The 53,238-nt window shown below is 59.0% G+C and carries 42 protein-coding genes and 11 pseudogenes; 15 read left to right on the top strand and 38 right to left on the bottom strand.

The window, feature by feature from the left end:
• On the bottom strand, nucleotides 1-381 hold a 381-nt coding region (locus tag IVA78_RS25025), incomplete at its 3' end, for a recombinase family protein (RefSeq protein WP_247468375.1).
• Nucleotides 382-586: 205 nt separating this feature from the next.
• On the bottom strand, nucleotides 587-871 hold the full coding sequence (locus IVA78_RS25020; RefSeq protein WP_247468380.1) for a hypothetical protein: 285 nt from the start codon (nucleotides 869-871) through the stop codon (nucleotides 587-589).
• On the opposite strand from IVA78_RS25020, the pseudogene IVA78_RS25015 reads away from it, so the two are divergent.
• From IVA78_RS25015 to IVA78_RS34445, 8 genes and pseudogenes are all read left to right on the top strand, one after another.
• Nucleotides 845-1,021: pseudogene (locus tag IVA78_RS25015) on the top strand (ATP-binding protein); the annotation flags it as partial. The gene IVA78_RS25020 and the pseudogene IVA78_RS25015 overlap by 27 nt on opposite strands.
• A 1,080-nt stretch (nucleotides 1,022-2,101) precedes the next feature.
• Complete coding sequence (locus IVA78_RS25010) at nucleotides 2,102-3,562, top strand: biotin carboxylase N-terminal domain-containing protein (protein WP_247468374.1); 1,461 nt, start codon at nucleotides 2,102-2,104, stop codon at nucleotides 3,560-3,562.
• 1 nt (nucleotide 3,563) lies between these two features.
• Nucleotides 3,564-4,070 (top strand): biotin/lipoyl-containing protein, encoded by a 507-nt coding sequence (locus IVA78_RS34650; protein ID WP_247277994.1) that lies wholly within the window; start codon nucleotides 3,564-3,566, stop codon nucleotides 4,068-4,070.
• A 1-nt stretch (nucleotide 4,071) separates the two neighbouring features.
• Nucleotides 4,072-5,678: pseudogene (locus IVA78_RS24995) on the top strand (carboxyl transferase domain-containing protein).
• An 868-nt stretch (nucleotides 5,679-6,546) separates the two neighbouring features.
• Nucleotides 6,547-7,559 (top strand): annotated as a pseudogene (gene trpD, locus IVA78_RS24990) (anthranilate phosphoribosyltransferase).
• Between the two features lie 164 nt (nucleotides 7,560-7,723).
• Nucleotides 7,724-7,949: pseudogene (locus tag IVA78_RS24985) on the top strand (M20 family peptidase); the annotation flags it as partial.
• Between the two features lie 1,241 nt (nucleotides 7,950-9,190).
• Nucleotides 9,191-10,723, top strand: a complete 1,533-nt coding sequence (locus IVA78_RS24980) for an AMP-binding protein (RefSeq protein WP_247468377.1) — start codon at nucleotides 9,191-9,193, stop codon at nucleotides 10,721-10,723.
• Between the two features lie 1,000 nt (nucleotides 10,724-11,723).
• Nucleotides 11,724-11,849 (top strand): hypothetical protein, encoded by a 126-nt coding sequence (locus tag IVA78_RS34445; protein WP_256468140.1) that lies wholly within the window; start codon nucleotides 11,724-11,726, stop codon nucleotides 11,847-11,849.
• Nucleotides 11,850-12,082: 233 nt separating this feature from the next.
• Here IVA78_RS34445 and IVA78_RS24975 read toward each other — a convergent pair whose 3' ends face one another.
• From IVA78_RS24975 to IVA78_RS24925, 11 genes and pseudogenes are all read right to left on the bottom strand, one after another.
• Nucleotides 12,083-12,634 (bottom strand): Lrp/AsnC family transcriptional regulator, encoded by a 552-nt coding sequence (locus IVA78_RS24975; RefSeq protein WP_247277998.1) that lies wholly within the window; start codon nucleotides 12,632-12,634, stop codon nucleotides 12,083-12,085.
• A gap of 405 nt (nucleotides 12,635-13,039) precedes the next feature.
• On the bottom strand, nucleotides 13,040-13,540 hold the full coding sequence (locus tag IVA78_RS24970) for a hypothetical protein (protein WP_247468366.1): 501 nt from the start codon (nucleotides 13,538-13,540) through the stop codon (nucleotides 13,040-13,042).
• A 1,719-nt stretch (nucleotides 13,541-15,259) separates the two neighbouring features.
• Nucleotides 15,260-15,478 carry a hypothetical protein gene (locus tag IVA78_RS24965; protein WP_247278000.1) on the bottom strand — a complete coding sequence of 73 codons (219 nt, stop codon included), beginning with the start codon at nucleotides 15,476-15,478 and terminating at the stop codon, nucleotides 15,260-15,262.
• Nucleotides 15,479-16,038: 560 nt separating this feature from the next.
• Entirely contained in the window at nucleotides 16,039-16,308 is a 270-nt protein-coding gene (locus IVA78_RS24960) for a DUF6129 family protein (protein WP_247278001.1), read from the bottom strand.
• Nucleotides 16,309-16,339: 31 nt separating this feature from the next.
• Nucleotides 16,340-16,693: a DUF3024 domain-containing protein gene (locus IVA78_RS24955; RefSeq protein ID WP_247278002.1), complete on the bottom strand. Its 354-nt coding sequence runs from the start codon at nucleotides 16,691-16,693 to the stop codon at nucleotides 16,340-16,342.
• A gap of 15 nt (nucleotides 16,694-16,708) precedes the next feature.
• Nucleotides 16,709-16,948 (bottom strand): nitrogen fixation protein NifZ, encoded by a 240-nt coding sequence (locus IVA78_RS24950; RefSeq protein ID WP_247278003.1) that lies wholly within the window; start codon nucleotides 16,946-16,948, stop codon nucleotides 16,709-16,711.
• Nucleotides 16,945-17,259 (bottom strand): nitrogen fixation protein NifZ, encoded by a 315-nt coding sequence (locus IVA78_RS24945; protein WP_247278004.1) that lies wholly within the window; start codon nucleotides 17,257-17,259, stop codon nucleotides 16,945-16,947. The genes IVA78_RS24950 and IVA78_RS24945 overlap by 4 nt, the downstream gene beginning before the upstream one ends.
• A 198-nt stretch (nucleotides 17,260-17,457) precedes the next feature.
• Nucleotides 17,458-18,269, bottom strand: a pseudogene (locus IVA78_RS24940) (hypothetical protein); the annotation flags it as partial.
• Between the two features lie 379 nt (nucleotides 18,270-18,648).
• Nucleotides 18,649-18,933: an SIR2 family protein gene (locus IVA78_RS24935; RefSeq protein WP_247278005.1), complete on the bottom strand. Its 285-nt coding sequence runs from the start codon at nucleotides 18,931-18,933 to the stop codon at nucleotides 18,649-18,651.
• 508 nt (nucleotides 18,934-19,441) lie between these two features.
• A pseudogene (gene nifT, locus IVA78_RS24930) lies at nucleotides 19,442-19,605 on the bottom strand (putative nitrogen fixation protein NifT); the annotation flags it as partial.
• 24 nt (nucleotides 19,606-19,629) lie between these two features.
• A pseudogene (locus IVA78_RS24925) lies at nucleotides 19,630-20,820 on the bottom strand (aminotransferase class V-fold PLP-dependent enzyme).
• Nucleotides 20,821-20,875: 55 nt separating this feature from the next.
• Between IVA78_RS24925 and groEL the strand changes: the two are divergent.
• Nucleotides 20,876-21,271 (top strand): annotated as a pseudogene (gene groEL / locus IVA78_RS24920) (chaperonin GroEL); the annotation flags it as partial.
• 895 nt (nucleotides 21,272-22,166) lie between these two features.
• On the opposite strand, the pseudogene IVA78_RS24915 reads toward groEL, so the two are convergent.
• The 3 genes and pseudogenes from IVA78_RS24915 to IVA78_RS24905 all read right to left on the bottom strand — a co-directional run.
• Nucleotides 22,167-22,747: pseudogene (locus IVA78_RS24915) on the bottom strand (transposase); the annotation flags it as partial.
• Between the two features lie 747 nt (nucleotides 22,748-23,494).
• Nucleotides 23,495-23,737 (bottom strand): annotated as a pseudogene (locus IVA78_RS24910) (hypothetical protein); the annotation flags it as partial.
• A 26-nt stretch (nucleotides 23,738-23,763) separates the two neighbouring features.
• Nucleotides 23,764-23,964: a hypothetical protein gene (locus IVA78_RS24905; RefSeq protein WP_247278006.1), complete on the bottom strand. Its 201-nt coding sequence runs from the start codon at nucleotides 23,962-23,964 to the stop codon at nucleotides 23,764-23,766.
• Nucleotides 23,965-24,170: 206 nt separating this feature from the next.
• Here IVA78_RS24905 and IVA78_RS24900 point away from each other — a divergent pair, with 206 nt between their 5' ends.
• Nucleotides 24,171-24,347: a hypothetical protein gene (locus tag IVA78_RS24900; RefSeq protein ID WP_247278007.1), complete on the top strand. Its 177-nt coding sequence runs from the start codon at nucleotides 24,171-24,173 to the stop codon at nucleotides 24,345-24,347.
• 1,057 nt (nucleotides 24,348-25,404) lie between these two features.
• A pseudogene (locus IVA78_RS24895) lies at nucleotides 25,405-26,159 on the top strand (aldehyde dehydrogenase family protein); the annotation flags it as partial.
• A gap of 122 nt (nucleotides 26,160-26,281) precedes the next feature.
• Here IVA78_RS24895 and IVA78_RS34645 read toward each other — a convergent pair.
• The gene (locus tag IVA78_RS34645) at nucleotides 26,282-26,656 is read right to left on the bottom strand and encodes a hypothetical protein (RefSeq protein WP_247419272.1); all 375 of its coding nucleotides are present in this window, start codon (nucleotides 26,654-26,656) and stop codon (nucleotides 26,282-26,284) included.
• Between IVA78_RS34645 and IVA78_RS24885 the strand changes: the two genes are divergently transcribed.
• Nucleotides 26,594-26,725 carry an MFS transporter gene (locus IVA78_RS24885; protein WP_247334029.1) on the top strand — a complete coding sequence of 44 codons (132 nt, stop codon included), beginning with the start codon at nucleotides 26,594-26,596 and terminating at the stop codon, nucleotides 26,723-26,725. The genes IVA78_RS34645 and IVA78_RS24885 overlap by 63 nt on opposite strands.
• A 420-nt stretch (nucleotides 26,726-27,145) precedes the next feature.
• Here the strand turns inward: IVA78_RS24885 and ald are convergent, their stop codons facing one another.
• Nucleotides 27,146-28,258, bottom strand: coding sequence for an alanine dehydrogenase (ald, locus tag IVA78_RS24880; RefSeq protein WP_247278008.1), 1,113 nt, complete (start codon nucleotides 28,256-28,258; stop codon nucleotides 27,146-27,148).
• Nucleotides 28,259-28,749: 491 nt separating this feature from the next.
• Here ald and IVA78_RS24875 point away from each other — a divergent pair, with 491 nt between their 5' ends.
• From IVA78_RS24875 to IVA78_RS34635, 3 genes are all read left to right on the top strand, one after another.
• On the top strand, nucleotides 28,750-29,277 hold the full coding sequence (locus IVA78_RS24875; RefSeq protein WP_346015608.1) for a LuxR C-terminal-related transcriptional regulator: 528 nt from the start codon (nucleotides 28,750-28,752) through the stop codon (nucleotides 29,275-29,277).
• 175 nt (nucleotides 29,278-29,452) lie between these two features.
• The gene (locus tag IVA78_RS34640; protein WP_346015449.1) at nucleotides 29,453-29,689 is read left to right on the top strand and encodes an acyl-homoserine-lactone synthase; all 237 of its coding nucleotides are present in this window, start codon (nucleotides 29,453-29,455) and stop codon (nucleotides 29,687-29,689) included.
• The gene (locus IVA78_RS34635) at nucleotides 29,589-29,969 is read left to right on the top strand and encodes an acyl-homoserine-lactone synthase (protein ID WP_346015450.1); all 381 of its coding nucleotides are present in this window, start codon (nucleotides 29,589-29,591) and stop codon (nucleotides 29,967-29,969) included. The genes IVA78_RS34640 and IVA78_RS34635 overlap by 101 nt, the downstream gene beginning before the upstream one ends.
• Before the next feature lie 130 nt (nucleotides 29,970-30,099).
• Here the strand turns inward: IVA78_RS34635 and IVA78_RS24865 are convergent, their stop codons facing one another.
• The 20 genes from IVA78_RS24865 to IVA78_RS24770 form a co-directional block, all read right to left on the bottom strand.
• The gene (locus tag IVA78_RS24865; protein WP_247278009.1) at nucleotides 30,100-30,342 is read right to left on the bottom strand and encodes a DUF2274 domain-containing protein; all 243 of its coding nucleotides are present in this window, start codon (nucleotides 30,340-30,342) and stop codon (nucleotides 30,100-30,102) included.
• Nucleotides 30,343-30,347: 5 nt separating this feature from the next.
• Entirely contained in the window at nucleotides 30,348-31,553 is a 1,206-nt protein-coding gene (locus tag IVA78_RS24860) for a TrbI/VirB10 family protein (protein WP_247450197.1), read from the bottom strand.
• Nucleotides 31,550-32,524: a P-type conjugative transfer protein TrbG gene (gene trbG, locus IVA78_RS24855; protein ID WP_247278011.1), complete on the bottom strand. Its 975-nt coding sequence runs from the start codon at nucleotides 32,522-32,524 to the stop codon at nucleotides 31,550-31,552. The genes IVA78_RS24860 and trbG overlap by 4 nt, the downstream gene beginning before the upstream one ends.
• A gap of 1 nt (nucleotide 32,525) precedes the next feature.
• Nucleotides 32,526-33,206 (bottom strand): conjugal transfer protein TrbF, encoded by a 681-nt coding sequence (gene trbF / locus IVA78_RS24850; RefSeq protein WP_247278012.1) that lies wholly within the window; start codon nucleotides 33,204-33,206, stop codon nucleotides 32,526-32,528.
• Nucleotides 33,207-33,257: 51 nt separating this feature from the next.
• Nucleotides 33,258-34,490 (bottom strand): P-type conjugative transfer protein TrbL, encoded by a 1,233-nt coding sequence (trbL, locus tag IVA78_RS24845; protein ID WP_247278013.1) that lies wholly within the window; start codon nucleotides 34,488-34,490, stop codon nucleotides 33,258-33,260.
• 3 nt (nucleotides 34,491-34,493) lie between these two features.
• Nucleotides 34,494-34,865, bottom strand: coding sequence for a putative entry exclusion protein TrbK-alt (gene trbK-alt, locus IVA78_RS24840; RefSeq protein WP_247278014.1), 372 nt, complete (start codon nucleotides 34,863-34,865; stop codon nucleotides 34,494-34,496).
• Nucleotides 34,866-34,867: 2 nt separating this feature from the next.
• Nucleotides 34,868-35,602, bottom strand: a complete 735-nt coding sequence (gene trbJ / locus IVA78_RS24835; protein WP_247334035.1) for a P-type conjugative transfer protein TrbJ — start codon at nucleotides 35,600-35,602, stop codon at nucleotides 34,868-34,870.
• Nucleotides 35,602-38,034, bottom strand: coding sequence for a conjugal transfer protein TrbE (trbE, locus tag IVA78_RS24830; protein WP_247278016.1), 2,433 nt, complete (start codon nucleotides 38,032-38,034; stop codon nucleotides 35,602-35,604). The genes trbJ and trbE overlap by 1 nt, the downstream gene beginning before the upstream one ends.
• An 8-nt stretch (nucleotides 38,035-38,042) precedes the next feature.
• Nucleotides 38,043-38,306 carry a VirB3 family type IV secretion system protein gene (locus tag IVA78_RS24825; protein WP_247278017.1) on the bottom strand — a complete coding sequence of 88 codons (264 nt, stop codon included), beginning with the start codon at nucleotides 38,304-38,306 and terminating at the stop codon, nucleotides 38,043-38,045.
• On the bottom strand, nucleotides 38,306-38,626 hold the full coding sequence (locus IVA78_RS24820; protein ID WP_247278044.1) for a TrbC/VirB2 family protein: 321 nt from the start codon (nucleotides 38,624-38,626) through the stop codon (nucleotides 38,306-38,308). The genes IVA78_RS24825 and IVA78_RS24820 overlap by 1 nt, the downstream gene beginning before the upstream one ends.
• A gap of 2 nt (nucleotides 38,627-38,628) precedes the next feature.
• Nucleotides 38,629-39,549, bottom strand: a complete 921-nt coding sequence (gene trbB, locus IVA78_RS24815; protein ID WP_247278018.1) for a P-type conjugative transfer ATPase TrbB — start codon at nucleotides 39,547-39,549, stop codon at nucleotides 38,629-38,631.
• Between the two features lie 490 nt (nucleotides 39,550-40,039).
• Entirely contained in the window at nucleotides 40,040-41,335 is a 1,296-nt protein-coding gene (gene dctA, locus IVA78_RS24810; protein WP_247278019.1) for a C4-dicarboxylate transporter DctA, read from the bottom strand.
• 540 nt (nucleotides 41,336-41,875) lie between these two features.
• The gene (locus tag IVA78_RS24805) at nucleotides 41,876-43,090 is read right to left on the bottom strand and encodes a TlpA disulfide reductase family protein (protein ID WP_247278020.1); all 1,215 of its coding nucleotides are present in this window, start codon (nucleotides 43,088-43,090) and stop codon (nucleotides 41,876-41,878) included.
• A 217-nt stretch (nucleotides 43,091-43,307) separates the two neighbouring features.
• Nucleotides 43,308-44,603 (bottom strand): MFS transporter, encoded by a 1,296-nt coding sequence (locus IVA78_RS24800; RefSeq protein WP_346015451.1) that lies wholly within the window; start codon nucleotides 44,601-44,603, stop codon nucleotides 43,308-43,310.
• A 2,035-nt stretch (nucleotides 44,604-46,638) separates the two neighbouring features.
• The gene (locus IVA78_RS24795; RefSeq protein WP_247419243.1) at nucleotides 46,639-46,788 is read right to left on the bottom strand and encodes a hypothetical protein; all 150 of its coding nucleotides are present in this window, start codon (nucleotides 46,786-46,788) and stop codon (nucleotides 46,639-46,641) included.
• A 796-nt stretch (nucleotides 46,789-47,584) separates the two neighbouring features.
• The gene (locus IVA78_RS24790) at nucleotides 47,585-48,586 is read right to left on the bottom strand and encodes a nitrilase-related carbon-nitrogen hydrolase (protein ID WP_247419241.1); all 1,002 of its coding nucleotides are present in this window, start codon (nucleotides 48,584-48,586) and stop codon (nucleotides 47,585-47,587) included.
• 10 nt (nucleotides 48,587-48,596) lie between these two features.
• On the bottom strand, nucleotides 48,597-49,307 hold the full coding sequence (locus IVA78_RS24785; protein ID WP_247450189.1) for an SDR family oxidoreductase: 711 nt from the start codon (nucleotides 49,305-49,307) through the stop codon (nucleotides 48,597-48,599).
• Nucleotides 49,304-49,642: a hypothetical protein gene (locus IVA78_RS24780; protein ID WP_247419236.1), complete on the bottom strand. Its 339-nt coding sequence runs from the start codon at nucleotides 49,640-49,642 to the stop codon at nucleotides 49,304-49,306. The genes IVA78_RS24785 and IVA78_RS24780 overlap by 4 nt, the downstream gene beginning before the upstream one ends.
• Nucleotides 49,643-50,249: 607 nt before the next feature.
• Complete coding sequence (locus IVA78_RS24775) at nucleotides 50,250-50,669, bottom strand: CopG family transcriptional regulator (RefSeq protein ID WP_247278024.1); 420 nt, start codon at nucleotides 50,667-50,669, stop codon at nucleotides 50,250-50,252.
• Nucleotides 50,670-50,681: 12 nt separating this feature from the next.
• Nucleotides 50,682-52,661, bottom strand: a complete 1,980-nt coding sequence (locus IVA78_RS24770) for a conjugal transfer protein TraG (protein ID WP_247450185.1) — start codon at nucleotides 52,659-52,661, stop codon at nucleotides 50,682-50,684.
• Nucleotides 52,662-53,238: the final 577 nt, after the last annotated feature.

Below are 53,238 nucleotides of genomic sequence, written 5' to 3'. Positions count from 1 at the left end.
GCCGGACAAGCCCAACAGCAGGCGGTCGTGGTAGGCGCGCGGATCGTAAAGCCGCTCGCCATCCGCAATGAGCACGCCGAACACCGAGCACAGCTCGAGCAGCTGATGCCAGTCCCGGTTATTGCGGGCCAAGCGAGAAGCGTCGAGGCTCACCACAAGGCCGGCGTTGCCAAGGCCGATCTCGGCAATGAGCTTCTGGGAACCATGACGATCCACAGCGCCAGCACCGGATTTGCCCAGATCCTCGTCAATGACCTGGACGCGATCCGGCGGCCAGCCCAGACCGATGGCGCGATCGACGAGGCGGTACTGCAGCTGCGTGCTCTCCTGGTGCTGGCGCACCTGGTTCACGGATGACTGCCGCACGTAGACATAGGCCAACTTGGCTCGGTGCACGGCTCAGTCCCCTTCCGGGCGTGCCGGCAACCGCTTGCATTCGCCGCAGCAGCGTGGCGAGGATTTGAGCGATCTGGGTTTGCGTCGCGGTCGATAGATTCGGCCACAGGCGCGGAATGTCGGCCGTCGGGCGGATTTGCCAACGTCGCCAGTGGTCGATACGCAACGCGACCTGGAAGCGGTCGGTGGGTCATCGCGAATCACCTTCTCGTCGAAGGCTGAGACTCGCGCTCAAATGTTGCATCAATGGGATCAGCGTACGTGCACTGATGCGCGGCAGATCGGCGGCGTTCGGGCGGGAAGTGATCGGCGTCTCGGCAAGATCCGTCGACGCCATCCGAACCGCCCGCGGCCGTCCGTCCGGCAGCGCGACAACGACGTGGGCGGGACCGCGCCCCGACCGCTCCTTCAGCACCTCAAGCCGGTGCCCAAACAGGAAATGATGCGCGTAGACCGGCTCCTGCACCACAGCCATGTGCTGACGATCCGCGGTGACAGCTACCGGCTCCGCGCCAAGCGCAAAAGCGGCCTCGCCAAGACGCCGACCGCCGGTGACGGCCCTCCGGTCGGCTCCGCCTCCCTCCGGCCCGTCACCGGCGGAAACAACCTTCAACCGAGATCATAATCCGGATGGGGGGGCAGTTCTTCATGACGCAAAGTGGGCGGTTCCGGATGGCGTTTGACACACGGGGCAAGCCCCCACCCGTAGACAGAATGGATAGTGCGTTACGTACGGACCTGGCTACTTCCGGGAAGCCAGGAGCTTGGACAAAACTGTGCGATCATTTCGTTGAAAGGCCTTGAATCGCACGTAACGTCACATTGTACGATCTTGAAATGAGATCGCGACCTCTGACAAACGAACGTAAGCTACTCCTAGGGTGTGGGACGATGGCATAACGACCTTGTCGTATTTCGAATTTGCGGCGAACGCTCGCCGTAAATGAGCCGGCGGCGACTCTCCCTTGCCGACGGTCGGGGCGATGTGTAGCAGCGTCGCTCCTCCCAGACTGACTTCGCCCGGCTTCCAAAATGAGGCCGGGCCTTTTTTGCCGTCGGGAAGACGTTAGTGCCTTGTCGACGTGCAACTGCTCGATCAGCTCGTCCGCAACCAGGCAAACTTGCGAGGTCGAGTGCGGCAAGACAACACGCGTTACGACCACATCGGCATGCTGATTGTAAATCGTCAACAAATCGCAGCCTTCGGTTCTAGCATACAAAGCAACGCTTCCGAGCCACCAACGACTTGAACGGTTCCGGTCTGTTTTCCTATAGACAGGCCATACTGTGCCTTGCGCAGGAACACCAATACCGCAACGTACCGACCTAAAGAGATATCGTGACGCGCACACAACGAACGCATTGGTTTTTGCGTCCCAAAGCCAACTGCTGTGCAGTAGTTCTTATTGTGCAACGGCATCTCTGTGCTCGAGTCGGCGGGTGCGCGAGATCAGCCGCCGAACGGTGATTTCCATTGGCGATACCGCAAGAAAAACGAGACTCGAATTGACGTACTACGAACCATCCTGCACCCTCGATCGTCCCCGCGCGGCGCTCCCCAAACCGAGCCGCAAGGTAATAAATTGCGCGGTGGATGCCGACTCACTGTCAACAGATAAGCGAGCGGAGCCATCGAAAGCGGACCAACCGCTCCCAAGTGACGGAAGTCTCGTTTGAGTTGTTTGTTTGGATATGAATGCACACAATGCCTTTCGATACCGTCCTTATCGCCAACAGAGGCGAGATCGCCGCCCGCATCATCAAGACGTTGCGAAAGCTGGGCCTTCGTTCTGCAGTTGTCTACCACGAGGTCGATGCGCAAAGCCCGGCAGTCTCCATGGCCGACACAGCGATTCTTATCAGCGGTCACACGCCGATCGCGGCCTATCTGGACATCGCACAAATTATCGCCGCCGCTCACAAGGCGGGCGCCGGCGCTGTTCATCCAGGTTATGGATTTCTTTCCGAACAGGCTCAATTCGCCACGGCCGTGATAAAGGCCGGCATTGCGTTCATCGGCCCCGCACCCGAAACTATTGAACTGATGGGCGATAAAATTCGGGCCCGCAACTTCGTCCAGTCGAACGGCTTTCCAGTGGCCCCATCTGCAATTGAGGAGGACGATCCAGCGACGTTCGTCTCCAGGGCGCGTGCAATTGGAACCCCTTTGCTGGTAAAGCCGTCAGGGGGCGCGGGCGGCAAGGGCATGCGGATTGTACGCGACGTCGATGCTCTGGAAGGCGCGATTGAGCAGGCTCGCTCTGAGGGGCAACGGTATTTTGGGGATCACCGGCTTTACGTCGAAAGATACATTGAGAACCCGCGGCATATCGAAGTGCAGGTACTCGGCGACTCTTTTGGGAACATTGTACACCTGTTTGAGCGGGAGTGCTCGGTGCAACGCCGCTTCCAGAAGATCATCGAGGAAGCGCCCTCGCCAGCGCTGTCGCCAGAACTACGGAAACGCGTCTGCGAGACCGCGGTCGGTATCGCACGCGCCGCGAATTATCAGAACGCAGGAACCGTTGAATTCATTTTCGATGCAGGAGAATTCTACTTTCTCGAGATGAATACGCGCCTACAGGTCGAACATCCCGTGACTGAGATGATCACCGGCATCGATCTTGTCGCCGAACAGGTCTATGCCACCGCGGGCCGAGAACTTGGTTTTGCTCAGTCAGATATCGTTTCGAACGGCCACGCTATCGAAGTAAGGCTGTACGCTGAAGCCCCCGAACGAGGCTATGTTCCGACGTCCGGCAAAGTACTTCTTCTCGAGTATCCGAGCGGGGTACGGATTGACAGCGGCATCACGCAGGGTCAGCCAATCACCACTTCGTTTGATCCCATGCTCGCAAAGATCATCGCGCATTCGCCGACGCGCACATTGGCCACCGCCACGGCCAATCACGCGATTCAGGGGGTCATTCTTCTCGGCTGCGAGACAAACGCTAGCTTCCTCGCCCGCATCCTTTCCGACGAGTCGTTTGTCCGCGGACAGTTTCATACGGGATATCTGGAGGAAAACCCGCACATTGCCGCTGGTGACTCTGCTACCGGCCTACCGGCATTCTTGGCATCAGCTGCTCTCCTTACCCGACAAGTCCGCGAATCGGCCGATGCCGTGCCCGCGCTTCACGCTTCGCTCGGCCATTGGAGAAATTGACGTGTATCACTCCGTCGAGGTTGATGGCGTCGACCATCAGTTATGGCTTTCACCCTGCCAATCCGGCTCCTATCATCTTCACTTGCGCGACCAAGTCATTTCCCCGGTCGCGTTTGCCCAATACGGCGAGAATTCAGGTGTCCTGACCATTGCCGGCGAGACCGAACGAGTCCGCTTCGTCATCGAAGGCGACCTGATCCACGTCCACATCCGTGGCATGATGCGCGTTTTGCGCTACAGCGACCCGTTGCGAACGCTCGCTTGCGTGAACCAAGAGGCAACTTCGCTCATGACCCGCGCCCCGATGCCGGGAGTAGTCGTTACGATCGCGGTTTCGCCTGGTCAACCGGTATCCGCAGGCGCGGCGCTGATGATGATTGAGAGCATGAAGCTGGAAACTATTATTCGCTCTTCACAGGATGGCGTAGTCGATCGAATCCATTTCAAAGAAGGGGAGAGCTTCGAGCGGGATGCTGTGCTGATTACGCTATCGAAAGAAGGGCGCTGAAATGCTACGAATCGCTTCTGGGGCGAATGTCAATTCGCAAGACTTTCGTCAAAACGAGCTCCACAACAGGCGGCTTGCTGACGAGTTGAAGGAGCGGCAACGTGCTGTCCGCTTCCAGCGGCCCGACCGGGAGCTCGAGCGCCTTCGACGTCAAAATAAGCTGTTTGTACGAGATCGGATCGACGCCTTGCTCGATCCAAAAACTCCGTTCCTCGAGCTTTCAACGCTGGCCGCTAACAAGGCCTATAACGGCGAAGTGCCCGGCGCGGCACAGGTCGTCGGCATCGGGATCGTCGCGGGTCGCGAGGTGATGGTTCATGCAGACGACGCAAGCGTAAAGGCGGCGCATGGTATCCGTTGTCTGTCAAGAAGATAGTGCGAGCCTTGGACGTCGCAATCGAGAATCGTCTGTCAGTGATTCATTTGTGCGACGGCGCCGGAGGATTCCTACCTTTTCAGGCAGAGTTCTTCGCCGATCGCTACTTCGCGGGTCGGATCCTCCGTAACCAATCCATTCTCTCCAAGATGGGAGTACCGCAGGTCGCGATCGCAATGGGTCATTGCACAGCGGGAGCGGCCTACGTCCCGGCGCTTAGCGAATTCAACATTATGGTCGAGGATACGGGAGCTATATTTCTCGGTGGCCCTCCAGTCGTGAAAGCTGCTACCGGTGAAGACGTATCGGCACAGGAGCTTGGGGGCGCCCACATGCATACGAGCGTGTCGGGCACGAGCGATTATTCCGCAAGCTCCGAGATGCACGCCATTGCGATCGCACGTGATATCGTTGCCCGATTCCATCGTCCCGCGAAGACTCCGATTGATCAAGCCGCCCCGGAGCCCCCTGCTTACGACGCATCGGAACTATACGGCATTATTCCAAAGGACCCTCGAGTGCAGTTCGACATGCGGGAGATCATCGCCCGCATGATCGATGGTAGCCGATTCCACGAATACCAGCCGCGTTTCGGCACGTCCCTGCTGTGCGGTTTCGCGCGGCTTCATGGATATCAAATAGGGATTCTTGCAAATAATGGCGTGCTGCTCAGCGAAAGTGCGCTGAAGGGCGCTCACTTCATCCAACTATGCGACAAGAACCGGACGCCCCTGCTCTTCCTGCAGAATACGACGGGTTTCATGGTCGGCCGCGAATACGAGCGCCGTGGCATAACCAAGGATGGTGCCAAGCTGATCATGGCCGTCTCGGGAGCGTCGGTCCCGAAATTTACGGTCGTTTGCAACAGCTCGCACGGAGCAGGTACCTACGCTATGGCGGGACGTGCTTTCGATCCTCGGTTCGTCTTCACCTGGCCGCAGTCTCAGATCTCTGCGATGGGCGCCGAGCAAGCGGCAGGTGTGCTGACCCACGTTAAGACCAGACAACTGGCCCGTGACGGTGGGCGGCTCGCAGAGCAGGAGCTGGCAGCTATTCGAGGTCCCCTTCTCGACGAGTATCGGGAACGATCCAGCGCCTACTATGCAACCTCCGAAATCTGGGACGACGGAATTCTTGATCCAGTCGATACCCGAAGTGCACTCGCGATCGCCCTGAGCGCTTCGCTGAATGCTCCCATCGAAGCGCCCCATTATGGCGTATTCCGAATGTAGCCGGCAGGAGTCGAACGTCCGTCTCTGTAGATTCTACTCCCTAGCTGGGTCCAAATCGACGCATCGTCCTGTCCCTGGCATGAGCCAGATTGGTGTCGTCCACATTCCGGGCAGAACTCGAATTCGCGACCTTGGTCAAATTAGACCAGCCCGTTTCTAAGTGGTGCGTTGAATTCGGTGACCACGTTGTCGATCAGGATAACGGGTTGCGCCGAAGTAGGCCGAGCTGGGGTCGCATAGCCCTGATTGGCCGCGCATCGAACCTCGCGTGGGGACTACGCAAATTGCGTAACACTCGAGATGATCTGCTCGTTACACTTCTAGCATTGCGTAGTGTATTGCGAGGCTCCTGCGGGTCGAAGCCATCGAGATCTGGAGTTCGCGATTGATGCAAGCGCGGGCCGCCCTGCTGACTCTGATCCACCAACGGACGCGTCAGTCACATTAAGATCTAAGGTGCGCCCTACTGATGAATTGTTGGGTCCATTCATCATCGACGATAACAGTCCTGGGAGGAGACATGCAAGCCATCATGCCGATCTCAGTCAACTATTCCACGACGGGCTGGGTGCAGAAGAAGTTATCCCGCCATGCTCGACTATGGACCATCCACCGTCTTGCCGTCCAATCGTCTGATCTGATCTCGAGCAAAGAACACTTGCTCCTTTGCAAGTGAACGCCATGGATAGCTTGATTCTTACGTAGCGTCAGGTTGTAGGATTGCAGAGCCGACTGACGTTCAAGCTGACACCACGCATGCCTCGACAACGCATACGCGGTCCGAGCCGGACCGGTTGCCGAGCTGCATGACCCCACTAACGCCCGTTTCGAATGAGGCCACTTGGAACGACTAAGCACATGTAGAGCAATGAACGCCCTCAAATCGATCATTAGCAAAGTTGCTACAGGTGCCACGCTGACCCGCGAGGAGACCGCAACAGCCTTTGAAATCATCATGTCGGGCCAGGCGACATCCTCCCAGATTGGAGGATTATTGATGGGGATGCGGGTACGTGGCGAAACCGTAGAAGAAGTCACCGGCGCAGCCTCGGCCATGAGGAGCAAAATGCTCCGGGTCAGTGCGCCCCCCGATCCCGTCGACATCGTTGGTACGGGCGGTGCGCTTCGGGCTCAGTCAACGTGTCGACATGCGCCTCATTCATCGTCGCCGGGGCCGGCGTTCCTGTGGCAAAGCATGGCAACCGCGCCGTGTCCTCACTATCAGGTGCTGCTGACGTCTTGGCCCGCCTCGGCGTGAAGGTCGACCTCCCGCCTGTAGGCGTTGCTCGTTGTGTGCACGAAGCTGGCATCGGCTTCATGCTTGCGCCCATCCGTCATCCGGCTATGCACCACGTCGCCCGAATCCGAGCGGCAATTGGGACCCGCACGATCTTCAATCTAGTCGGCCCGCTCGCAAATCCGGCCGGAGTCAAGCGGCAGATCGTCGGAGTGTTTTCGCGGCAATGGGTGCAGCCTTTGGCGCAGGTGTTAAAGAACCTTGGTGCTGAGTCCGTCTGGGTGGTGCATGGCTCAGATGGACTCGATGAGATCACCCTCACCGGGCCGACGTTTGTTGCCGCGCTAGAGAGAGATGCGATCCGCACCTTCGAAGTCACCCCCGAAGAAGCGGGCCTCGCCCGCTGCCATAACGAGGCGCTGAGGGGCGGCAACGCCGATTCCAATGCAATCGCGCTGCAAAGCGTGCTCGACGGCATGCCAAGTCCGTACCGCGATGTTGCTCTTCTCAACGCCGCCGCGGCAATGATCGTGGCCGGCCGCGCAAGCAGCTTGAAGGACGGCGTCGCCCTTGGGCACGAATCCCTTAATAGCGGTGCGGCAGCCGCGCGATTGAAACACCTGATCGCGATCTCCAATGCTTGACACGGCCGATGTACGACATTTTTAACACCAACATCGAAGCCAACGAGCGCGAAGAGATTGCAAGCGCAAAGCGCGAGTTGCCTCTGCCACACGTCGAGGCGCTTACCGCGGTTGCGTCACAGACGCAGCAGCCCCGCTTTCGAAGCGACGGGAGCAGGAGCGCCCCCTATGAGAAGTGAAGCGCCGGAGCTGCGCTCTTCGATCATGCCAAACCCTTGCCGCCGGGCTCGGCTTCGATTTGGTCGACGTCTTCACCGGCGGCGTTTCCGGCGGCGATTTTACCGCGTCGCGTACCGCAAGACTCGACGGCCTCGCCGTGACGGCAAGGGCGCGCATACCCACTATGAGCAGCTCTACATTTCGTTAGTTGAACCGCGTGGGCGGCTATAGCATCGGCTCTATCAGACGCTGCGATGATTGCTGCGTGACGCGATAGCTGCCAGGCCATTTGCCGCCGTACGGCGGCGCGCTCGCGCATTCACGCAGCTCGTTTTTTCAGGGCAGGCGCCGCAGCTGGGGTGCATCGCATGAATTGCGTTGGCGGGACAAAGGCGCGCTATGGCGTGAGAGTTGAGTGCAGAAGAGGTGGTACTGTGTACTTCTCGGTTGCGGCGAGTAATTTAAGCTTGGCACCGCGAGCTCTTCCACTTTTCCTATCGGCGTTGCCCGGTGAGCCTCGGAAAAGTTTGATCCAGCGACAACACCAAGGGGCTTGAATCGCACGTAAGGTTAAATTGTACGATCTCAAGGTACATCAGTCTCGGGCTGGTCGAGATAAGGATTGCGAATGTTCGAGCATGTCAGAATCGCACCGCACCGTCATAACTCGATCATCGCGACAGTGCGGCTCGCGCGTGGTCCTGATGGGCTCAACAATCTACGGCCAGCACCATATGCCTTCACTGATCCACATCGCTGGAGAGCTGGTCAATTCAGAGGACGTCAACGTCACCCCTACCACGCTGTGCGGCTCCCCCTATTGCAGATTGGAAACCGAGTTCCTCCCCGGGTCGGGACACCCGTGGAGATCAGTTGAAAAGGAGTTTTCGGTTGTGTTCGCTCAGCCCGATTGGAGCTCGCACGGCGCCGTCATCTCGGAAATGCAGGATGGTCGATCCGACCTCCGATGGTTCCAATCGGCTTAGGCGGCTAGACCGGCGCGACAATCGCGAAAGATTGCTTCGCATTTCGGGGCAGCACGATGAAAAAACCCGACGGTACCAAGAACGTTCTGTTGGTCGACCACACTGAAGGTCAATGCCGAGCCATAGTCGGCTTGAAAGATGAAGATTCCAGATCTCCTATATGTGCGGTGAGCCTGTAAGTCGGAAACCTCAAGAAGATAACGTCATGGTGCGCTTATCACTACGCGCAGATGCACCGCAGCGCTGTCGGACAAAACGGAGCCCGTGACGAAGCGCCTCCGTCTTTACGCTTAAAGAGATTTGCATCGATCCCGGGCTGATGCCGTCGTCAAGACCGTATGCTTACGACTGAGATCGCTTGACTGCTCGCGGGAAGGCCATCCGATGCGATCTGATCGCGATCGAGAGCTTCCGAACGACTCAGGAAGTCAGGGGTTTAAGCAGTTTTGCAAGTACGTAGCGAACCTGAGCGAAAGGGGGACAAAGGTGGATCTTTGCACACTGATTGAGCGTAACGCGTCGTTTACTCCCGACAAACCCGCGATCCACTTCGACGGGGGCACCCTAAGCTACTCCGCCTTCACTCAAAGGATCGAGCAAATCGCTCGTGCTCTAAAACATCAGCTCGGCATCGAGAGAGGCGACCGCGTCGCGATCCTTGGCCTCAACCGGCCCGACTACCTGGCCCTGCTCTATGCCTGCGCGCGACTCGGCGCAATGCTCGTTCCATTAAATTGGCGGCTTACGGTCGCGGAACAGTTGTTCATCCTCTCCGACGCCGGTCCCAAAGTGCTAGTTCTAGAACAGGCCTTTGATGCGCTGCTACCAGCTCTGGCGGGGCAATTGCCCGAAACCTTTGTTGCGGGTTTGGACTTTTCGCCTCTCGGCGGGAGTAAGTGGGACTGCCTGGTAGACCAGGGCCGAGGCGACGATCGCAATCAGCACACGGACCTGTCTTGCCCGCTTCTGATTGTCTATACTTCGGGTACCACAGGGCGGCCGAAAGGCGCTGTGCTGCGTCAAGACGCGTTGCTGTGGAATGGAATTATGAGTCAGCACATGCATAACCTCGGCTCGACCGATCATGTCCTGACAGTCTTGCCGCTGTTTCACGTTGGCGGCCTGAATATCCAGACCACGCCGGCGCTGCATCACGGCGCGACCGTCACCATTCACACGCGATTTACGCCCGAGGCGACGCTTGCTGCGATCGAACGCGACAGACCTACGCTGGCTGCGTTGGTGCCTACCACGATGCAATTCCTAACCGACCATCCTCAGTGGCGGACGACGGACCTCTCCTCACTGAAGGCAATTTGCACCGGTTCAACGATGGTCCCGCAGCACCTTATCGAACGCTTTGTCGCACGTGGGGTGCCAGTGCTGCAGGTTTACGGTTCGACCGAGACCTGCCCTATTGCTGTTTATACGAGGCTCGGCGGCGATCTTACGCGTAAGGGCTCGAGCGGCTTGCCCGGCCTATGCTGCGAAGCGGCTATTCTCGATGATACCGGCAACAAGTTGCAGGCAGGCAGCCCGGGCGAGATCGCCGTACGAGGCCCCAATGTCTTCAGCGGGTATTGGGGCGCTCAACAAACAACGCGCGAGCCTTTGCACAATGGCTGGTATCTCACCGGTGACATCGGCTGCCGCAATGCCGATGGATACTTTTGGGTTCTTGATCGCACAAGGAACCTCATAATTTCCGGTGGAGAAAATATCTACCCGGCGGAAGTAGAGCGCGCGCTTATGGAGCATCCCTATGTCGCAGACTGCGCCGTTGTCGGTCGACCCGATCCGCGCTGGGATGAGGTGCCGATCGCTTATGTGATCAGGCGGCCGGGGGTTCGAGTTGACGCGGAAGCACTAATGGCACATGCAGGCTCGCAGCTCGCCCGCTTTAAGGTGCCGCGCGAAATTTTCTTCACGGAAGAATTGCCACGAACGGCGTTGGGCAAGATCCAGCATTTCGCGCTGAAGGGGCTTACACGATCAAGCCAGCACAACGACGGCGACTGAAGATTTCGATCGGGTTTGGCATTTCCTTTGCCCCGTAGGCGTGGCCGCTGAGGGCCGCGAAAACCCCACGCGTCACCGCGTCGATGCGAACACGGCAGCTGCGAGTTGATCATTTCGGCGCCTTTCGGTCGAATAACGTTGCCCCGAGGTCGCTGATGCCGCGGATCCTCATTATGAATGCCGGTACGGCGCAAATGTCGGGCTCTAATCTGCGACAACCCAACTGTCGCTTGCCCTCCAAGTCGGCTTGGTCTCCGTGTGGTTTGCACAGGAGGGAGATAGGGGGCCCAATTCCGGTATTGGTAAGTCAAGGATTCGCCGACTGTGATCTCTGGATGCTCGCGCAGTTTGAAAGGAGAAGCATTAGAACGCGTCATTTGAACCTCAGAAACGGGAGAGAACGCTCCGTGGACGAGAAGGAAAGAGAGCTCAACAGAGCGGCACTCACAAGCGTTTCTCGGCCCATGCGCCTCCTTCTCGGTCTGCAGAGCAGACCGCCGAGCTGCACGACACCAGAGCTGGCATGGTTCGGAATGTCTCTTGAAATGCTGCTGCCGGCATACATTGCCATCCTCTCACCAAATATCGCGATTTACATCTCCTGCGCTTTGAACTTGCGAATCAGATCGCAAATGCCGTTGTAGTCGACGTATGTCGACGGTTCGCACAAGATGTCGTCCATGTCTTCACAGGTGCCGCACTCTTCCAGGAAGTTAATAGAGGTGCTGAGCCGGAGCGACGTCGCCAGTTGGGGTACCCGTCCTCACTCAGCCGATATTCCGATCGTCTCCCACCTCAATTTTTTGGCCTCTCGACGCCGCCGACGCCCGCGTCAGTTAGAGCTTTGCCCGTGTTGCTGCCGGCGTATTCTGGGACGTGATCGAACTGCCCATGCCGTCTTTGGGAGCGCGATTGTATCAATCTTCCTATCAACCGATAAGTAGCGCGCCATTCGAACCAGTCCGGGTTCAAAAGGAGAGATCGCTCTTGCGAGCCTGCGTTGACGCTCGTCCTTGACGAGCGCTTGCAGCAATCCCGTACCAGCGCCTTGCTGAATAAAGCTTCTGATTATGCCAGAACAATCAGCGACCTGTCGATCGCGCAAGGCGTCTTGAACCTGACCTGACTTGTTCGGCAGTCCGAAACCGCACAACAAGCGCGGCCTCATAGTGTTAGCCTCGGACATTGCTGTTGAGGAGCATGCGCCGAGCCAGATGGAAGTGCTGGAAAGCCGCCTCATTTTAATCGGACCGCATCGACCCAGGCCGAGAGTGCGAGATGGTCGTTACCGCTCTCACAGCGCGGAAAGCGATTATGCTTGATCCAAGATGAGGCCGTTAAGGGTCACGGCGAGATTGGTCACCAGCATGCCAACGACTCCATTGGTAAAATGAAACCGGCTTTGACTCGGTCCAGAACAACTACAGTCTCGAGGCGCTTTATATCTGGATTTTCATTTATCAAGCGTCGGGTGAAATGCTCGTACTCTTCCATATTATTTGCAGTCACCAACAGGATGAAATCAGCTTGGCCCGTGACGTAAAATCCGCTCATCACCTCCGTCATAGTGCGGATCCCCCGCTTAAAGCGATCAATGATGTCGGCTCGATCGCGCTCAAAGAAAATGAGGACCAGCATAGTCACGTTTCGGCCGATCGCCCTTGGCGAAATGATTGAGACGTCTGATTCTATCACGCCCTCTTTTCGTAGGCGCTTAAGTCGGCGCTGAACTCCGGATGCAGATAGGGCAACTTTCGCGCCGAGTTCTTCACTGCTCAGGCGATTGTTGCGTTGAACGAGATCAAGAAGACGAGCATCGATTTTGTCGATTTCCGTGGCTGCATTGCGGACTCTCGAGCGCGACCGCCTCCTCCAGGCATGCGAGGTAGTGCCATTGAGCGTCCCGGTCATCTCTAAACCTTCTCCCTAGCACCTCTACGAATGCACGTCTTCAGCCGACAATGCGCGCACTGACGAGTTGAAAGGCTCAAAACCTTATCGGCGACAGCCAACCACCGATTCCGGCCTTGTGCGCGCCCGGTCGGCTTGCGTCGCCTCCCCTAATTCCAATAAGCCGCTACAGCTCTTTTCCTCACGGCGCTGTTGGTGGAGGTGACTTTGTCTGTACGGCATCTCTCTTGATCCCTGGCAGCTGATTGAACGTAGTCCTTTCGGGAGCGGACATGTGGGCGGCTTAGCGTCACCAATGGAGGACATAGGATTGACCTCCAGCTAGTGCGGGGTGAATTTCCTTCAGCTATGTCACGTCGTCGCCCGTGGCGGCGCGCAGGCCACACTGGCGGCTCTCAAAACCGACTAACGACAGCACTCTTCCATAGGCAGAGCGGCTTCCCGCCTGCGCCCCGTCGTGTGATGATCGATCACTGGACGCAATAGATCAAGAAGCAGCGCGCCCGGTATCGTCCCGCTCGCATCAGCATCGAGAACTGGCATCATTGAAATGTCTTCCTCTACGTCGAATGGGCTTAGGATTGCCTCTCCTCCGGCGTCAGTCAACGTCAGCGGCTTCGCCGCGGCAAACGGCACCTCGATATTGAAATAACTAAAGCGCGGCATCTCCCGGGCAAGGCGCACCAGAAAGGACATTGTTAACGTCACGCCACTGAGCAGCGCATTCAGGACCAGGATCGCAATCTTGGCTGTATCTGCGATACGGCCGAACGATCGAGCATCGAGGGCGCGTCTGCGTTGAGGCTCACGCCGTGGTAGGGCGGCATCAGCATCAGAAGGCTTGCGCCACGCGCGGCCGCATAGCGGACGCGCTCGATTGCAAATTGCGTGCTGAAATGTTTGCATGTGATCATGACCGCCTTGCGACTACCCACATGAGCCAGGGACAAATCAACCGATATATCGCACTCCTGCTCCGAAAACAGAAACTGCTCGGGACAATGAGCCAGAATGCAGATCCATCGGCGCGCTCGTCGATCATGCATTCGAGCACGCGGCGCTGCCCCTCAAGGGCAAGAACTCCGGTTGTGAAAGCCGGTGCGACTGGGAAGAGGCGGCCATAGGCGTATTTCCTTGCATTTGGCATGAGCAGGCGTCCAACAAGCGGATTTTCTTGACGGTCAGATGTCTTTGGGCTCGCTCAGGTCATCAAGAACATTCAATGCGCCTCGAACAGATAATAGGATCCGAGAATGGTCCTCGCAGTGTTCGCCGCCTGCAAGAAAGGCCGCACCAATCATCGGGCGTCCAGCCAGCTGCTGCGAAGACTTCGTAGTTGTTGTTCCAGCGGGTCCACCAGAAACTAAAGGCTGCGTTGGTGTAGCTCATGCCATAACCCGCTTCACCTTTCTCTTCCGATGCAGGGCATGAGCAATCCCACGAGGTCATTCCGGCTCTGCGGCAGCCTTTGCCGATGAGATCGGAGCGATAGACCTTTATCCCAGCGTCGTCCGTGGATACGCGGTGTTTTTCGCTCAGCATTTTGGAGATGACTGGAACTGTCCTGCTTCGACCTTATGAGGCGCGGCCCTGCCCCGATCGTGATTATTCCAGATGAGGTCGCGTTGGTCGCGGCGCCCGAACTCAGCATCTGGGTAATTTTGGGAAAGTATCCCTTGTAGGACGCAACCGTCTAATTCAGCTGCCAACTCAGACTTGTCGGTTTCTCGCGTATCGCAACGTAGACGGGATGATTCATCCTAACATATGCTGAGCGGTGTCTTCCGCTTGTACAGCTTTCGAAAAGCAGACGGCGCTAAAGGCTCCGCAGGAAAGAAATGCTAGCGAGCTTTTGTCTCCCTCCCATGGGCTCCTCCCGCGGCCAAGGCATGCTTCTGAGCGAAGCTTGTTCTTGTTCAGCTGAGAAAAGGAAACGACGCCCTATTATAGAGATCGTCAAATTGCCGGCCGTCTCTAGGATTCGAGTGCGCTGGCGTCCGCCAGTATCAGTCCCGTATACATCCTTGTCCACTGGACTCCGGCTGGACACTTTCGGAATGAAGCTGAGGCTTCGGCGATGGTCAGGCGCATCAGCGACAAGACGCTCGAAAGCCGCAGTGCGCGGCTGGACAAGCCGGTGCGCAAAACGCCCGTCTTGGTATCAATCGGACGAGGCCTGTCGATCGGTTATCGGAGGAACGAGACCGCCGGCACGTGGGTGTTTTGCAAAGCCGACGGATCGCGACTATACGGACCCCCGGACACTCGGACCCAACTGTCGACTACAGCGTGGAGTGCAACCGATCTAAGCGCGTGTCCATTACGGGGCCCGATGCAAAACCCACTGTCGACCTCCAAGGTCGCACCGTGCCGTTGTTTCTGAATCATGACCGATCCTGGGAGAACAACGCGCAGTAACCGATCTTAAGCCAGACCCCGTCGTGCCAGCAACGATTGACATAATCGTGTCATTGCCGAAAGTCAGAAGAATTGTAACCGGCAGGCCGTCGCCATGTCTTCGATCTGCGACAGACTCCCTGGCGCCACCCGCTCGATCGCATCGGCTGGACAGCCTGCAAACACCTCGATTTCGTGGCTAGCCACGATATCGATGAATCTCTTCGCTCATGCCAGCGTCACAGCTTGTTGCTTGAAGGTATCAACTGCCGCCCGGGTCAGCCGAAAAACGCCACGACCACGGGGCCGTGAGCGATAGGCAGAGTCGGCTCGGGCCTTGAGAACATCAAACCATTGGTCGGGCGTGAGCCTCGTCGGGCACTCGCTGATCTGGATCACCCTGCCATTCGGGGCGAAGCGGACGTGAATGATGATCTGCGGATTCATATCGTTCCCTTTTTTTGACCAAGGTTTAGAGACCGGTGGGCTGCTCGATTGTGACGTGTTCAGTTTCGTCCCGTTTGGGTGGGTCCCGCGTCGCGACTTGAACTTCGCACCCGCATTAGTGCCAGGTGGGCGGTCCGGGTTGGCGGCGATAATCGCCCGTGTGTTAGGCCTCATACGTTCTTCGGCATTGCCCTGAGCTCGTTTCAGACCAACAGTCGATGTGGGCAAACTCCGCCCGTGCGTCCGCGAGATTGATGGGTATGGACGGCTTGAGAACGAATACGAGGAGGCGATTACCTGTTGCTCCGCTCGATACCGAGCGCCTTCAGGCCAAGCAGGAGCCCAATCGTGCGCTTGGAACCGCAACGCCATACTTGGAGCCAACATAGACCGCGAAAGCTGGTCCGAGCGTCTCAGTCGTCGACCGACTGGAAATTCGCTGCGAACACAATAGCGCTTCGACGGCAGAGAGACGACAACAATGATATCAGGATCCGAGAGCGGAATTGCATTCACCGCCTCCGCGTCATCGAGGCGATTCTCTGCGGGTCCAGTGCCGATCACCGCCCAACATGCCTTCTAGCCAGCACTAATCCAGTCGCTCGCGCCTGGTCGGCCGTGATCTGCATGCAGTGGTCAGATCCATCGATGAGATGCAGGTCAAACTGCGGAAGACGTCGGAATGGCTGCTGCGACAGATCCGACGCATCACATCGAACCAAGGTGAGCTGCGGAAAGCGGCGCCTTAGGTCAGCAACGACGCTAGTGTCTGTGTCAGCTGTCGCAAGCAGGCGTTCGATTTCGATCAATTGTTCTGTGGCGAGCGCCATTGTGATTCCTTATGACTGTTGCCAATGAGCATCACTGCCAGAACAGCCGCTCGGGATCCGTGTTCAATTCGTCGATAGCCGACGCAAGCCGGTGGAAAATGCTGTAAAATTTCCAGCTTCCTCGCGCATGATTCTTGAAGAACAGTTTCCAGATCCCGCTCACGGCATCGTAATGAAATAGCGCGACATCGATCTGACCGCCATCGTTGTCGATATTGCGCGAGCAGCAGGGACTCTCAATGAGATAGCCAGCCTTTACCGGCGTTACACTCGGCAAGACATAGCGATAGTGCTTGCGCGAGATCAAAGCACGTTCGATCCGCTTGCGATCTAGCTCGTTCGGATGCGCGATCAGCCCGACCGGTACCTCTCTCGACACTCTCATTGCGAGAACATCCCCTCAAAGGACTGTGATCTCTTCTTCAAGACAACCAACGACCAGCCGCTCACCAAAATCTACAAGATAAATCGGCACGCTCGCTTCGGTATGCATTGCGACCCGGACGATCTCGCCGATAGCACCGGCGCCGACCAGGATCCCATCAGGCGGCGAGGTAGCAACTGACTCGTCATTGATGAGATTGACTGCGGTTTTCACGCGCTGGCCCGATCGATATTTTGGAACGCGCGGCTCTGTCATGACACAGCCACTTCCGGCAATGGCAGATCATCTACGGCCTCGTCGACCGGATCGAGCTCTTTGCGCCCCATGCCGACGCGGTAGCCACTTTCAAGAAATTCGATACCGTAGATATAGAATTTCTGCAGGAACGTGCCGATGGAAACGACATAACCCACGTCGCCCTTCTTGACCAGAATGTCGCCGATCTCCTTGCCGCGAAGGGTGCTGTCATTGCGGATGGTACTGCTGGCCCGCACCCTTTCGCCGAAGCTGAACGCGGGCGGCCCGCTTAGCTGGACCACATCACTGTCGCGAACGATCATGTTCATGCACCGCCCCCTCGCGAACCTGCAGGGAGCACGGAGACGCGAGCAGAGGTGCTCTTCTGCAGCATATTGTCCTCGTCTGCGATGAGACATGCCGATTCGTCATCCGCGAGGCGAATCGCCACTTCGTAGCGGGCATGCCGTTCAGGTTCGCGGTTCAGAGAGGTTACCGAATGAGGTGAAAGCCGCTGCGCGAGCTCGGCCCGAGCCTTTGGTTGCGACCGCGGCCAGAAGCTTGACCGGCGTCGCCGCGCTTGACGTGCCGGATCCGCTAACTCTCCCTGCCTGGTCGTGATCCTCGCCGCAGGTTCATCCTCAATCTTGGCCTGATAAGCCTTGCGCGTCTCGAAGTCATATTGAACGTCCATGGCCATGACCTTCTCTATGGTGAACTCGCTGCTGCGATCATCTCCGAGCAGGCCGACGGCGTCAGCGCGGCGATGGCGGCAATGCCGCATCATCTTTATCTGACCTTCACAAGCATCCTGCAGGGCCGCCAATTCCTGCGCTGGTCGGGCCTCGCTGGCCTTTGAGCCCGAATGCTGTGCCGTGCTCGGGCGCGGAGATCAGTGGCACGAGAAGTCGTTCTCGGATTGGCCAAGGCATCGCCGGGGCCGGCGATACCGAGCACAGTCAGCTGTGGAATTCTGGTGGCGACCGCGAGCAGCTTTCTCGCCGCCTGCTCAGGAGTGAGCTTCTCACTACCAACACCCGGACGCGATTCATTGGCGCAGTCGTACTTACGATTGCAGTAGTTGCATTGAATATTGCAAGCCCGCGCTACTGCGACATGGATGCGAGCGTAATGATGATGAGCTTCTTCTCTAGCAGGGATGAGTCCTAATTTTGTTCCAGATTTCGGACGGCAGATCGCCTGGGCCAGCCTGTGACCCATAGCTCCGTTTGCCATTCTTCGAAGAGCTCCGGGAACCCTTATAATCGGCGATGACCCGCATCCCGCCGCTATCCTCAGCATCTTTGACATGTTTTCCGCGTCCGGCAACAGCGTTCATGTTCAATTCTCTACCAAGTGTGGCCATGGCGACCAGCCTGTGGCCACAGAACGAGAGTTAGCAACTCGCGTGCCATCTCGGACGGCGATGCCATTCCCGCCCTGTGAATGAGTTAGCTAGCCGTGATCCGCACAGTTGTGCACGCGTCAGCGACAGTTCACACGTCGCAAATGCGACAGGCGTCGCAATTGTGACGGAGATGGCCGCTGGGTTCTCATTGAGCTCGCGTGAATTCTCCCAACCCGCACCCGTCGTTTGCGATGCGACCTCTTCCTACTAGCGGACCGCGGCGAGCAGCCCACTTCGCGCCGCTACTTGGCGCTCAACATCTCTATCGCGTGCGGGAGTCATATCGCGATCGGTGTCAGATGTTGCTCGATCAGAAAGTAGAGTTCGTTGCGCGAGAGTGCTTGCGGATCGACCATGCGTAATGGACGTCAGCCGAGCGTTTGGTGATCTGCCGCGCATAAATAGCAAAAAGCCGATCATTGAAGAGACAGCCGAAGAAGAGGAAGCTCCGTCCGTTCCGCCTTTCCTTGATGAGGTTGGGAACTGGTGTCTGGATGCCGATTGCAGTCAGAACCTCAATATAATCAGCGTCAGTAATCAGAAAGCTCTTGACCGGCAGCACGCTCCGTGCGGCTTGCGCAGCACAGTAGGCCAATGGGTCGCCGAGGCATGATCAACCTTTTGGCTCGCCGGATCGTAAATTGGATACCAGCAATCGACGTGGATGCCGGAGCGCGCGATACTTTGCACCTCACCCCATCCGTCGACCGAGTGCCGTCCGCATCGGGCCGTCGTACCAAGAGTCGACTATCACCGGCAGTAAGGATGCTAGATGATGATGCAGTGGTGTCGACTCCACCGGCGGGCGAACGCCTGGACCATCAAAGCCGTCACGGTGGAGCGATGTATGTCGCTCTCGACATTCTGCGCCGGCGCCCAGACATTGCCTTTGGCCTGGCGCGGTAGCGCAACTTTGCTGGAGAAGGCAGAAGGCCTCCTGTGTCATTGGCATATGTGGTCCGATCAACTCGGCGAGGCCAAGTCCGAGATACGGAACAATGCTAGGCTCTCATCCTCACCGCAAGATCGGTAAGAATCACCTTCGCGTCGGCTGCGTTGACAAACTCAATTCGCGGGAGCGCCTTCATCAGTCCGCCCGTCCTCCCCCGCGTCCTGGCATTTATTGTGATCGGCAGCGGCGTGTCGCTCGCCATCTCGGGCAGATCGTCATCCAGCCATTGGCCATTCTGATCCAACCGCGCGAGAGCGTTTCATACTCGGATTCCACGATCGGCTCTTCGAGAGCTTTCTTGCGAACGGCCCGCATCAAGAGAGCGGGGACTCAAGAGTTTCATGAGGTCAATTTTCTGGACCGCGATGTATACTTGCGTGGTTTAGCATGCTCCCGCGAGTTGGCGCGCAGCTGAGCCACAATGTTTGACAGTACGGAGACGACCTGGTCGACCTCTTCGAGGGTTGTCTCACGCGACAGGGGCAAGCGCACCGCGCCGTGCAGGCTCTTCTCCGGCAAGCCCATGGCGTGCAGGACATGCGACGGCTCGATTGAGCAGGATCCGCAGGCTGATCCGAGCGAAGCGGCAATGCCCGCACGATTGAGATGGTGGAGAATTGCGTCGCTTTCGAGATGGTCAAAAGCGATGTTTGTCCTACTTGGTTGCCGGTTGCTGATATCGCCAAGCGCCATGCAGTCGGAGGTGGCTAAAATCCCCTGCTGGAGGCGGTAGCGCAATGCACCAATGCGAAAGCGCTCCGGCTCGAGCCGAGCCGCCGCAAGCTCTGCGGCTTTTCAAGACCCGACGACCATGCCGGGATATCCTCGGCTCCGCAGCGGCGCCGCCGTTCCTGTGTGCCGCCCGAGATCAGCGGCCTGAATTTTTGTGCCTTGCGCAAATCGAGCGCGCCGATCCCCTTAGGACCGTGCAATTTGAGCCCGGACAGCGACAGCATGTCGATGGCACTGTCCTTCAGGTTGATGGGCAGCTGCCTACGGCTTACACCGCATCCGTATGAAACAGCGCGCCCGCCTCTCGCGTCACCCGGCTAGAAACTCCACCGGAAAAATCGTGCCGGGTCTCGTTGTTGGCCTACATAACAGACGCGATCGCAGTACGCGGTCCGAGCGCGCATCGAAACGCCCGGATGTCGAGCCGGCCGTATGAATGTAGAGGGATCACGTGCGTCTTAACGGTCGTTGTCGCCAAATTGCTCGACCAGCGCAAGGATGGCGGAATGCTCGACGGAGGTGACGACTTCGTCGCGGCGCTCCTGCGTCGCGAGCGCAGAAAGGAATTTGGTGTTATTGGCCTCGCTCTCGCCGGATGTGAAGACTATTTCGTGATCATGCGCGCTCCCTAACAATCCTTGCACGCTGCGACGCGCCTGCTTCACGGCTCCGCATCCTCTCGGCCAAAGGCATGGGCGGAGGAGGCATTGCCGAACTGTTCGGAGAAGAACGGCAACATGGCTTGTAGGATGGACGGATTGTCCGTGTCGTCGCGTTGTTGTCGAGATAGATCAGCACTTAATCCTCCCTCAATTCGAGCGCCTTGGTTGCGCCGCCACCCGGATCAAGCGAAGGCGGCGAGGCGATCTCAGAAGATCTCGGCGTCAAGCTGGAGAACGTCACGCTCAACATGCTCGGTCGCACGAAGAAGTTGATGATCGACAAGGAGAACACCACCATCGTCAACGGCGCCGGCAGAAGGCCGACGTCGAGGCGCGCGTGGCCCAGATCAAGGCTCAGATCGAGGAGACCACCTCGGACTACGACCTTGAGAAGCTTCAGGAGCGTCTCGCCAAGCTCGGCGGCGTCGCGGTGATCCGCGTTGGCGGCGCGACCGAAGTCGAAGGAGCGCAAGGATCGCGTTGATGACGCGATGCATGCGACCCGCGCGGCTATCGAGCAGGGCATCGTCCTGGGCAGCGGCGTCGCCCTGCTCTGTGCCTCCGAGCAGCCCAAGGGCCTGCGCACTGTTCCAAAAGCATCAGGATCACACCGCTCAGCGGCGCCTTCAAGTCATTCCGGCAGAAAAAAAGCAGAAGAGCTCTTCGCGAGGCACATCAAGCTGGCCAAGGTGGCAAGTCGGCAGTCGAAAAAACTTATGGTCATTGGCGTCAGAGGCGATACGAGGCCTTAAATTGCTTAAGCTCTATAAGAAGACGAAGGCGAATAGGCTGGAACATAGGAGTATAAGTCCCGCGGCGGTCACCCCCAGGAGGCGGCCGGAAACAAAATCATGCTCGCGCATGAGCGCCCCTAGTTGCGGCCTGAATTGCAACCGGGCCCCTTTCCTGCGCCCGCGCGGTCAGTTCTTATCCTGATTGCGCACATAATTCCGGCTGTTGCGCCTCGAAAATGCATTTTTTGAGCACCGCACAAGGCTACTCGGCCGTGTTACTGCACGAATGATCGCTATTGCTTTCGGCTCAGCAAACGGCACCTGAAGAGCGGCGCGACATCCTGCCCGCGATGCGTGTCGTTTGGCCCGGATGTGAGGGGTTCAGTAGTTTTTGGTCATGCGTGGGTCTCTGATTTTCATTGTGGTTTTTGCAATCATCTTGGCGGCGCGCGGGCAGCAGCAAGAACGCTTCGTGTTGCGCCCGACCGCGGCCATGCCGCCGGTCAACGTTCCTTGAGAGCAAGCGCGCGGAACGTGTCGGCGACATGATGATCATTTGGGGGACTTATCTGGTCAATCAGATCCGACGGGCCATCGGCCGGCGGAGATCGTGAGAGTCCAGGTTGGTCTTGCGGCGGCCTCGTTAGCCAGCAGTTACTCTGCGCTTGCGCGGAGGCAGCTCAGCCAGTCTTTCGTGCCGAGTTGGCGCAGTGGCACTTAACTCGCGCAGCACAAGCCAAGCTCATGGAGCTGATCGGAGAGAGACCTTTTGCTTCGGCGCGCCTCGGCCGAGCCCTGTCCGGACTGGCAAGACCCTGGGTGATGCTGTTTCGCACAGCAGCTTGCCGTCTGTCAGGAAGGTGACGGCTTTGGGCTGCACCGTGGTATCCACCGTGACCCGCTTGAGATCGCGCCTGCGCAGTGCTCCGGCGTAGTGCGCCACCCTCTGGCTCTCGGCCAGCAGAAGCTCGAGCTTGCACCAAAGCGCATGCGCCAATGGCTGAGATCCGAGCGCTCATGCGGAAACTCATGCTGGAAAAACGCCTCGCCGGTGAAGTGCTGGAATACGGATCATGGACCCAGCGATCGCACGCGACTTCGTCGGAGAGGTCATAAATGTGCTTGAGCAGCAGCAGCCCAACCACGAAGCGGGTCTCGATCCCAGGGCGGCCCCTTGTCGCTGTACAGCGGTGCAATCTGCGCATCGATCCAATCCCAGTCGACCTTGCCGGCGAGCTGCACCAGCTCGTGCTTCATGTTGATGATCTGGTCGAGCCTGGCACGAAATAGATCGCCTTCTTCGGTCGCTTTCGGCTTCTTCGGTCGCATCGGCTCCTCCGATGCGGCCATCGAATCCGGCTTTCGCGATTCGACGGAATCTCAAACTGCAAGTTGCAGGCTTCCGATGCTCAAACCTATCAAAGCCTGCAATCCGAAACGCGCCAACGTCCGGAAAACCGATTCCTGATCAGCACCTTAGGCGTTGTTCACGGACGACGGTCTAAGAGGGATGCTTCAAGAACGAGGCGGGAGCGAATTGACGTGAGTCAATGCGAACCAAGCGTGTCGGCCATCGATCGCTTTATGCCGAGCGGCATCAGCGCTCAGATACTGTTGCCGGAGAGGCGGCGAGGCTCCCAGGCACTCCGTCCCACTTGGCCGCGCCTGCGCCGTGGCTCCAGCCAACGGCTCACGCGCCGAAACTCGAGGTCCATACATGAATGGCGCACTGCCATCCCGGGATCTTGGATCTGATCGAAGCAACAGCACCTTTCCCTGATATGTGCTGAGATATCAGCACTTCTCGTTCCAGCTCTCCAAATAAAAAGCTCGAACTCCACAACGGCATCGAAAATTCTCCTTCGGCAACCTGATCGTCGGGCGCGGCCTTAATCGCCTAGATAGTCGGTCTAAGAATGCGGTGCGCACGTTCGGCTCTTCGAGGACCGGCGCGGCCCCGGTCGTTCAGGCTGGCGCCGACGTAGTTCGACAGAATGGGATCGTGCCGGCACTGGCGATGGCAGCTCAGGAGCTCTCCTGTCCTCTGGCCTGGACTTAGGGCGTGCTAGGGCCCGGCTCCATCAGTTCGAGCACCGCTCGTCCCTTGTCCGTGATGCGCCACCCTCCATTCACACGCTCGACGAGTCGCTGCGAAAAAAGGTCGAGCTCGGGCACGCGGGCGCCCATTCTCTTGGTGCGCGCCGCCCAATCGGGACCGCTCGTGGCCAAAATGGCCATGTCTCGCTTGAGGTCCGGCATCGATGCGAACCCGTCCGGGTAGCTCACAAGGATCTTCAGCACCGTGACTTGGAAGTTCACATTAGCACTATCACTGTTGTCCGCACCTACCGCCACATTGTTGGCGCAGAGCGAAGAGCTTCCATGCCGACCTGCCTAAGGCGGTCCGCCGTGATCTCACCTCTGTTGGCGGCGTCCAAGATCTTGGAAGCGACATGGGCCCGAGTGCCGGTTTCGTTGCGAGGCAGACCCTCGCACACCTCCTCAAGAACAGCACGCAAAAGCGCAGTGGTCGTTGCGTCCAACACTTGGCGACTCAGCAAGGCGCAAAGAATGGTAGCACGAGGAAGTACACTGAAACTTTCGAATGAACTACTAGCTGATTCCAAGACTATGAACTTCACCACAGTTGCCGTTGTTTGTTGATTACCTGAAACGTCGCGGCCGTGTCCTCCTCATGGCGCATAGTTGTGATGCTCCTGCTCCGCCACGCCAGTGCCGAGGAACCACCTCCGTGATGGAATCCAGCCCCGGAGAGGCTCTTTTTGACGATTTTCATCGCGATGGCTTTGTCCTCGCCGCGTTACATGAACTCTTTCTCGTGGCGGCGCATCTTCAGCATCAATATCGCGCGCTGAGGCTAATTGAGCTCGCACACCCGATGCTCAACTGCGCGCACGGCCATTCGTAACTTGCCTTGAACTCCTTAATTCTCGTTGAAGCCAAGGTTTCGTTGGGCCGAGACCACGTTCTGGAAGCGTGTGCATAGAGATTGATGACAGACCGCAGGGAGGTCGCCTCCTTCATGGGGTCATCGTCGCGCAAATCGGTCACGAATCCCTCAATACGACTGGATGCTGCGAGCTGGCGCTAATGATTGTCGGCATGTTTCTTGATCGATTCTTCACTGGGCTTGCGCTCGAATTCGGTTGCAATTTGCCCGGATTCCAAGAAGGTTTATGACAACGATACGACATGACCTTTGAATTCGTTGCTGGCATTCGACTCACGTTGCGCCACGCTCCCGTAGAGCGTGCGACAGTGCAGATTGCGCCTGTGACAATGACTCCTGAAATCCCCGTCAGTGCCAGCTGTTCGAGTAGCCCAACGTGGAATCCGCGACGCGGTGATGATGTCCAACGATTTCTGATCGCGACTTTGCTCATTTTGCCCGTCAAATGACTTGTCCGGACGCGCCCGATGCTGGTTCGCACTGTCGCGCAGCTATCCTGCTAAATCGCCGAGCTCAACGTTTCTCTGCCGCTCGTTGACGAGCGCTGACTAATTTAGATTGATCCTGAAACCGAGCTATCGAGGGTACGGACGCGTACACCGAGCGAGTGTTCGATGGCCTCAATGAACAGCACGCAAGCGAATATTCTCGCGAGAAACGCTTCACGATAGCAGTTGCTGCGAACTTGACGAAATCTGCGCACAAAAACTGCAAGATATGGCTGCGAACGCCTCCAATCCTCCCAGGTAAATGAGTATCCGATCTCCGCTTGCACGATCTGACGACGTTTCGTGCAAGATTGGAGTTCCCAGTGAGTTCATTTACTTGCCGAGCTCCTATTCAGTGCCCTTCGGGGCGTTTCCTCCCTGACTCGGCCGCGCGGTATCTCGCGCGGCCTTTTTTCACGCTCGACGAAGATCTGATTGCTCGGATTTGAAAACCTCCAGGAGCAACGCGACGACCCCGACCGCCGCCGCACAACCCACCGCAAGGCTCGTCCATCCTGCGCTAGCGTCTGAAGGACCCGTCACTTCTGCCGGAGGCCTGCTACATTGATCGCGCCTGAGTCGGCTCACCTTGCCTTTGGTAAAAACAATCTGGCGATCGGCACCTCCGAGCAGGGCAAGCCGCTCTCCAAGGCCCCAGGCGAAGTCGATATCGGTGGCGCCTATGTCGAGTTCTACACCGAAGAGGCGCGCCGCATCTATGGCGAAACGATTCCCTCGCCGCGCCCGGATGCAAGGCTGCTTGCGATCAAGCCACCGATTGGCGTCTGCGGCACCATCACGCCGTGGAACTTGGCCAATTCGATGATCACCCGCAAAGTATGGTTGGCGCCCGCCGCAGGCTGCACGGTGGTGCTGAAGCCAACCAGCATGACGCCGCTCTCGGCGCTTGCGCCCGCGTCCCTCGCTGAGAAGGCCGGCGTGCCCAAAGGTGTCTTCAACGTCATCACCGGAGATCCGCGACCGATCGGCGAAGTTTTGTGCGAGCACGCGGGCGTGCGCTTTGTCGGCTTCGGCGGCTCGAGGGAAGTCGGCAAGATCCTCTACCGTCGGCCTGAAGAAGCTCGGTCTCGAGCTGGGCGGTAAGGCGCCTTACGTGGTGTTCGACGACCCGATATCGATGCCGCCATCGAAGGCGCCATCGTCTCCAAATACCGCAACATGGGCTAGACCTGCGTCTGCGCCAACCGCCTCTAGGCACAGGCAGGCATCTATAAGGATTCGTGCAGAAGCTCTCAAGGTCGCGGCGATAAAGATCCGCGAGGCTGCGGTTCGTGCCTGCACACTGTCCATGAGCGGCGCGATCGCGACGGTTGTGCTCAGTTTCATAATTCGCTCTTGACAGCCGCAGCTCTGGTTTTGGCGGGCGCCGTATGGACGTGGACGCTATTCGACATTGGCGTGCAGCTCTACGCCCCGCGCTGGGTTGCGGGCCAATCCGTTGCGGCTTGGTAGGTTGCGTTCTCTGGGGGCCTCGCAGTTGGCAGTTTGGGCTGAGGGCGCCTCACCGATGCCATCGCTTTCGACATCACGCTGCTCGTCTCTGCCGGACTGATGCTGCTCTTGCCGCTGCTTGGGCGCTGGCTGCGCATGCCGGCCATCACCGAGCGCGGGATGACGCCGACATTCTTGCGATCCTAAGGTGCGGCTCACGCTGACCACCGGAACGGCCCACTGGTAATTGAGCTCGACTATCGCGTGGCCTCGGAAAATGAGCGAGCCTTCCACAACCTCATGCAGGATGTGCAGCTCTACCGGCAACGCAACGGCGCCTATGGTTGGTCAATTGCGCGTGATATCGCCGCCCCCGAGCTGTGGACCGAGTGCTAGACTGGCCGACATGACTCGATATTTGCGCCAACGCAACCGCTGGACCAGTCGGAGCGCGCATTAGGCGAGAATGCCATGGCTTTTCATATCGGGCCTGAGCCCCTGCGTATCCGTCGTATGCTGGAGCGTCCGCTTGGGTCGGTACGTTGGAAAAATAATGTGTTCGACCGCGCCGCGAGTGAGCTCTAGCTGCTGGTTGAGCGCGCGGCGCAGGCACTAGCTGTCGTCCGTTCCATCGCACCCGCATTCAAAGACCTCGGGCACGTTGACGCCCTTGCGCTTGGCTAAGCCTTCGTCGTCAATCAAGTTGGGTAGAGGACTTCCATCTCCGAGCTGTCGCTCATACTCGGCACACAAAAAGGGCCACTCTGATGAGCGGCCCAAGTCTGCGACGAAACGTCCCGTAGGGGACCTCTAGGATCAGGCCGCGGCCTGTTCGATCGGCGAGAAGGGAAGACCAAGGCTCTCGGCGACAGCCTTATAGGTTAGCCGGCCCCGATAGACATTCAGGCCTGCGCGCAGATGCGGATTTTCGAGCACAGCTGCAAATCCTTTACTGGCGAGAGCCAAACCAAAAGGCAGCGTAGCGTTGTTGAGTGCCTGGCTTGAGGTGAGCGGCACAGCTCCCGGCATGTTTGCGACACAATAGTGGATAACGCCATCCACCTCATAGGTTGGATCGGCATGTGTCGTGGCCCGCGATGTCTCGAAACATCCGCCCTGATCGATCGCTACGTCCACGATCACGGAGCCTTTGCGCATCGAACTCAACATACCGCGGCTGACCAGTTTCGGCGCGCTCGCGCCAGGAACGAGGACGGCACCAATGACAACATCCGCCGCAAATACCTCTTCTTCAACGGCGTCAATCGTCGAGAATCTGGTACGTACTCGCCCTTCGAACAGCTCATCCAGTTCGCGAAGCCTGGGAATCGAACGGTCGAGGATCGTGACCTCAGCACCCAAGCCTGCCGCCATCCGTGCAGCGTGAGTGCCGACAACGCCCCCGCCGATCACCACAATGCGAGCGGGTGGCACGCCCGGTACCCCGCCAATCAGCAGTCCCCGTCCGCCCGCGTACCGCTTCAGCGCCGCACCCGCGGCTTCAATCGCAAGTCTTCCCGCAACCTCGCTCATAGGGGCAAGCAGTGGAAGGCCACCGTGCGCGTCGGTCACAGTTTCATAGGCAATTGCGGTGCAGCCAGACTTCATGAGGCCCTTCGCCTGGTCCGGATCCGGAGCCAAATGCAGATAAGTGAAGAGGATCTGGTTTTCTCGAAGCTGCGTCCATTCGGAGGGCTGTGGCTCTTTGACTTTCACGATCATTTCGCTCGACGCGAATACCTCGCGAGCAGAGGTCGCAATCGTCGCGCCAGCCTTGCGGTAGTTATCATCTGTCGCGCCAATCCCGGCGCCGGCGTTGCTCTCGACCAATACGCTGTGGCCAGCTGCAACGTATTCGCGGACGGCCCCAGGCGTCAGGCCGACGCGGTATTCGTGCGTCTTAATTTCCTTGAGAATACCGACCTTCATTTGCAATCTCCTTGGTGAGCAGTTCGTTGTAATCGGAAGAGCGGTACAAACCTGCGAGGCGAGAAGCCAAATAACGCAGTAATCCGGCGATCTGCCCCGCCTGCTTGCAGGATTTCGAACAGACGACCGAAGACCGCCGAGTTGGCAGGGATGCTACCACAGGGTGGCAAGACCTGATGCGGCCCCGGCGCCAAACCGGGCACTCGTGATCAGGATTGATCTACGCCGGACTGGATCGACTTCTTCGTTGTTTGCCTCATTCGCAACGATGCTCGATTCACTAAGACGAGTAGCGCTTGCGAGGGTGACCCGCGGGTTCATCAAAGATGGATCGGGTTTTTCAAAGGTTTGCTGAACGATTGACCGAAAGCACGCATCAAGACGCAGCTCAGCAGAGCATGGCTGAGCTCGCCGCTGCGCTCAAGCTGTCGTGCTTCGCATATCTAGCTCTTCCCGTGAGCCGGGCAGTGCTCCCAACGTGATCTCGACATATCCCCTCCTGGACCGCCATCTATCTGCAGCGTGGCTACGAATCCGTCGATCCGGGGTGCGTCGGGCAATGCGCCAGCCTAAGCCCTTCCGATGGGGGCTTGGATTTGAAGCGCGAAATCGGTCGGAGTCCGAACGCGCTTTGTTCGAAGAAGCCGAAACATTTGGGATTTGCTGCAGGTTTACATTCTATCCACGATGACAAGGGCGCAATCGCCGCGCTGAGCTTTGCAAGTGACGAGCGTCGAACTGGTTTCGAGCGCGCGCTTGTCGAGCACGCCCAGAGCCTGCGATTAATCGCAACGTTTTTACATGAGCATGCAAAACGCTTCTGGACGATTGATCGCATGATCGGCGGCGTGGTGCTGTCTCCTCGCGAGTACCAGTGTCTCGAATGGTCCGCGCGCGGTAAATCGGCTGGGGAGATCGGGATCATTCTCGGCATCGCAGAGCCAACCGCGGGATTTCACCTGGACAACGCCCGTGCAAAGCTGGTGTCAGCTCGCTTCGTCAAGCGATCGTGCGGTTGACCGACACAAAATCTCGAAAATGAAACACCGGCCTTCCATAAACACCTGTGGAACTGCACAGGATGCGCTTGCCTAGGCCTTCTGCTTAGTTGCCGAAACGAAGCAGGGAGGCAAAAATGATGCAGCTCATCACGCCGGAGTACATGGAAGTCGACAAGTTTGACGTCCTTGAGCGGTGGATCTACTGAACCGCTCGGGAGCCGGACGTATTCAAGGTTGCGTCCGGCTTTTGCCTTCGACCGGTCCAACCATGCTGGGGGACATCTTCCCGATCCTGCTGGACGCCAGCCGGCGCCACGAAGCGATCGGATCTGGGGAGCAGCCGATTCGCGCTCGATGTTCCCGCGGATGCGCCGAAGGCGAGCGGCGGACTTGCTGCTGCCAGTTACGAGCTGTTTGCGGGCATGATTGAATTCGGCCTTTCCATTGAATTGATCGAAATAGTCGCTGTGACCGACGCCCGCATGGAGCGCATTCTTCGCCGGGCCGGATGGCCCCTTGGCAGGGTGGGAAAACTCGGGGAATTCGTCCACGATCTCGCCGAGATGCACCGGCTGCGCTACCGCGTTTTCAAGCAACGCCTGGATTGGACCGTCGAGGTCAGCGGCAACACCTATGTCGGACTTGAGCACGAGGCTTATTCCTGTCTTCATGCTGATCAGCCTTTTGATGATGCCGTGACTGACGAGTAACATCAGGAATTCCTGCAGGGCCGGGTCTCATTGCCGGCGTGCCGATAGGCAGAAAACTCGAATCGGCTCGCACCCGCGCCATTGCGCAGCTCTCGGTAGACAAGGTCCGCCAAATTCGCCTCTCCGAGCGCTATTCCTCGCCTTCGATCGGTCGCTGACGCGCGCGGCGCGCTTTCCGGAAGCTCCTGTCGGCCGCCATGAACCGGGCCAGCATGGGCGCGATAAGCTTGGCCGGATCTCCGATCGGCTGAGCGGTCTCCTGTACAAGGATCTGGGCATATGCCACGAGATCCCTGTGCACGCTCGCGGGCAGTTCATGCGTAATCTTGATCGGCTTGTCGTCTTCGATTGCTCCGAGCTTAAGCTTTGCCATCGTCCTCAACCTCTATACGGTTCGAGCATCAGGTCACGGTTGACGATCACCCGCACCGGAAATCCCGGACGGATCGTCAAAGTCGGCTGTATGTTGAGATTGCGGCGGACAACCTGCTGGCCCGTTTGATTGATCGAATCCCCAGCTCCACGGCGGAGGGCGGCAATGAGATCGTTGTTGGTATTGCCGTTATCCGCCCCGGAATTCACCTCCGTGCCGACGGAAAGCAGCGTCGAAAGAGCGGCCGCCCCCAACAGTTCCTTCCAATGATTGTCGACCTCGTCCTCAAGACCAGAGAAGCCTGCCGCATCTGCACCGGGCTGCCGTTCCAGAACAATCGACCTCCCATTCGGCATGATTAGGCGCGTCCAGACCAGGAGCACGCGCGACTGCCCAAATGCGACCTGGCTATCGTAGCTCCCGATCAGCCTTGCTCCCTGGGGGATAAGGCGAGCTCGCCCGGTAGGAGAATCGTACACCGATTCTGTGACTTGCGCCGTGATCTGGCCAGGCAGGTCGGCGCGGATTCCTGTGATGAGAGCGGCCGGAATGACCGTTCCGGCCTGAACGACAAAAGGCGAAGCCGGCCTCACAAGGCGATCGGAGCTTGTCGTCCGACGATCGACCGTTGCACTGACGAACGCAAGCTTTCGGTCTTGGCCATTCTGAGCAAATGCTTCGTCCGATGATGGCACGCCGCTCGAACGGGCTTCGCTCGATGAAGTGGCGGGGGCTTGTGGCCGGACATTGGTGCTGGCAAATACCTTGCTGGTCCGTGCCGCCTCGCTCTCCTGATTGACACGCTGCTGTTCGGCATCAATACCGAGCGAGCTGGATGTCGAAGATCCCTGTGCAGCGACGATCGGCCGACCGAGATCACCGGGCAAAGGCGGCCCCAGGCGCGGCACGTCCTTCGGGATCTCGGTGTAATCCTTCGGTAAGGTCGCGAGCTGATCGGCGACGTTATGGTGGTCAGTCGCGTAAAGCTCCTCGGGTGCTGAAGTACCTGACCGTTTCTCGTGCAGCGCCCAGAGCACCGCGCCAGTGATCAGCGCGAGCACAAGGGCGCTGCCGCCGATAAGGACTTTCCGCGAGAGGCGCGCAACTTTTGGCCGATCCGGCCGGATCCGCAGGATTTCGGCAATCTCTTCCGGCGGCTTGCCCCGAGGCGCTTCCTTTGGTGTATCGATCGCCTGGTCCGTATCGTTCAAAGCGACCTCCCGTCGGTTCGCACGATCCTGACCTTCTGCTGGTGCTCCTCGCCCAGCCTCAGTTCCGCGGCCGCGAACAGCCGGTCAACAATCAGCACATTTCCGTAAGCGCGGTAGTTGACGATCTCGGTTTTGCCGTCGGGCCCGATCACGAAGAGCGGCGGCATCTCGCCCTGACTGACGCCGGGGGAGAATTCAATGTAGGTTTTTCGGCCGTCATCATAAGCGTTGACGGGACGCCAAGGCGGGCTGTCGCCCTCGATGGCGTAGCGGTAGCGGCGCGCCGGCAGGTCCGGAATAAAGGGTGCCGGCGGTAAAGCTCGAGCTCGCCCGCCAGGATCCGGCGGATAGAACCAGGCGACCGAGGGCATATAGGGCTTTTCGTTGGCGCGAAGCTCGATCAGGTAAGTACGGCGATCAGTATTGACGACGAGGTTGGTCTCGATCGAGGGACGGGTGGGCTTGACCATGATGTGAACGCGGCGGGCGACGCCGCTGCCACTCTCGGTGTCGCCCACCACCCAGCGGACGGTATCGCCTGCGGCGAGCGGTCCTGAGCCGATCAGCTGCTCACCGGGCTCGAGTGCAATGTCCGTAATTTGCCCCGGCGCGGCATAGATCTGGTAGAGCGCGCCCGGACTATAGGAAAACACTTGCACCGCATTGTAGTAGCCGGCTTTGCGAGGCTGCACGCGTGCAGCGTCATTTGCGGTTTCGATGCGCTCGACAGGCTCCTCGGCCTCCGCGCTCTTGCCGCCTCGTGCAGCCTTCCAGGTCGGTGGCACATGTAGCGGTCGCGGGCGATCATCGGCAAGCGCCGGCAAGTCCGGTGCCGGCGGGAGCTCGTTGTCGTAGCTGATTTGCGGCGGCCTGAAGGTCGTGCAGCCGCCGAGCGTCGAGACACAGACCAGAAGAGCCAGAGGCAAGCACGGCCGCGCTTTTCGTGACACAAAAACAAGACCTGACGGCATGTTAGCCGAGCTCCTTTGACCAGTTGATAGCGTTGACGTAGATGCCAAGGGGATTTTTGCGTAGGCGATCCAGATCGCGAGGCATTTCCACGACGATGGTAAGGATGGCAGTCCACCGTTCCGTTGCGGCAAGTTGGCCGTTATCGTAGCGGCGCTCGATCCAGGCGAGGCGAAAGCTCTCAGGCGAGGCTCGGATGACGCTCGAGACCTCGATCGCGATTTGAGACTTTCCGAGCTTGGCGAAGGGGTCGTTGTTGCGGGCATAGTCGTTGAGCGCGGCGGCGCCGCGATCGGTCGTGAAGTCGTAGGCACGCAGCCAGTTCTCGCGGAGGACAATCGCGTCCATCGGCAAGCCGCGGACGTGCTCGATGAAGCGCGCCAGGTGAAACGCTATTTGAGGGTCCGTCGGCTGGTAGGCAGCATTTGCAGGGGCAAGTGCTTTCGCTTCACCCAATTGATCGACCTCAACCACCCAGGGCGTGATCGTGCCATGGGCTGATTGCCAGACCAGAGCTCCAGCAAAGCCCGCGGAGAGGAACAGGCAGCCGAATGCCATGAGCCGCCAGTTCTTGGCCTGGACTCGTGCTGCACCAATGCGGTCATCCCAGACTTGAGCTGCGCGTTGATAGGGCGTGACCGGCTCCGGCGTGCGGCCATAGTGAACGGCCGATCGTTTGAACATTTGTCTGACCTCAAAGCATGGTTGGAAATGGATTTTGGAGAGACAGCGAACTCAGCGATTGTCTTGTGAGAGGTCCACCGATGCGCCGCTCCCGCCGTGATCGCCTGACCGAACCGCGTGCGTGGCCGCTGATGCTCCCTGTTGGATGGTCTGCGCACGCTTCATACGCCGAACCCAGGCTGGCGGACTGTCGGGGGCGGCCGAGGAGCCCCCCTCCTCCTGACCGACATGACCAGTCGCTCGCCCAAGGCCGGCTGCGAGCGAACGCAAGGGACTTGCCGCGCCTGGCGCGCTCGCCTCGACGCCGGAGCTTCCCGCCCGCAACATGTTCGTCGCGCCACTTGCAATCGCGCTTCCACCGCGCAGCGAGCCCGCAATCGCGCCGGCGGCAAGACCTGCAGCGCCGGCGGCAGCGCCAGCTCCTGCCGCGATCACCCCACCGGCAGCGAGGCCCGTGCCGACGGCGGTGCCTGCGCCAAGCTGCGGACCTCCGGAGACGATGCCATTGGCGATACCGGGGCCGAAGATGCCAAGGCCCAAGAGGGCGAGCGCGCCCAGGACAAGTGCCATCGCATTCTCGATGGTCGGCTGGTTGCCGCCAAAGCCGCTCGTGAACTGCGAGAACAAGGTCGACCCGATGCCCACGATGACGGCAAGGACCAGAACCTTGACCCCCGATGAGATGACATTGCCCAGCACCCGTTCAGCCGCAAAAGCGGTCTTGCCGAACAGGCCGAAGGGGATCAGGACGAACCCGGCAAGTGTCGTCAGCTTGAATTCGATGAGGGTCACGAACAGCTGGATCGCCAGGATAAAGAACGCGAGCAGCACCACGATCCAAGCAAACAGCAGGACCACGATTTGCACGAAATTCTCAAAGAAGCTGACATAGCCCATCAGCCCAGAGATGGAGTCCAGGATTGGCCGGCCTGCATCAAGGCCTACCTGCGCAATGCGGCCCGGCCTTAGGAAATCTGCTGACGAAAGGCTTGTCCCTGAGGCTTTCAGACCTAACCCCGCAAAACTTTCGAAGACGATCCGGGCGAGGTTATTCCAATTGCCAATCAGGTAAGCAAAGACGCCGACAAACAAGGTTTTCTTGACCAGCCGGGCGATGATGTCCTCGTCCGTTCCGAATGACCAGAACAGGCCAGCCAGGGTGATGTCGATTGCAGCCAGCGTTGTGGCGACATATCCGACTTCGCCCCCGACGAGACCGAATCCGGAATCGATGTAGCGGGTGAAAGCTTCCAGAAACTGGTCGATGACGCCCGTGCCGCCCATGGCTCACTCGCTTTGGCTCGGAATGGAGGAAAAGCCGGACGGGAGGCGACCTTCGTCTTTACGCGGGACTGGAGAGGGGAATGGCGCCGCGCCGGTCCGGCTATGCGAACCATCAATTGACCTGCTTCCGCCTAAGAATTGATTGCGCTGCTCGGCCCAGATCTTCTGGCATTCAAGCAGAGCGTCTTTCTGCTCGTAGGTGACGGTACGGCATTGCTCGAGCTTTGCTGCGGTCAAATCCGGTTTTGAGGCTAGAGAGACGGAAGACTGGGTCGCGCTCTCGTCGGTGCGCAGGCGAATGGCGCAGGCGGCAACCAACAGGACAGCAAGACCAGCTGCTGCCGCGACAGGTAGTCGTTCAAATCGTATTTTCATGATCAGTGGAACATCTGCACGGTTGTCGGTTGATAGTTTTGGCCCGGATTGAGAAAGCGCCGCAGCTGCTCCCTACCCTGCTCCTGCGCTGCAGCCCGTTGGGCGGATTCGAGCGTCTGTGCGCGACCTTGCGCGGCAACAGTCGCCGTAAGGTCCGCAAGCTGCTGGGCTTGCAGCGCAAGGAGCTGGTTGCCGGCCTGACTTGCCTGGAGCGCACCCGCTGCGCCCTGGCTCGCCGTCACGAGGGCGGACATCTGGATGCGGTTGGCGTCGAGATTGCCGACAACGCTCGCTTGGACCCTCATGGCGTCCTGCAGCCCGGCAACTGAGTTCTGCCAGCGTGTTTGGGCATTTGCGACCAGGAGCCCATCGGACATGCTCGCCGATGCCGGCGCATAGGTGGTGGAAAACGCGCGATCGATCTGCTGGACGTCGTAGGCAATCCGCTGCGCCTGCGAGAGTAGCTGCTGGGTGCGTTGAATCGACTTCTCGAGCTGTTGCAAGGATGAATAAGGCAGGCTCGCCAGGTTCTTCGCCTGATTGATCAGCATCTGCGCTTGGTTCTGGAGCGAAGTGATCTGATTGTTGATCTGCTGCAGCTCACGCGCGGCCGTCAGCACATTCTGAACGTAGTTGTTGGGATCGAACACGATCCACTGCGCCTTCGCTTCGCGGGGCGCTTGGATCATGGTCATGGCGATGATACTTGCTGCCAGAAGCGGGCGGATACAGCTCATCAGAGCGCTCCTTGTTTGGCGAACTGCGGAATGAGATTGCAGGCCCAGCCGAGGTCGCGCGCCTTGAGCCAGCCGGTGACGAACTCGTCCCTTCCGTGCTCGGCAAGCACCCGATCAATCAAAGCCTGGTCGGCTTTGGACGAGGCGGCCGCGAAGGCGAGCGCGATTTCGCCAAGTCCGAGCTCGAACAGGCGGTTGCCGCGGCGCGATTGGCAGTAGTAGTCCCGCTTCGGAGTGGCGCGGGCGAGGATCTCGATCTGCCGGTCGTTCAGCCCAAAGCGACGGTAAATCGCCTTGATCTGCGGCTCGATGGCGCGATCGTTTGGCAAAAGGATGCGGGTCGGGCAGCTCTCGATGATGGCAGGCGCGATTTTGGAGCCATCGATATCGGCAAGCGATTGGGTCGCAAACACGACCGAGGCGTTCTTTTTGCGGAGGGTTTTGAGCCACTCGCGGAGCTTGCCGGCAAAATCGGCGTCATCGAGCGCAAGCCAGCCTTCGTCGATGATGAGCAGTGTCGGACGGCCGTCAAAGCGGTCCTCGATCCGGTGAAACAGATAGGCCAGAACTGCGGGCGCGACAGAGGTCCCGATCAATCCGTCGGTCTCGAACACCTGGACGGAGGCTTCACCCAGCCGTTCATATTCGCCGTCGAGCAACAGGGCGTATGGACCACCGAGGCAGTAGGGCTGCAGCGCGCGCTTGAGAGCGTTGGACTGCAGAAGAACGGAGAACCCAGTCAGAGTCCGCTCCTTAACTGGTGCCGAGGCGAGTGAGGTCAACGCCGACCAGACATGATCCTTGGTCTCAGGGGTGACTTCGATCCGCTCGCGCGTCAGGATCGATGCGATCCAGTCGGATGCCCAGCCTCGCTCGCCGACATCGTCGATGCCTGCAAGCGGCTGGAGCGAGACGAATTCTGAGGATTCCAGGGCGCCGCCGAGATCATGCCAGTCGCCCCCCGTGGCGATGGCCGATGCGCGGATCGAGCCTCCGAAGTCGAACGCAAAGATCTGCGCCTCGCGATAGCGGCGGAACTGCAGCGCCATGAGCGCCAGCAGCACCGACTTACCGGCGCCCGTCGGCCCGATGACCATGGTGTGGCCGACATCTCCGACATGCAGAGAAAACCGGAATGGCGTGGAACCCTCAGTCTTACCGAAGAACAATGGGGGCGCGTTGAGGTGGTGATCCCTCACCTCTCCGGCCCATACGGCAGATAGCGGGATCATATGGGCGAGGTTCAGGGTCGAGACCGGCGGCTGGCGGACGTTTGCGTAAGTTTGTCCCGGCAGGCTGCCGAGCCAGGCTTCGACGGCATTGACCGTCTCGGCCATGCAGGTGAAGTCGCGGCCTTGGACGACCTTTTCGGCGAGGCGGAGCTTTTCGTCGGCTGCGCGAGGATCCCCGTCCCAGACCGTGACCGTTGCCGTAACGAAGACCTGTGCGATCTGATCCGAGCCCAATTCCTGGAGCGCACTGTCGGCGTCCATCGCCTTGTTGTGGGCATCGGTATCCAGAAGCGCGGAGGCCTCGTTCGTCATCACCTCCTTCAGGATCGCCGCGATCGACTTGCGCTTGGCAAACCATTGCCGCCTGATCCTGGTGAGGAGCTTTGTGGCATCTGTCTTGTCGAGCATGATCGCCCGCGTGGACCAGCGATACGGGAATGCCAGCCGGTTCAGGTCGTCGAGAATTCCGGGCGTGGTCGCGGTCGGAAAGCCCACGAGCGTCAGAACGCGCAGATGCGCCTCGCCCAGCATGGGCTCGAGACCTCCTGTCAGGGATTGATCGGCAAGCAACGCATCGAGATACATCGGAATTTCTGGCACGCGCACGCGATGCCGTTTGGTCGAGACCGTCGAATGCAGGTAGGTCAGCGTTTGCTCGTCATCGAGCCAGCCACATTCCGGCATGAAACCCTCGACGAGCTGCAGGACGCGGCCGGTCCGGTCGACAAAGCCGGCAAGCACCTCGCGCGCATCCGCTCCCGCAGCGCGATGGCTGCCCTCGTACAGCAGGCGCTCCGCCACGGCCGCACTCTCTGCCGGAGGCAGATAGAGGAAAGTCAGATAGTAGCTCGACTCATAGTGGCTGCCGGCCTCCTCGAATTGCGCTTTCCGCTCCGCATCCACCAGCGCCGAGGCGACGTCCGGGAATGTATCCGGCGGATAGCGTCCTGCCGAATGCCGTTGCGCCTCGACGAAGACGGCCCACCCCGATCCGAGGCGACGGAGCGCATTGTTGAGGCGGCCTGCGACAGCAACAAGCTCGGCCGGCACTGAGCTGTCGAGATCCGGCCCTCTGAACCGGGCCGTTCGCTGAAAGGATCCATCCTTGTTGAGAATGACGCCCTCATCGACCAGGGCCGCCCAAGGCAGGAAGTCGGCAAGGCGCGTGTTTGAACGGCGATATTCGGCAAGATTCATCATAGGCAACTCTAGGACCTGAGGTGGCTTGGAATACGGACGTGCCGGCGCACGACTTCCACGAAATCGGGATCGCGTTTTGCGGCCCAGATGGCGGCCATGTGGCCGACGAACCAGAGGAGAAGGCCGGCAACCCACAGGCGCAGCCCAAGACCGAGTGCCGCCGCTAACGTGCCGTTGGCGATCGCCACGGCGCGCGGCGCACCGCCCATCAGGATAGGCTCGGTGAGCGCACGATGCACGGGCGCGATAAAACCTGCGACAGGCTCCTCCATTAGATCACCACGCCGCCGCCGAAGGAGAAGAAAGACAGAAAGAAGCTTGATGCCGCAAAGGCGATGGACAGACCGAACACGATCTGAACCAGGCGGCGAAAGCCACCAGACGTGTCGCCAAATGCGAGCGAGAGCCCGGTCACAATGATGATGATGACCGCAATAATCTTGGCGACGGGACCCTCGACCGATTGCAAAATCTGGTTGAGCGGTTGCTCCCACGGCATATTTGAGCCAGCGGCGCACGCCGGGATACTGCTCAGCCAAAGGGTCACAATTGCCGTGGCCGGAATGCTGGCGCGGCGGAGAGATGAAGGCATCGTCATGATCGGTCTCCAATTGCAGAAAGGCTGTAATCACCTGATGCTTCTAAGCCGGTGACGCGGGCGAGCTCGCTCAAGCGGCGTTCGGCGCCGCGGCCGCTGAGCACCGCGATTACGTTGATTGTTTCGGCGATAAGCGGCCGGGGGACTGTGACGACAGCTTCCTGGACTAGCTGCTCGAGTCGGCGTAGCGCCCCGAGCGCCGTTCCGGCATGGATCGTGCCGATTCCGCCCGGATGTCCGGTGCTCCAGGCCTTGAGCAAATCGAGCGCCTCGGCTCCGCGCACCTCACCAATGGGAATTCGATCGGGGCGCAGACGAAGCGACGAACGGACCAGGTCGGAGAGCGAGATCAAGCCATCCTTCGTGCGGAGCGCCACGAGGTTTGGCGCCAAGCACTGAAGCTCGCGCGTATCTTCGATGAGAACGACACGGTCAGTCGTTTTAGCCACCTCGGCGAGAAGGGCATTGGTCAGTGTCGTCTTGCCGGTCGAGGTGCCGCCGGCGACCAGAATGTTCTTGCGCGCGCAAACTGCATCCCTCAATGCACCGGCCTGATCCGGCGTCATAATGCCGACTCCGACGTAATCCTCGAGGCTGAACACGGCGACCGCCGGCTTTCGGATCGCAAATGTTGGCGCGGCCACGACCGGCGGCAGCAGCCCCTCGAATCGCTCCCCCGTCTCGGGCAGCTCGGCAGAAATCCGTGGGCTCCCGGGATGAACCTCGGCACCCACGTAGTGAGCTACCACGCGGATGATTCGCTCTCCGTCAGAAGGGGATATATTCTTGCCAGTATCCGTAAGGCCGCTCGACAGTCGGTCGATCCACAGTCGGCCGTCGGGATTGAGCATCACCTCGACGATTGCCGGATCTTCCAAAAACCATGCGATGGCGGGCCCCAACGCGGTACGCAGCATACGCGCTCCGCGCAAGTTCGCTTCTGAATCAAAAGAATGGATCGCCACGATTTGCCCCAAGCTGCTGAGGCCGCTTCGGCGCCCTCATCTGAAGGCAAATAAAAGATAGGTCGTGTCTTACCGCAACAAAGGGAATATGCCGTTCGAAGTCTAGCGTGGAAAAAGGAACATTTGAAAAGAGCGCCGGCTTGACGCGCCGACCCCTCGACGGCGAGGCGAGAAATCGAACCACTGTCGCTGCCGCGCGTAGGCACGAATGAGCTCCCGCTTTTGGAGGATGCTCAAACCCGGGATAATGAACCACATCAGCCGGCGGGCTGCCGCAGGTACCAATGGCGACGCTGGTCTGGTGCACCACCGTGAGCGTAATGACCCTGCACCATTCCCCCTGGAATCAGGCTGGCCCTGTACTGCACGACGATTGCCTCCCAGAATGTAGGCATTCAAAGAGTGATTTCTAGTCCGCAATGGCCGAGCTGAGATCGCAGATCTACTTGAGCTGCGCGTGTAGCGAGACATGGTCGAGTTCACCTTCCCACCACGACACAAACACCGCGGCAATACCGTTTCCGATGATGTTGGTAAGCGCGCGCACCTCGCTCATGAACTTGTCGATCGAGAATACGATCGCAATGCCCGGGACGAGGTCAGGACTGACCACGGTCAATGTTGCGGCCAGTGTGACGAACCCGGCACCGGTAACACCACTTGCGCCCTTCGAGGTGAGCATCGCCACAACCAGTATCGTGAGCTGCTGGCCGAAGTCGAGATCGACCCCGAGCGCCTGCGCGATGAACAAGGTCGCCAACGTCATGTAAATGTTCGTCCCATCCAAATTGAAAGAGTATCCTGTCGGCACCACCAGGCCAACGACCGGCTTGGAACAGCCCAGCCGTTCGAGTTTTTCCATCAACTGCGGCAGCGCGCTTTCGGACGACGACGTTCCGAGGACGATCAGCAGCTCATCCTTGATGTAAACGATGAACTTTAGAATAGAAAAACCGACCAAGTGCGCAACCAGACCAAGCACAATGATCACGAAGAGCCCGGCTGTCACGTAGAACAGCGCAACCAAGCCGATGAGTTTACCGAGCGCGGACGGTCCGAATTCGCCGATAGTGTAGGCCATGGCGCCGAACGCCCCGATTGGCGCTGCCTTCATTACGATCCTAATGACACCAAACACCGCGTGTGCAGCATCGTCGACCAGACTGCGCATCCGCTCACCCCGCTCGCCAAGCGCCATCAGCGAGAACCCGAATAGGATGGCAAACAACAGCACCTGTAGCACGTCGCCTCGGGCCAGAGCGCCAACCACGCTATCCGGAATAATATTAAGGAGGAAATCGACCGCCTTCTGCCCTTCCGCTCTTTTGACGTAGTTGGCTACCGCCGCGGCATCAGCCCTGGGAGCCAGCCCATGGCCGGCCTGAACGAGATTGCCCATCACGAGACCCAGGATCAGCGCGAAGGTTGAAACGATCTCGAAGTAAAGCAGCGCCTTGACGCCGACTCGCCCGACCTTTCGTGCATCCTGAACATGCGCAATTCCGGACACAACAGTGCAGAAGATGATCGGCGCGATCACCATTTTGATCAGCTTGATGAATCCGTCACCAAGCGCTTTGACCCAGCTGTTCGTCCCCACAGCAGGCCACAACCAGCCAACGAGAACGCCAATCAGGATCGCGATGAGTACCTGGACATAAAGAACATTGTACCAGGGGCCAGATGGCTGGAACAGGGCGGCGGCTTTGACAGAGCGGCGCTGGCGGTGATTGTGCATCACGCTCGACCCGGCGCCGTGGTACCAAAGAGGGGTGACAATGAAGGCACGGCTTCGCTCAGTGTTACCTTAGCGCGGCGCGCACAGGGCACTGACCGCTTTAAACGACCCCGTCCGTTGCCAGGGTTTGCCGCCTCTCCCGAATGGGCTTGTGGCCAACGCGAAACGAAGTGCTGAATCCCTTCTGAAACCAGCGATAAAAACTTGAGAAAGCTTCCTTGAGAGTTGGAATGCATCAACGTCACCACCCATTTCAATCTTTTTTGGTTGTTCGAAGATGCCACCAGCATCTTATAAGACGCCACCTTTAGCAGCCCGCGACCACTCTTCACCTGGACAGGCATTCTCGCCGCTATCGCACCGGATCGCGACGTACGTTGAAGAAACATTCACCGTAAAGAAGTTGTGGTGGTGCGGCTCGCCTGCGTTCACCCCTCAATCATCCTATCCTCACCTCAGGTGAATGCCCCGACATCCCCAAAGGCATCGACGTCGATCGCAAAACCACAAGGGCCGAGAAGACATGGCCAGCAGCATTGCTCACGCTGCCTCCCTTGGCGATCCCGGTTGCGGCTTTTCGGGAGCTGTGTTTTGCGGTGTCGAACAACACTCCTCGTAACAGAGCTTCTCACTCCTGTAGCTCGCCAAGGCCTGGAGTGAGCACTGCACGAGATCCCGTTTCGCTACATCCGAGGCAGGCACTGCATCCAGCCATTTCAGCGCCACCTCGACCAATTCGATCGCGCGATCCCTGTTACCGGTCTCGTAATAGTACCGAGCGACCGCCCCGTACGAGAGAAACTTCGCGCCCTCGCTGCCTTGGGGCGGATTCGCCGCCAGGATGTGTTCGGAGAGATCCTTGCCCATGGCAAAGCGCTCGGCATGTGGGAAACCGGAGTAGTCTTTCGCGGGGTCGAAGAGTTGGCGGATGGCCACGCTCATCCAAACCACGGATTTCTTGTCGATCGCATCGCGAACCAATTGGCGCAATACCGCCAGGCCGGCCCGCATGTCGCGTATCTTGTGAAGCAACAATTCCGCATGAAGCCCACGAAAGGTGAGATCGTCCGGCATCGCAGCGAGTGCCTCCTCAATCCCTGAAAGGGCTGCCGCCCAATCCTTACTGTTCATGGCGGCTTCAAGCCTGGCAAAGATCGGCTCCACCAGCGCTCGCTTCTGCGATAGTTCGCGCTTTCTGCGTCGACCCTTGGTTATCCTCTCCGCATCCAGGGCTTGGGCTTCGTCGCTCACTGCCCAGGAGCCGTTCAGAACTTTGGGCAACGCGTTATCGAATTGCGTCGGATGGCCGATAAAGGCGAAGCGGCCGTCACGATCGATCACGAATGACGAAGGAATCCCGACAGAAAAGCTGGGATCCATCCAAAGCTTGTTCATTTCGCCGGCGTAGTCGAATGCGATCGCGAAGTTCAGATTCGGCAAGCTCTTCGTCAACCAAGCGTCCAAGCTGGCTCGCGCTTCATCTGCCGTCGAAGCTTGTTCGTGAGCCGCGATGCCCACCACCTCAACTCCGCTGCTCCTGTATTTGCTTTGCAGGATCACCAAATTCTGCATCGAGGCGATACATGGTCCGCACCACGTCGCCCAAAACTCGATGATGTATACTTTCCCAGGTTCGAACGTTGTAACGGGCTGGCCACGTAGCCAGTCCTCAACTTTGATGGAGGGAGCCGGCGAACCGACTCTCAGCACATTCTCCGCACCGACTTGACTTGCGCTCTCAGTCACACTGGTCATTGCTCAAATTCGCTTTACCTGGCTCTGCGGAAAACAACAGCAAGTCGCATGCCAGCCAGCGCTCATTGATATTACGCATTTTTCGTATCTTTCCTGTCGACCTTGCGACGCATGTCGCATATCCGACCAGCTGTTTGGAGCTTCTCAGGCAATCAGTCGGCCGGACGTTCTTGACGCGCCTGTAGACCGACGAGGCGGGTCAGGCAGAGGGCCGACTTCACCACTCCACATCTTGATCGGTTTTCAGGATAACCATTTCGGCGATCGGGATAATGACGTGAACTGACCTGCTTTGGCCCGTCGACTTGCGCTTGACGGCGATCTCAGATTTCCAAATCAACTCTTTGAGCCGAGGGGCGATGAACCAGACCAGGGCGACCAGCTGCAGCACAACATTCATACTGAAGGCCGTCTGATACGCGATTGAGGGGTAGTGTCCGTCCTTTACCGGCCATTGCGCGAGAATTAACCCCGTCCCGTACTGGACGAGGAAAGCCCACCCGAAATGCAGAACGTTGAGCACGCCGTTCGCGCGCGCGATCAGTTGGGCCGGAAAGTAATCTCCGATGATCGCGTAGCTGAGCACGATTGCTGATCCGACCACCGCCACAATGATCCACGACGGTAGCGACGGAAATGGCGGATGCAATATCAGCGCGAGTTCGGCTGCAATGAACACAGCAGCTATGATTGCGAGCAACGTTTCAATGTTCTTGCCATGCCGACGCAGCGAATCGGCGACCACGCCGAGCAGCAATGCGCCAATGCTTAGGGCTATCGCCATGACGAGCAATTGTGTGACAAGGCTTGTTCGATCCAACCCTTCCACATCGTTCAGCCAGGACGCTGCCCACAAGGACTGCAGGGCCCACGCGGACCCGATACATGTTGAAGAAATCGGCGCAATTCTCCAGAACCGCCCATCCGTATAGACGGTCTTCAGGCTGATCGTCCCTGGAGGGCTCTTCGCAGTTGCCTCATGCTCTGGAACCAAAAAATAGATCGAAGCGGCCGCGGAGGCACTGGATGCGGCAAGCAGCTCAAATAGACCGCGCCAGCCTATCCAGTTAAGCAATGCCTCGGCTGGTGCGGTTGCCGTTACCGCGCCCAGTGCACCCAGCATGATCATACAGCCGTTGATGAGCGCCACGCGCTCTCTCGGAAACCAGAGCACGACTGTTTTCAGGCCAGACATGAGGGAAGCTGCGGTGCCAAATGCTATCATCGCGCGAGCAACCAGAAGCGCCAGAAATCCACTCGATAATCCGAAAAGCGCAGCGCCTGCGGCAGCCAGCAGCAAGAGCGCACTCTGGACTCGGCGCGGACCGAAGCGATCCAAGAGCATGCCCATCGGAATCTGGCTGCCGGTAACGACCAGAAAGTAGATCGAGCCCAACAGCCCCAAATCGGCCGTACCAAGCTCCAATTCAGAGGCGAGGCGGCCACAAATGAGCGTGTTGATCATCCGAAACAGGTAGGAAAGATAATATCCCGCGGCAAAGGGAAGGAACACGCAAGAGATGATCCGCCAGGTCCAACCCCGGTTGACCGGTTTCTCGCCTGATATCAGCCCAGCGGCATCGCTGCGCGTGTTGCTCGGAACGCGGCCACTGGCTTTAGCACAAGGCGTTGGCAGCTGTCGAAAGTTGATATTGCTGCCGCCCTCCTCGGCGACAGCACACGCTTCTGAGTTTTCACCTACGACGGCCACACAGTGGGGTTCTTCTTCAGCTGGCGCTCGTCGAACGGCGCGTGACGCTACGCCTCCCATTTCAGACCCGGATCGGCTGGAATTTCCCGAGCGATCAATTGCCTCCTGCAGCAAGGGGCGGCCAAACCGTACGCGACGATCGACCTGCTCGGCAAACGCCTTGAAGCGCTCGAGCCCGAGTACGCACGCCTCGTCCTGCTTGGATGGCGGCATCGGCGGCGTCAGCGTGAGGTGGTATCGCACATGGAGAGCCACTATTTCCGCGATCATCGCGATGTCCGTCCGCAGACTGAGCACCTGCTCATTCGTTCGCTCGATCGCCTCGAAAACAAGGCCCTCTATAGGCGGCGGCGGATCCAGGAAGCGCTCAAGAGCCGCCTCGATGGCGACGCTCTTGCCCATACCAGGGCGGTCAGTCGCGGCTTGGAGTCGCTGAAAAATGCACTCAGAAAGTTGAATCGTTATCTTTCTGGTCTGCTGAGCTTCGCTTGGACTCGGCTGCGCGTCTACCTCAGCTTCATTCCGACTTGAGGTCGGTTCTCCCCGGCGCTCGCCGCTAATCTGCATACTCCAGCTTCCTTCTCTCTGCGACTGCACACCGCCCGCGCTTGCACGCGCGTGGTTTGTATGTTCGGTCGAAACGGATGAATCGCGCTGCGATGACGCACGACAAAAGCGTCGAGACCGCATGCCGCTTCAACCGCGGGGACATTCTGGTCGCAGTCTGGCGTACCGAAAGAAAGAAACGGCGGACTCTCAAAGACCAGCGCCAGACGTCTCGTAGCCTCTTGTCCCTCTAGGCAGTCAGGTCGCCGACAGACGAGCGATTTCGCGGACGGTGCGTGCACCCTTACTTGAAATCGAAAAAGTCACCGATCCAAAAAAGAGGCGCAGGCGCAATCTAGACGGCGCCCTCGCGCCCCCGACGTCGCGAACGACCCCCGCGGACGCACCGGCGTTGTTCGCTAAGGGGGTGATGCGCCTCATAAGAAGCGCACCAGCTCATGCGCGCGACCAAAATACACCTGCGCCTCACCGATTTCCGGCATGCATCACCAGCGTGCGATAGGACTTACAACCGTTCGCGTGCCGCGCGTCCAGCCCGGCTCACGGCCGTTGAAACGTATCTGCTGGCCCGGTGCGACCACTCACTTCTCGGGGGCCTTAGGGGAATGGTCGGCCGCACTGGCAGGCGGCTGAATCGCGTAGCGGGTCCCCCTCGCTATGGCGGCAGACGTAGCGCTCGTTGCGCCCGTCCTCGCCAGCCAGGAGATCCATCGGTCCCTCCGCACGCCGGGCATTGCTTCCGGATCTGATGGAGGACTGCCATGTGAATTGTCCCTGCCGACAGCGAGCTTACTCGCGCCAGATCGGCTGTTACAGGCACCTCGCAGCACATTCCGCGCAAGGCCACTGCTCGCCCGCCTTGACGTCCGAGCCGCCGATGTACTTAAGTGCATCCTGGTAGCGTTGAGTTGGGGCACACCATGGATGTTGAGTGCTACAGGAGCTTTGCATAACGGGCCCGCGATCTGGCCGGTAAGGCCGACCCGTTCACGCGAAAGCGGCTTCTGGTGCTGGCCGCGAAATACGGCCAAGCTCGGCAAGCCTTCGTCGGCCAGGCGCAATCTTCAACGCACGCTACCGCTGCCCCGCACCGTGCCAGCCGTGAGCGCCATCTCCGATGCCGGCGAGGCTTGACGAAGACCGCCGGCAGCGGCAGCAAACATCACCGCTCCAGGGCGCTGGATTTTCCAGGGACGGTACACGAACTACATCGGGAAAGGATGCGCACCCAAGCCGGAGTGAGCACCCGGATCTCACCAGTCGATCGCCCTCACCGCACTTCGGAAGCACTGCGGCCGCCGAGCAGCTTGCCGGTGGAGGCATTCACGAAGTGGACCGAGGAGCATGCCAGACAAACGACCGGCAGATGAGTGTCGGGACCGATCTGCTCCAGTGCCGCCAGCAGGTGCTGCACGTTCATGCCCGTGCGTGGGCACCTGAAAAGTACTGTTTGCTCCATCCGGCCAGCATAGGCCTGGATACTGCGCCCTGAAACTGCGGTTGTTTACTGAGAGCGTGCCGGCGCCTCCTGGAGCACCGTGCGGCGGCAGTTACGAATCTTCATCGCGTCTGGAGGCTGGGTCGAGGACACCATTTTGCGTATTCTTTGGCCCAGCGCTCAAGCCGCGCGGCTGGCTCCGGATCGTTGAGCGCAAGAGTGGGCACCTTCTCGGCAAGTAATCTGGTTTTATCGTCCTCCATGGAATTCCTACCCCGAATGGGGCTCGTGTTGCGCAGAATGCTGGATGCCCTTGCATACAACTCACCGTAGCTTGACTCCGCGTTCACCTTCAGCCGCCAGCTTCCCCGGCGAGGATTGCCTGGACCTGATCTCCCCCGCCGTTGGACGCCACTCGGAAAGACCTGCCGTGACGACCGTCTCGAGCTGACGATGTGGCCTTTTGCGATATGAGCGGATCCTCATTGAGGCAACATCCAGATCTCGAGGCGGGGCGCTGCAAGGATGGGCGATGCGGCGGTCAGCGTAACAGTTCGAACACCTGAAGCGTACTTGCCGCTGCAGTGACGAGGTGCGCTGTAGGCTGAAGGCCTCGGCGAGGCTCCGCAGCTGGGCATTTCTCCAATAGAGAATCGGTCTGGATCATGCGAGCGGCCCGCATGGCCCTGCTGCAAACTAGTTCCTTCTACCTGTATCTCCGGCCGTTCGGGTCGAAGCGGGATGCACCAATCTCCTCCGGCCCTGGCGGGCAGGACCATTAACTCTCAAGCGGCGTCAGAGCGCGGGCCTCGCGGTGAAGGCCGGTAGTCGCCACGCTCCTGGGGGGAATAATCCGTTCATGGACGTGCGAAGAAGGTGTCCGGTCGATCAGGAGGCTGATCAGTTCAGGGCGACTGTAGTGACCGCTTGCATCCATCACTCTCTTGCGCCCGTCGATTTCGATGAAGTCGAGATCTGCAATCACATCTCCTTCACCTTCCTTCAGGGGCTCGCCTATCAATTGACCATCGGGGGCAACGATAGCGGTGAAGCAACCGCCCGAAATCGGAGCGATAGCAGCGCCCGTGTCGTTGGCAATTTGGGCTTGTTGGTCGGCGTTGAGCCATGCGGTTGCGCTGACGACGAAGCAGGCCGACTCAAGGGCATGCTGCCGGGTGCTCACTTCCGTTTGCTGGGAGAAGAGGGGGCCGAAGATCGAACCGGGGTACATCGCGGAGTGGATCTGCTCGCCATCGGCAATCAAGGCGTATCTGGCCAGCGGGAGATAATGTTCCCAGCACACAAGCTGGCCGATCCGGCCAACCGCGCTGTCTACGGCGCGAAGGCCGGCACCGTCGCCCTGGCCCCAGACCATCCGCTCATGATAAGTAGGGGTGATCTTGCGGCGACGCTGGATCAGCGTGCCGTCCGCATCGAACAGGAGTTGAGTGTTGTAGATTGATCCTCCGTCCCGCTCATTGGCGCCGACGGAAACGACCATTTGGGCGTCCTTGGCGGCATCGCCGATCGCATGCGTCTCCGCAGAGGGTACCGTAAGGGATTGCTCAAGCAGCCTCTGATGCTCCTTGGCAAGCGTGAAGGGCGGCTGGACGAACGAGAAATACGGGTAGTAGGGAATGATGGTCTCGGGGAACGTGGCGAAACGCACCCCCTTCTTGCCCAATTCGCGAATCTTTTTGGTGATCTTCTCGACTGTCCCCTCTCGGCTGTACAACATGGGGCTGATCTGTACGGCGGCTGCCTTGACGATGTTTCTCATTCTCTTCTTCTCATTGTGAGTATTCGAGCGCTGCACTGGACTGGTGTAGAGGACGACAGATGACTGTCACGGGAGGCTCTTCGAGCACATCGGCAGGGCTTGTTGGATTCAGGGCTGTGTGCGTCTGCCATCGACAGGCACGTCGATGCCGGTGATGTAGGATGCGTCGCAGAAAGCGAGGAAGCTCACGCGCCGCGATCTTGCGTGGCTTGCCGAAGTGTTTCGCGGCTATCTGCTCGAGCAGGACCGTTCCGCGGTCTTGCACGCTGGCCTCGGAAATGCCGATCTTCCTAAACAGCGGGCTTTCGATGACGCCCGAGCTCTCGGCGTTTACCTGAACGCTTCGGCGGATCAGTTGGTCGCCAAGCGCTCGCGTCAAGTTGCACAGTGCGGCCTTGGATGCGGATACGGCCGATGTTCCCGCAATTCCGACCTGATCGGACAAAGAAGCCGTGAAGCCGATCGCGTTTAGGTTGCGCACGAGAGGCAACGCGCTGTGGACGTTGAAATAGGGTCTAGGGAAATTGACGCTTAAGACGTCAAAGCTCTGCTGCGTTGTTTCCGCGAGCGAGCCGGGTTTCGCGATTTCGGCATTGGCATCGAAACGGGCTATAATAGTTTCGCGCATTCCTTCGAAGCGGGATAGCCAGCGCGAAAAGCGGCAATCGCCAAGCCTCCCTGTCCAGATAGCTGCACAATGCCCTGCAGGACTTTGGCTCATGACGCGTTTTCCGCATCGCTTGGCTTATGCGTTGAGGGATAAGGCTTTCTACCTACTGTGTCGGTAGTCGCGTCGGCTACTGCCGTAGTCGAATCATGCGCCATCATGTAGTACGTGGCGAAGTGGCCGCTCTTGCTGGCGATCTTACCATTCTTGCGAGTGAGGTTGCCCTTCTCACGTTTGGTAATCAGCTTCATCTTGCACCGCTTGGCGATCAGGGGCATCGGGACAAGCTTCCATCCCGTGGCCTTGCGCAACTCTGCTTGTGTAACGCCGTCTTGTCGTGAGGCGAGAGAGCGGATCAGATTGGATTTGGTGTGAGGATGCTTGGCCATCGTCGCCATCCGGGGGAATTGGGCCTCATTCAAACGGCTCCAAGCCAATAGGCTTCTCGTGGCGCAGCTGTCCCTTCCATCGAAAGGGGACGATTTAGTTCCGTTCCTTTGGAATTGTGGAAACATGTTGCAGACGATCTCAGGCGTTGCCCGATCGCAATCTGACGTAAACGGATAACGTCGCACCAGTTTGCTGAAGTGTGCGGCAGTGCAAGTTCTCGCATTTTTCGACAGGATGTTCGCATAGTAAGACCTTACAACGTGGATTGCTAACACAGAGGACCTGCGATGCAATTCGCTAAAACTGGTAGGCCAACTATTCAGAAGACCTTGAAACTCTGGAAGGCTTCCGCTTGCTCAAGCAAGCAGCGTTACTCCAGTGAGCGGCAGCTCGATGGAGACCGGACAAGTCTCAACTCGCTTCAGATTTCAGCATTCATGTCATGCGGCCTGCTACCCTCAGATATCTGCCGTCGGTACCAATCTAACGCGCTCGCTCCGTTCGATTTGGCTCTATCGTTGTTTGCGGCCGAAATGTACTCGGCGCGAGCACCCTCGCAAATTCCCTTGTAGTCCTGCATCGCCCGCCCGCTCGTCGGTTGTTGAATTACTCTGGAATTGCGGGGTTCGAATCGAAGCTCACCTCTTTCAGAACGGTTGATCCGCTGGAAAGCCTTCGGCCAAGCGCTTCAACGAATCGATCATAACGTTCGGCGCCTTTGGCGCGAGCGGCTGGACTGGATTGTTCTGGTAATGCCGGCACCGATGTCAACCAGAAGCGAATGAACAGGGCGAGCGTCTCGAGCGTGATGTTGCCATTGCGTTCGAGACGCTCGAGCAGCCGTGCGGTCCGATCCAGCCGCTTGGCAATAGCCGCCTCGCGTCGGTCGGAATCGTCAGGCGAAAGAAATGACGTGATCGCGGCCTCTGCGACCAGCGACTTGGGTTGGCCACGACGCTCCGCGAAGACATCAAGGGTTCTGAATGTCTCCGGATCAAGGTAGACACTGAGCTGAATCTTTTTCACCGATTTGCCAACTCAGAGGTCCATGCCATCGTCAGGGTCGAGGCTGGTCGCGCGCGCTAATCCGTGCATTGCGCGGCTAAGCGCTTGTGCCTGGACAGCATCTGCGTCGGGCTCATCGGGACCAGCATCGAACTCATGTTCCGCGAGCGGTGCCTTGATTTCGATCTCCTCGTGCTGCGGCAATTCTGGCTCGCGCCGCAGCCCTCCATTCGGATCGCCACGCTTTCGCTGCCGAGGCGCAAGCAGTTCGGTCGAGGGCGCAGGGGTTGGGTTCCCTGACCAGTCTTCATCTGGGCGCGAGGACAAGAGAATTGTTCCTGTTTCAGCGGGCTTGACGATTCGCTTCTGAAATTGCGGGTCCTCATAGTAACGAACCTTAGTGGCACGCAGCGGATGGAGGCCCGACACCATCACAATCGCCTCTTTCGATGAGAGCTGCATGACTTCGCCGGGCGTCAGGAGCGGACGGGACGTCTCTTGGCGGCTCACCATCAAGTGTCCAAGCCAGGGACTTAAGCGATGCCCGGCATAGTTTTTCATGGCGCGCAGTTCGGTTGCGGTCCCCAGCGCATCCGAGACGCGCTTAGCGGTGCGCTCGTCATTTGTGGAGAAGGCGATCCGGATGTGACAATTGTCGAGAATCGCGTGGTTCGGCCCATAGGCGCGTTCTAACTGATTCAAGCTCTGAGTGATCAGGAAACTGCGAATGCCATAGCCCGCCATGAAGGCAAGCTGGCTCTCGAAAAAATCGAGGCGGCCAAGGGCTGCAAACTCATCGAGCATCAGGAGGAGCTTTTGACGGCGCCGGTCGGGATCCAGGCTCTCGGTCAGGCGCCGTCCGATCTGGTTGAGGATGAGCCGCATCAGGGGTTTTGTGCGGACGATGTCGGATGGCGGCACGACGAGATAGAGTGAAACGGGCTGCTGTCTGTCGACGAGATCGCGAATGCGCCAATCGCTCCGCGCGGTGACCTTAGCGACGACCGGATCGCGATAAAGGCCCAAGAAGCTCATTGTGGTCGACAGCACGCCCGACCGCTCGTTTTCGCTCTTGTTGAGCAGCTCTCGCGCAGCTGAAGCGACGACGGGATGAACGCGATCACCAAGATGGGGAGTCGCAAGCATCGCATTCAGCGTGGCCTCGATCGGGCGGCACGGGTCCGAAAGGAATCTGGCAACCCCGGCAAGTGTCTTGTCAGCTTCAGCGTAGAGGACATGCAGGATAGCGCCGACGAGCAGAGAATGGCTGGTTTTTTCCCAATGATTGCGCCGCTCGAGCGCCCCTTCGGGATCGACCAGGATATCCGCGACATTTTGCGCGTCTCGTACTTCGCAATCACCACGGCGAATCTCAAGAAGGGGATTGTAGGCCGCGCTTGCTGCGTTGGTCGGGTCGAACAAGAGTACATCTCCAAGGTGCGCGCGCCACCCCGAGGTCAACTGGAAATTCTCGCCCTTGATATCGTGGACGATCACCGAACGCGGCCAGGTCAAAAGCGTCGGAACCACAAGGCCGACTCCCTTGCCCGAACGGGTAGGCGCAAAGCAGAGCACGTGCTCAGGCCCATCATGGCGAAGATATCGACCATGGAAACGCCCGAGCACAAGGCCATCGTTGCCTAGCAACCCCGCCCGTTTGACTTCGCGCGTATCGGCCCAACGCGCTGATCCGTAAGTCGTGACATCGCGAGCCTCATGCGCGCGCAAGACCGAAAGCACCATTGCTGCGGCGACTGCCGCGATCCCACCGCTCCCGGCAATGGCGCCCCCCTGGAGGAATATCGTGGGCGCGTAAGCGTCGAATTCAAACCACCAGATGAAGAAGGCAAACGGCTGGTAGACGGGCCAGGTGCCTAATCTGAACCAGGCCGGTCCAAGCTGCGGCTGGAACGCAAGCTGACAAGCAGTCCATTCGGTCGCGGCCCACACGAAGGTGAACGCGATTAGGCAAACCAGGATCACCTGATGCCAGATGATTTTTGTCGCAGACATGGCTTGCCGATATCGACACGATCGACCTGTTGGCTACAATCAGAGGCTTATGCTTCTCGTAGTCGCGCGCGCCCTGGCGAACGGATCGGCGGGTCAGATTGGCAAGCCGCGTTTGGGCCCAAAAAGATCCCTCGCGTGGAACAGGCCGCCTCAAAGCACCGTCCCAAGCAGCTTCGCGTGATAGGCGCTTGGATGATGAGACAATCAACTCGTACCGTGCTGCCGCTCTAGGCGAACCGGCCGGCCTTCGCGAAGCGAGGCTCCGGGTTATAGATGTCCGGAAGGCTAGCTCGCGTCTGGCCTAAGCTCTCCGTAAGTGCGCGCGATCAAGCGAGGTGCGGCGTGCCACAACGCGTTATCGATGAGGCGGGCGTCCCGGATTAAATCGGCGGGAGGCGGGGTCGCGGAGTACAAGAATCATGCGGGAGCGTCCCCGGCAGGAGCTTATTTCCGATGGGTGTCGCGCGCCATGGAAAACTGCCCCCTCAGCGTCACGAGGAATTGCCCCCTCCTCGGATAGCTGGGGAGAGAGTGAATGAAGCAGGAACGAATCACTGAAGGCTCGTCGTGGATTGAT

Origin of the sequence: Bradyrhizobium sp. 137 (genome assembly GCF_023074095.1) — a bacterium.
Taxonomy (GTDB): Bacteria; Pseudomonadota; Alphaproteobacteria; order Rhizobiales; family Xanthobacteraceae; genus Bradyrhizobium.
Note: the sequence above shows the minus strand (reverse complement) of the source record. Positions and strands in the feature narration are given on the sequence as shown.

What these genes read in the sequence shown, in the direction of transcription:
- IVA78_RS24865 (WP_247278009.1), bottom strand. Translation starts at nt 30,342, where the DNA reads ATGGCAAAGCTTAAGCTCGGAGCAATCGAAGACGACAAGCCGATCAAG.
- IVA78_RS24785 (WP_247450189.1), bottom strand. Translation starts at nt 49,307, where the DNA reads ATGAGCCAAAGTCCTGCAGGGCATTGTGCAGCTATCTGGACAGGGAGG.
- IVA78_RS24820 (WP_247278044.1), bottom strand. Translation starts at nt 38,626, where the DNA reads ATGCCTTCATCTCTCCGCCGCGCCAGCATTCCGGCCACGGCAATTGTG.
- IVA78_RS24965 (WP_247278000.1), bottom strand. Translation starts at nt 15,478, where the DNA reads ATGAATCCGCAGATCATCATTCACGTCCGCTTCGCCCCGAATGGCAGG.
- trbK-alt (WP_247278014.1), bottom strand. Translation starts at nt 34,865, where the DNA reads ATGAAAATACGATTTGAACGACTACCTGTCGCGGCAGCAGCTGGTCTT.
- trbL (WP_247278013.1), bottom strand. Translation starts at nt 34,490, where the DNA reads ATGGGCGGCACGGGCGTCATCGACCAGTTTCTGGAAGCTTTCACCCGC.
- IVA78_RS25010 (WP_247468374.1), top strand. Translation starts at nt 2,102, where the DNA reads ATGCCTTTCGATACCGTCCTTATCGCCAACAGAGGCGAGATCGCCGCC.
- IVA78_RS25020 (WP_247468380.1), bottom strand. Translation starts at nt 871, where the DNA reads ATGGCTGTGGTGCAGGAGCCGGTCTACGCGCATCATTTCCTGTTTGGG.
- IVA78_RS24795 (WP_247419243.1), bottom strand. Translation starts at nt 46,788, where the DNA reads ATGAACGTGCAGCACCTGCTGGCGGCACTGGAGCAGATCGGTCCCGAC.
- IVA78_RS24825 (WP_247278017.1), bottom strand. Translation starts at nt 38,306, where the DNA reads ATGGAGGAGCCTGTCGCAGGTTTTATCGCGCCCGTGCATCGTGCGCTC.
- trbE (WP_247278016.1), bottom strand. Translation starts at nt 38,034, where the DNA reads ATGATGAATCTTGCCGAATATCGCCGTTCAAACACGCGCCTTGCCGAC.
- trbG (WP_247278011.1), bottom strand. Translation starts at nt 32,524, where the DNA reads ATGCCGTCAGGTCTTGTTTTTGTGTCACGAAAAGCGCGGCCGTGCTTG.
- trbF (WP_247278012.1), bottom strand. Translation starts at nt 33,206, where the DNA reads ATGTTCAAACGATCGGCCGTTCACTATGGCCGCACGCCGGAGCCGGTC.
- IVA78_RS24770 (WP_247450185.1), bottom strand. Translation starts at nt 52,661, where the DNA reads ATGTCTGCGACAAAAATCATCTGGCATCAGGTGATCCTGGTTTGCCTA.
- IVA78_RS24780 (WP_247419236.1), bottom strand. Translation starts at nt 49,642, where the DNA reads ATGGCCAAGCATCCTCACACCAAATCCAATCTGATCCGCTCTCTCGCC.
- IVA78_RS24975 (WP_247277998.1), bottom strand. Translation starts at nt 12,634, where the DNA reads ATGACCGGGACGCTCAATGGCACTACCTCGCATGCCTGGAGGAGGCGG.
- IVA78_RS24955 (WP_247278002.1), bottom strand. Translation starts at nt 16,693, where the DNA reads ATGAGAGTGTCGAGAGAGGTACCGGTCGGGCTGATCGCGCATCCGAAC.
- IVA78_RS24945 (WP_247278004.1), bottom strand. Translation starts at nt 17,259, where the DNA reads ATGAACATGATCGTTCGCGACAGTGATGTGGTCCAGCTAAGCGGGCCG.
- IVA78_RS24970 (WP_247468366.1), bottom strand. Translation starts at nt 13,540, where the DNA reads ATGCAAACATTTCAGCACGCAATTTGCAATCGAGCGCGTCCGCTATGC.
- trbB (WP_247278018.1), bottom strand. Translation starts at nt 39,549, where the DNA reads ATGCTGCGTACCGCGTTGGGGCCCGCCATCGCATGGTTTTTGGAAGAT.
- IVA78_RS24950 (WP_247278003.1), bottom strand. Translation starts at nt 16,948, where the DNA reads ATGACAGAGCCGCGCGTTCCAAAATATCGATCGGGCCAGCGCGTGAAA.
- IVA78_RS24960 (WP_247278001.1), bottom strand. Translation starts at nt 16,308, where the DNA reads ATGGCGCTCGCCACAGAACAATTGATCGAAATCGAACGCCTGCTTGCG.
- IVA78_RS24805 (WP_247278020.1), bottom strand. Translation starts at nt 43,090, where the DNA reads ATGACCAGTGTGACTGAGAGCGCAAGTCAAGTCGGTGCGGAGAATGTG.
- trbJ (WP_247334035.1), bottom strand. Translation starts at nt 35,602, where the DNA reads ATGAGCTGTATCCGCCCGCTTCTGGCAGCAAGTATCATCGCCATGACC.
- dctA (WP_247278019.1), bottom strand. Translation starts at nt 41,335, where the DNA reads ATGCACAATCACCGCCAGCGCCGCTCTGTCAAAGCCGCCGCCCTGTTC.
- IVA78_RS24790 (WP_247419241.1), bottom strand. Translation starts at nt 48,586, where the DNA reads ATGAGAAACATCGTCAAGGCAGCCGCCGTACAGATCAGCCCCATGTTG.
- ald (WP_247278008.1), bottom strand. Translation starts at nt 28,258, where the DNA reads ATGAAGGTCGGTATTCTCAAGGAAATTAAGACGCACGAATACCGCGTC.